67 protein-coding genes are annotated in these 57,671 nt (G+C 28.3%); 53 read left to right on the top strand and 14 right to left on the bottom strand.

Going from position 1 to position 57,671, the window contains the following annotated elements; all coding sequences use genetic code 11:
• Window positions 1–95 precede the first annotated feature (95 nt).
• The 9 genes from EII29_RS07325 to EII29_RS07285 all read left to right on the top strand — a co-directional run bounded on the left by EII29_RS07325 (window position 96) and on the right by EII29_RS07285 (window position 7,296).
• Window positions 96–677, top strand: coding sequence for a hypothetical protein (locus EII29_RS07325; RefSeq protein WP_125236882.1), 582 nt, complete (start codon window positions 96–98; stop codon window positions 675–677).
• Window positions 678–1,056: 379 nt separating this feature from the next.
• Window positions 1,057–1,353: a PG0541 family transporter-associated protein gene (locus tag EII29_RS07320; protein WP_125236881.1), complete on the top strand. Its 297-nt coding sequence runs from the start codon at window positions 1,057–1,059 to the stop codon at window positions 1,351–1,353.
• 346 nt (window positions 1,354–1,699) lie between these two features.
• Entirely contained in the window at window positions 1,700–2,032 is a 333-nt protein-coding gene (locus EII29_RS07315) for a hypothetical protein (protein WP_125236880.1), read from the top strand.
• A gap of 411 nt (window positions 2,033–2,443) precedes the next feature.
• Complete coding sequence (locus tag EII29_RS07310; RefSeq protein WP_125236879.1) at window positions 2,444–3,127, top strand: response regulator transcription factor; 684 nt, start codon at window positions 2,444–2,446, stop codon at window positions 3,125–3,127.
• Window positions 3,120–4,517, top strand: a complete 1,398-nt coding sequence (locus tag EII29_RS07305) for a cell wall metabolism sensor histidine kinase WalK (RefSeq protein WP_199726053.1) — start codon at window positions 3,120–3,122, stop codon at window positions 4,515–4,517. The genes EII29_RS07310 and EII29_RS07305 overlap by 8 nt, the downstream gene beginning before the upstream one ends.
• Window positions 4,518–4,548: 31 nt before the next feature.
• Complete coding sequence (locus EII29_RS07300) at window positions 4,549–4,920, top strand: PepSY domain-containing protein (protein ID WP_158612482.1); 372 nt, start codon at window positions 4,549–4,551, stop codon at window positions 4,918–4,920.
• Between the two features lie 29 nt (window positions 4,921–4,949).
• A complete protein-coding gene (locus EII29_RS07295) occupies window positions 4,950–6,017 on the top strand; it encodes a tetratricopeptide repeat protein (protein ID WP_125236877.1) in 1,068 nt (355 codons plus the stop codon).
• 121 nt (window positions 6,018–6,138) lie between these two features.
• Window positions 6,139–6,753, top strand: a complete 615-nt coding sequence (locus EII29_RS07290; protein WP_125236876.1) for a hypothetical protein — start codon at window positions 6,139–6,141, stop codon at window positions 6,751–6,753.
• A 33-nt stretch (window positions 6,754–6,786) separates the two neighbouring features.
• Window positions 6,787–7,296, top strand: coding sequence for a hypothetical protein (locus EII29_RS07285; protein ID WP_125236875.1), 510 nt, complete (start codon window positions 6,787–6,789; stop codon window positions 7,294–7,296).
• A gap of 331 nt (window positions 7,297–7,627) precedes the next feature.
• Here EII29_RS07285 and EII29_RS07280 read toward each other — a convergent pair whose 3' ends face one another.
• Window positions 7,628–8,833: a replication initiation protein gene (locus EII29_RS07280; RefSeq protein WP_125236874.1), complete on the bottom strand. Its 1,206-nt coding sequence runs from the start codon at window positions 8,831–8,833 to the stop codon at window positions 7,628–7,630.
• 235 nt (window positions 8,834–9,068) lie between these two features.
• Between EII29_RS07280 and EII29_RS07275 the strand changes: the two genes are divergently transcribed.
• The 16 genes from EII29_RS07275 (at window position 9,069) to EII29_RS12695 (ending at window position 20,703) form a co-directional block, all read left to right on the top strand.
• Window positions 9,069–9,395 (top strand): PTS lactose/cellobiose transporter subunit IIA, encoded by a 327-nt coding sequence (locus tag EII29_RS07275; protein WP_125236873.1) that lies wholly within the window; start codon window positions 9,069–9,071, stop codon window positions 9,393–9,395.
• Between the two features lie 14 nt (window positions 9,396–9,409).
• Window positions 9,410–10,813, top strand: a complete 1,404-nt coding sequence (locus EII29_RS07270) for a 6-phospho-beta-glucosidase (protein WP_125236872.1) — start codon at window positions 9,410–9,412, stop codon at window positions 10,811–10,813.
• Window positions 10,814–10,860: 47 nt separating this feature from the next.
• Window positions 10,861–12,297 (top strand): 6-phospho-beta-glucosidase, encoded by a 1,437-nt coding sequence (locus EII29_RS07265; protein WP_125236871.1) that lies wholly within the window; start codon window positions 10,861–10,863, stop codon window positions 12,295–12,297.
• Between the two features lie 101 nt (window positions 12,298–12,398).
• Window positions 12,399–12,854 (top strand): pyridoxamine 5'-phosphate oxidase family protein, encoded by a 456-nt coding sequence (locus tag EII29_RS07260; RefSeq protein ID WP_125236870.1) that lies wholly within the window; start codon window positions 12,399–12,401, stop codon window positions 12,852–12,854.
• A 79-nt stretch (window positions 12,855–12,933) separates the two neighbouring features.
• On the top strand, window positions 12,934–13,617 hold the full coding sequence (locus tag EII29_RS07255) for a YitT family protein (RefSeq protein WP_125236869.1): 684 nt from the start codon (window positions 12,934–12,936) through the stop codon (window positions 13,615–13,617).
• Between the two features lie 49 nt (window positions 13,618–13,666).
• On the top strand, window positions 13,667–13,810 hold the full coding sequence (locus EII29_RS12840; RefSeq protein ID WP_233573282.1) for a hypothetical protein: 144 nt from the start codon (window positions 13,667–13,669) through the stop codon (window positions 13,808–13,810).
• Window positions 13,798–14,013, top strand: a complete 216-nt coding sequence (locus tag EII29_RS12835; protein ID WP_233573281.1) for a hypothetical protein — start codon at window positions 13,798–13,800, stop codon at window positions 14,011–14,013. The genes EII29_RS12840 and EII29_RS12835 overlap by 13 nt, the downstream gene beginning before the upstream one ends.
• An 81-nt stretch (window positions 14,014–14,094) precedes the next feature.
• Entirely contained in the window at window positions 14,095–14,478 is a 384-nt protein-coding gene (locus EII29_RS12830) for a hypothetical protein (RefSeq protein WP_233573280.1), read from the top strand.
• A 157-nt stretch (window positions 14,479–14,635) separates the two neighbouring features.
• On the top strand, window positions 14,636–16,054 hold the full coding sequence (locus tag EII29_RS07245) for a 6-phospho-beta-glucosidase (RefSeq protein WP_125236868.1): 1,419 nt from the start codon (window positions 14,636–14,638) through the stop codon (window positions 16,052–16,054).
• A complete protein-coding gene (locus EII29_RS07240; protein ID WP_233573279.1) occupies window positions 16,055–16,783 on the top strand; it encodes a YitT family protein in 729 nt (242 codons plus the stop codon).
• Between the two features lie 147 nt (window positions 16,784–16,930).
• A complete protein-coding gene (locus tag EII29_RS07235) occupies window positions 16,931–17,761 on the top strand; it encodes a histidinol-phosphatase HisJ family protein (RefSeq protein ID WP_125236867.1) in 831 nt (276 codons plus the stop codon).
• A gap of 21 nt (window positions 17,762–17,782) precedes the next feature.
• Window positions 17,783–18,169 (top strand): VOC family protein, encoded by a 387-nt coding sequence (locus tag EII29_RS07230; RefSeq protein WP_125236866.1) that lies wholly within the window; start codon window positions 17,783–17,785, stop codon window positions 18,167–18,169.
• 384 nt (window positions 18,170–18,553) lie between these two features.
• The gene (locus tag EII29_RS07225; RefSeq protein WP_125236865.1) at window positions 18,554–19,108 is read left to right on the top strand and encodes an alpha/beta hydrolase; all 555 of its coding nucleotides are present in this window, start codon (window positions 18,554–18,556) and stop codon (window positions 19,106–19,108) included.
• A gap of 594 nt (window positions 19,109–19,702) precedes the next feature.
• The gene (locus EII29_RS07220; RefSeq protein WP_125236864.1) at window positions 19,703–20,110 is read left to right on the top strand and encodes a glyoxalase; all 408 of its coding nucleotides are present in this window, start codon (window positions 19,703–19,705) and stop codon (window positions 20,108–20,110) included.
• Window position 20,111: 1 nt separating this feature from the next.
• Complete coding sequence (locus EII29_RS12700) at window positions 20,112–20,351, top strand: TetR/AcrR family transcriptional regulator (RefSeq protein ID WP_199726052.1); 240 nt, start codon at window positions 20,112–20,114, stop codon at window positions 20,349–20,351.
• Window positions 20,332–20,703, top strand: a complete 372-nt coding sequence (locus tag EII29_RS12695) for a hypothetical protein (RefSeq protein WP_199726051.1) — start codon at window positions 20,332–20,334, stop codon at window positions 20,701–20,703. Before EII29_RS12700 ends, EII29_RS12695 begins: the two co-directional genes overlap by 20 nt.
• An 84-nt stretch (window positions 20,704–20,787) precedes the next feature.
• Here the strand turns inward: EII29_RS12695 and nadR are convergent, their stop codons facing one another.
• Window positions 20,788–21,876: a multifunctional transcriptional regulator/nicotinamide-nucleotide adenylyltransferase/ribosylnicotinamide kinase NadR gene (gene nadR / locus EII29_RS07210; protein WP_125236863.1), complete on the bottom strand. Its 1,089-nt coding sequence runs from the start codon at window positions 21,874–21,876 to the stop codon at window positions 20,788–20,790.
• A gap of 159 nt (window positions 21,877–22,035) precedes the next feature.
• Here nadR and uppS point away from each other — a divergent pair, with 159 nt between their 5' ends.
• From uppS to fni, 9 genes are all read left to right on the top strand, one after another.
• The gene (uppS, locus tag EII29_RS07205; protein ID WP_125236862.1) at window positions 22,036–22,731 is read left to right on the top strand and encodes a polyprenyl diphosphate synthase; all 696 of its coding nucleotides are present in this window, start codon (window positions 22,036–22,038) and stop codon (window positions 22,729–22,731) included.
• The gene (locus EII29_RS07200; RefSeq protein ID WP_125236861.1) at window positions 22,721–23,647 is read left to right on the top strand and encodes a phosphatidate cytidylyltransferase; all 927 of its coding nucleotides are present in this window, start codon (window positions 22,721–22,723) and stop codon (window positions 23,645–23,647) included. Before uppS ends, EII29_RS07200 begins: the two co-directional genes overlap by 11 nt.
• A 70-nt stretch (window positions 23,648–23,717) precedes the next feature.
• The gene (tyrS, locus tag EII29_RS07195; protein WP_125236860.1) at window positions 23,718–24,950 is read left to right on the top strand and encodes a tyrosine--tRNA ligase; all 1,233 of its coding nucleotides are present in this window, start codon (window positions 23,718–23,720) and stop codon (window positions 24,948–24,950) included.
• A gap of 77 nt (window positions 24,951–25,027) precedes the next feature.
• Window positions 25,028–25,279 (top strand): hypothetical protein, encoded by a 252-nt coding sequence (locus EII29_RS07190; RefSeq protein ID WP_125236859.1) that lies wholly within the window; start codon window positions 25,028–25,030, stop codon window positions 25,277–25,279.
• Window positions 25,269–26,597, top strand: coding sequence for a tripartite tricarboxylate transporter permease (locus EII29_RS07185; RefSeq protein ID WP_125236858.1), 1,329 nt, complete (start codon window positions 25,269–25,271; stop codon window positions 26,595–26,597). The genes EII29_RS07190 and EII29_RS07185 overlap by 11 nt, the downstream gene beginning before the upstream one ends.
• 1 nt (window position 26,598) lies before the next feature.
• Window positions 26,599–27,507, top strand: a complete 909-nt coding sequence (mvk, locus tag EII29_RS07180) for a mevalonate kinase (RefSeq protein WP_199726050.1) — start codon at window positions 26,599–26,601, stop codon at window positions 27,505–27,507.
• A complete protein-coding gene (mvaD, locus tag EII29_RS07175; protein WP_125236857.1) occupies window positions 27,489–28,448 on the top strand; it encodes a diphosphomevalonate decarboxylase in 960 nt (319 codons plus the stop codon). The genes mvk and mvaD overlap by 19 nt, the downstream gene beginning before the upstream one ends.
• Window positions 28,432–29,454, top strand: coding sequence for a phosphomevalonate kinase (locus tag EII29_RS07170; protein WP_125236856.1), 1,023 nt, complete (start codon window positions 28,432–28,434; stop codon window positions 29,452–29,454). The genes mvaD and EII29_RS07170 overlap by 17 nt, the downstream gene beginning before the upstream one ends.
• A 13-nt stretch (window positions 29,455–29,467) precedes the next feature.
• Complete coding sequence (fni, locus tag EII29_RS07165) at window positions 29,468–30,502, top strand: type 2 isopentenyl-diphosphate Delta-isomerase (RefSeq protein WP_233573278.1); 1,035 nt, start codon at window positions 29,468–29,470, stop codon at window positions 30,500–30,502.
• A gap of 344 nt (window positions 30,503–30,846) precedes the next feature.
• Here the strand turns inward: fni and EII29_RS07160 are convergent, their stop codons facing one another.
• The 10 genes from EII29_RS07160 to EII29_RS07115 form a co-directional block, all read right to left on the bottom strand.
• Window positions 30,847–31,284: a Dps family protein gene (locus EII29_RS07160; RefSeq protein WP_125236855.1), complete on the bottom strand. Its 438-nt coding sequence runs from the start codon at window positions 31,282–31,284 to the stop codon at window positions 30,847–30,849.
• Window positions 31,285–31,363: 79 nt separating this feature from the next.
• Window positions 31,364–32,167, bottom strand: a complete 804-nt coding sequence (locus EII29_RS07155; RefSeq protein ID WP_233573277.1) for a metal ABC transporter permease — start codon at window positions 32,165–32,167, stop codon at window positions 31,364–31,366.
• Window positions 32,168–32,241: 74 nt separating this feature from the next.
• On the bottom strand, window positions 32,242–32,937 hold the full coding sequence (locus tag EII29_RS07150) for a metal ABC transporter ATP-binding protein (RefSeq protein ID WP_125236853.1): 696 nt from the start codon (window positions 32,935–32,937) through the stop codon (window positions 32,242–32,244).
• A 26-nt stretch (window positions 32,938–32,963) separates the two neighbouring features.
• On the bottom strand, window positions 32,964–33,926 hold the full coding sequence (locus tag EII29_RS07145; protein ID WP_125236852.1) for a metal ABC transporter solute-binding protein, Zn/Mn family: 963 nt from the start codon (window positions 33,924–33,926) through the stop codon (window positions 32,964–32,966).
• Between the two features lie 64 nt (window positions 33,927–33,990).
• On the bottom strand, window positions 33,991–34,347 hold the full coding sequence (locus EII29_RS07140; protein ID WP_125236851.1) for a Fur family transcriptional regulator: 357 nt from the start codon (window positions 34,345–34,347) through the stop codon (window positions 33,991–33,993).
• 392 nt (window positions 34,348–34,739) lie between these two features.
• Window positions 34,740–35,300 (bottom strand): sugar O-acetyltransferase, encoded by a 561-nt coding sequence (locus EII29_RS07135; protein WP_199726049.1) that lies wholly within the window; start codon window positions 35,298–35,300, stop codon window positions 34,740–34,742.
• 12 nt (window positions 35,301–35,312) lie between these two features.
• Entirely contained in the window at window positions 35,313–35,756 is a 444-nt protein-coding gene (locus EII29_RS07130; protein WP_125236850.1) for a gamma-glutamylcyclotransferase, read from the bottom strand.
• Window positions 35,757–35,790: 34 nt separating this feature from the next.
• Window positions 35,791–36,432, bottom strand: a complete 642-nt coding sequence (gene pcp, locus EII29_RS07125) for a pyroglutamyl-peptidase I (protein ID WP_125236849.1) — start codon at window positions 36,430–36,432, stop codon at window positions 35,791–35,793.
• Window positions 36,433–36,460: 28 nt separating this feature from the next.
• Entirely contained in the window at window positions 36,461–37,396 is a 936-nt protein-coding gene (locus EII29_RS07120; protein ID WP_125236848.1) for a DUF979 domain-containing protein, read from the bottom strand.
• Entirely contained in the window at window positions 37,396–38,088 is a 693-nt protein-coding gene (locus EII29_RS07115; protein WP_125236847.1) for a 5-oxoproline transporter, DUF969 family subunit, read from the bottom strand. The genes EII29_RS07120 and EII29_RS07115 overlap by 1 nt, the downstream gene beginning before the upstream one ends.
• Before the next feature lie 183 nt (window positions 38,089–38,271).
• Here EII29_RS07115 and EII29_RS07110 point away from each other — a divergent pair, with 183 nt between their 5' ends.
• The 18 genes from EII29_RS07110 to EII29_RS07025 all read left to right on the top strand — a co-directional run bounded on the left by EII29_RS07110 (window position 38,272) and on the right by EII29_RS07025 (window position 55,320).
• Window positions 38,272–39,267 carry a radical SAM protein gene (locus tag EII29_RS07110; protein ID WP_125236846.1) on the top strand — a complete coding sequence of 332 codons (996 nt, stop codon included), beginning with the start codon at window positions 38,272–38,274 and terminating at the stop codon, window positions 39,265–39,267.
• A gap of 101 nt (window positions 39,268–39,368) precedes the next feature.
• Window positions 39,369–39,926, top strand: a complete 558-nt coding sequence (locus EII29_RS07105; RefSeq protein WP_125236845.1) for a CYTH domain-containing protein — start codon at window positions 39,369–39,371, stop codon at window positions 39,924–39,926.
• On the top strand, window positions 39,926–41,149 hold the full coding sequence (locus EII29_RS12690; protein ID WP_199726048.1) for a hypothetical protein: 1,224 nt from the start codon (window positions 39,926–39,928) through the stop codon (window positions 41,147–41,149). The genes EII29_RS07105 and EII29_RS12690 overlap by 1 nt, the downstream gene beginning before the upstream one ends.
• A 764-nt stretch (window positions 41,150–41,913) precedes the next feature.
• Window positions 41,914–42,318 (top strand): type IV pilin protein, encoded by a 405-nt coding sequence (locus tag EII29_RS07095; RefSeq protein ID WP_125236844.1) that lies wholly within the window; start codon window positions 41,914–41,916, stop codon window positions 42,316–42,318.
• 2 nt (window positions 42,319–42,320) lie between these two features.
• Entirely contained in the window at window positions 42,321–42,791 is a 471-nt protein-coding gene (locus EII29_RS07090; protein WP_125236843.1) for a prepilin peptidase, read from the top strand.
• 98 nt (window positions 42,792–42,889) lie between these two features.
• Window positions 42,890–43,318 carry a hypothetical protein gene (locus EII29_RS07085; RefSeq protein ID WP_125236842.1) on the top strand — a complete coding sequence of 143 codons (429 nt, stop codon included), beginning with the start codon at window positions 42,890–42,892 and terminating at the stop codon, window positions 43,316–43,318.
• A 4-nt stretch (window positions 43,319–43,322) separates the two neighbouring features.
• The gene (locus tag EII29_RS07080) at window positions 43,323–43,793 is read left to right on the top strand and encodes a prepilin-type N-terminal cleavage/methylation domain-containing protein (RefSeq protein WP_125236841.1); all 471 of its coding nucleotides are present in this window, start codon (window positions 43,323–43,325) and stop codon (window positions 43,791–43,793) included.
• 23 nt (window positions 43,794–43,816) lie between these two features.
• Window positions 43,817–44,383 (top strand): hypothetical protein, encoded by a 567-nt coding sequence (locus tag EII29_RS07075; RefSeq protein WP_125236840.1) that lies wholly within the window; start codon window positions 43,817–43,819, stop codon window positions 44,381–44,383.
• A 25-nt stretch (window positions 44,384–44,408) separates the two neighbouring features.
• Window positions 44,409–45,611 carry a hypothetical protein gene (locus EII29_RS07070; RefSeq protein WP_125236839.1) on the top strand — a complete coding sequence of 401 codons (1,203 nt, stop codon included), beginning with the start codon at window positions 44,409–44,411 and terminating at the stop codon, window positions 45,609–45,611.
• Window positions 45,612–45,657: 46 nt separating this feature from the next.
• On the top strand, window positions 45,658–46,206 hold the full coding sequence (locus EII29_RS07065) for a hypothetical protein (RefSeq protein ID WP_125236838.1): 549 nt from the start codon (window positions 45,658–45,660) through the stop codon (window positions 46,204–46,206).
• A 31-nt stretch (window positions 46,207–46,237) separates the two neighbouring features.
• On the top strand, window positions 46,238–47,404 hold the full coding sequence (locus tag EII29_RS07060) for a general secretion pathway protein GspD (protein ID WP_233573276.1): 1,167 nt from the start codon (window positions 46,238–46,240) through the stop codon (window positions 47,402–47,404).
• Window positions 47,405–47,521: 117 nt separating this feature from the next.
• Complete coding sequence (gene rfaE1 / locus EII29_RS07055) at window positions 47,522–48,511, top strand: D-glycero-beta-D-manno-heptose-7-phosphate kinase (RefSeq protein WP_125236837.1); 990 nt, start codon at window positions 47,522–47,524, stop codon at window positions 48,509–48,511.
• Between the two features lie 41 nt (window positions 48,512–48,552).
• Complete coding sequence (locus tag EII29_RS07050) at window positions 48,553–49,440, top strand: ROK family protein (protein WP_125236836.1); 888 nt, start codon at window positions 48,553–48,555, stop codon at window positions 49,438–49,440.
• A 37-nt stretch (window positions 49,441–49,477) separates the two neighbouring features.
• The gene (locus tag EII29_RS07045) at window positions 49,478–50,998 is read left to right on the top strand and encodes an MFS transporter (RefSeq protein ID WP_125236835.1); all 1,521 of its coding nucleotides are present in this window, start codon (window positions 49,478–49,480) and stop codon (window positions 50,996–50,998) included.
• 51 nt (window positions 50,999–51,049) lie between these two features.
• Window positions 51,050–52,096: a type II secretion system F family protein gene (locus EII29_RS07040; RefSeq protein ID WP_125236834.1), complete on the top strand. Its 1,047-nt coding sequence runs from the start codon at window positions 51,050–51,052 to the stop codon at window positions 52,094–52,096.
• A gap of 483 nt (window positions 52,097–52,579) precedes the next feature.
• Window positions 52,580–53,242, top strand: a complete 663-nt coding sequence (locus tag EII29_RS07035; protein WP_125236833.1) for an O-methyltransferase — start codon at window positions 52,580–52,582, stop codon at window positions 53,240–53,242.
• 4 nt (window positions 53,243–53,246) lie between these two features.
• Window positions 53,247–54,005 carry an endonuclease/exonuclease/phosphatase family protein gene (locus EII29_RS07030; RefSeq protein ID WP_125236832.1) on the top strand — a complete coding sequence of 253 codons (759 nt, stop codon included), beginning with the start codon at window positions 53,247–53,249 and terminating at the stop codon, window positions 54,003–54,005.
• A 40-nt stretch (window positions 54,006–54,045) separates the two neighbouring features.
• Window positions 54,046–55,320 carry a glycoside hydrolase family 10 protein gene (locus EII29_RS07025; RefSeq protein WP_125236831.1) on the top strand — a complete coding sequence of 425 codons (1,275 nt, stop codon included), beginning with the start codon at window positions 54,046–54,048 and terminating at the stop codon, window positions 55,318–55,320.
• Window positions 55,321–55,414: 94 nt separating this feature from the next.
• Here the strand turns inward: EII29_RS07025 and EII29_RS07020 are convergent, their stop codons facing one another.
• Together EII29_RS07020 and EII29_RS07015 are read right to left on the bottom strand one after the other, a co-directional pair.
• Window positions 55,415–55,972 carry an NADPH-dependent FMN reductase gene (locus EII29_RS07020; protein WP_125236830.1) on the bottom strand — a complete coding sequence of 186 codons (558 nt, stop codon included), beginning with the start codon at window positions 55,970–55,972 and terminating at the stop codon, window positions 55,415–55,417.
• A gap of 13 nt (window positions 55,973–55,985) precedes the next feature.
• The gene (locus EII29_RS07015; RefSeq protein ID WP_125236829.1) at window positions 55,986–56,447 is read right to left on the bottom strand and encodes a MarR family winged helix-turn-helix transcriptional regulator; all 462 of its coding nucleotides are present in this window, start codon (window positions 56,445–56,447) and stop codon (window positions 55,986–55,988) included.
• A gap of 961 nt (window positions 56,448–57,408) precedes the next feature.
• On the opposite strand from EII29_RS07015, the gene EII29_RS07010 reads away from it, so the two are divergent.
• Window positions 57,409–57,671 (top strand): hypothetical protein (locus tag EII29_RS07010; protein WP_199726047.1); only part of this gene is annotated, 263 nt, incomplete at its 3' end.

The following is a 57,671-nucleotide window of genomic DNA, read 5'->3' as shown; positions in this document are numbered from 1 at the left end:
AAAAGTTTTGTATATCATAAAAAATTAAAAGTTTTCAGTTTATTTTAATGTTAAAATGGTAAAATGAATGTAAATAATAAATACAGGAGGAAAAAATGAAAAAAATAAAAATAGGAAAAATTATATGCTTGATATTCGGATTAATGCTGGTAGTAAATCCGGGAATTTCAGCAAAAAGTTCAATGGAGAAAAAAATAGCGAAAAAAACATCTATATCAGAGAAAAAAAGTGAAGCTGAGAGAATAGCTGAAAAATTTATGAATGATTATATAAAAGAAAATATTAGTTTAGAAGATTGGCTAGCAGCTTCCCCCGTTACAGAAAATTTTCGTAAAATGTATAAAGAAAGAAGTAGAGCATTGGAATTAGCAGAAAAACAGCTCGAAAACAAAAAACTTTCCGAATCCGAAAGAAAACTTTTGAATAAATATAAAGGTATCGAATATAATACTTTATTAGGGAGTGAAATATTTGCGACATCTTCTGAACATAGTAACTTCAAGGTGAAAAGTTGGAATGAAAAAACCGGGACAATGATTTTAAAAGATAATATAAAACCTGAGTTTGCAGTTCATTCAGAAGGTAAACCGATTAATGTTGAAGTTAAATTGAAACTAGTAAAATCAAATGGAAAATGGCTTATAGATGGAGCAGGGGCAGTAAATATTAAAAAATAATTTTACAATAATACTCATTTTTGTGAATATGGATCGATTATCAAAAAATAATGAATTTAAAAAAAGACATTGAGTTTATCAGTGTTCTTTTTATTTGCAATAGTTATGAATAAAATATAAGATTACTGAAAATATAAAAATTTTAATTGTAATTAAAAATACAAATATTCTTTTATTGATTTAAAAAATATTTTGATTTTTAGAACAGCAATTTAATATAATAAAATAGAAATGCATATAAAATATAGATTGGATGAAAAAACACAAAAAGCATAAAATGGGGTATAATATAGTGATAAATGTATTTTATTTCAAAGTTAAGCTACCTACGGTTGCATTTTTAACTTAAAAATTATTAAGATAAGGAGTGGTAGAAGTTATGAAAAGACTGGAAGTATATTTTGATTCTTTTTTTCTTGAAAAAATAAAAGAAGAGCTTACAGAATATGGATTGGAAAAGTATATACTTATTCCTGAAGTTTTCAGTGACTGGGGAAAACATCTCAAACATTTTAACAGTCATTTATGGCCGGGAACTGACAGTATAATGATAGCCTATGTGGAAGATGAGCAGGGAGAAGAAATTATGAGAATTATAAAAAAGATGAAAATAGATGTAGGACATATGATTTCTATGGGTGCTGTTCTTATTCCGATAGATGATATGGTATTGTAAAATTACTAAAAAACGGTTACATTTATATTCCTTTATTGTTAATTTTTGTTTTTGTATGTTAATAATGGAAGAGCAATGTAAAAACTTCAAGAGAAAAACGATTGCATAATATATGTATTATAAAAATCAAATGACGGTAACGAATGAGAAAAAATAATGTGAAAAGTAAAAATAGTCTTAAAAAGTTACAAAGTAACAGCAGAAGTCATGATAATAGGCTTCTGCTCTTTTCATTTGAAAATACTTTATTGTAACACAGGAGGAAACAACTTTAAAATAAATTTATTCTAATACTGAGGTGCTAAAATCTTATTACAATGAAAATAAAAAATTAGGAGGGCAAATTATGAAAAAACTTGCAATTTTAATTTCAACAACAATTTCATTACAGGCTTTTACAGCAAACTATGAAACGGACAAAGAAAAAACTGTCAAACTTTCAAAACAGGAAATTAAGGAAAATAATGCTCAGATAGAAAATGAAATAAAAAAGAGAATAGAAGAGATAATTTACCCCATCTCAAGATATGAGCTTCAGAAAATTAATTATATGTCGGATACTGAAGCTGAGGTTATTATCGGGAAAAGAATTACGGAAGAGAAGTACGAAGGAAACGGAGTGATTCTAAAAGTCTTTAAGGAAAAAGGAAGTTGGGCTATAAACGAACAGGAAAGCTGAAAATACTGTAAATATAATTTAAAATAAATTGTAGGGAAATATTGTAATTGTATTTATATATGAAATTTTCCGAAAACACAACTTGAAATAAATTTATAAATTGCAGAAAACTCTTGTTTAATTTCTCATTCTTTAGATGTGAAATCAATTAATCATATTAAAGTTTGAATTTAAAACAGTAATGATTTATCAGTTAAATACCGGGATTAGAAAGAAAAAACATTAATTCTGATTGATTTTATGCAGACATTTTCAATTATTCAATATAATGAAAATGTCTTTTTTCTTAAAAAATTTTAAAAAGATAAAAAAATTCAGTTTATTTTAAGGTTTAAATGATAGAATATGCTATAATTAGAAAAAGTATTTTTATATTTGGATAGAAAAATTTAGTGAAAGGAGATATGAGTCTTGAGAATATTAGTAGTGGAAGATGAAAAAAAGATAAACAGCATTATAGTGAAAACGCTGAAACAGGAAAATTACGGTGTAGATAGCTGTTTTGACGGGGAAGAAGCGCTTGATTATATTTTTTCAGTTGATTATGATGCGGTTATTCTTGATGTAATGCTTCCGAAAATGAATGGTTTTGATGTGTTGAAAGAAATACGTAAAAAAGGTGTTAAAACTCCCGTACTTTTTTTGACAGCACGGGGAAATGTGGAAGACAGGGTAAAAGGACTTGATTTTGGAGCAGATGATTACTTAGTAAAACCTTTTGATTTTGAAGAACTCCTTGCACGTATACGAGCAATATTCAGAAAAAATTCTGATTTTAATGAAAAAGGAAATATATTTAAAGTTGCCAATCTTACTGTAGATTGTAAAAGTCATAATGTATTCCGTGGAGAAACGTCCATAAAACTTTCTGCAAAGGAATTTGCAATATTGGAATATCTTATCAGAAATAAAGGAAAAGTAGTGTCAAAGGAAAAAATAGAAGAGCATGTATGGGATTTTGACTATGAAGGAGGAAGTAACATAGTCGAAGTATACATTAAATTTTTAAGGAAAAAAATAGATGAAGAATTTTCTCCGAAATTAATTCATACTATTAGAAGAGTCGGATATATATTAAAGGTAGAAAATGAATAAGTTAAGAAAATTGTTTACAGAAAAATTGTCAATAAAAATGAGAATAACTTTCTGGTATACAAGTTTGATAATAGGGATTACCGCATTATTTTTAGGAACGATGGTCTATATCGGAGGTTTTGTAATTCGTAATTCAGTTTATAGAAGATTGAAAAATACAGTGGAAAATACATTTAAAAGGATTGAATTTCATAACAACGAGCTCATTCTTGATAATAATTTGGACACTTCAGTTACTGATATTTTTGTTTCAATATATGATAAAAATAAAGAATTTATTTATGGAGATTCTCATCTGGATTTTGAATTTTCCGATTCATTTTCAGAAAATAATAAAATAAAGACTGTAACACAGGGTTATTCCAGATGGTATGTATATGAAATTCAGAAAAAACTGGGAAATTATGGAAATATATGGATTAGGGGAATTACCCCCGCATCGGTAGCTGAAAGGAATATGGAAGTTATTATCCTTATTTTTCTTGTGATATTTCCGTTTTTAGTTTTAATTTCAGCTATTGGAGGATATTTTATAACCGAAAAGGCTTTCAGACCTATAGAAAATATTACAAAGACCGCAGAAAAAATAAGTGAAGGAAATGATTTATCCCGAAGAATAGATATAGGAGACAGAAAAGATGAAATTTCAATATTGGCAAATACTTTTGATAAAATGTTTGACAGACTTCAAAATTCTTTTGACAGAGAAGTACAGTTTACATCGGATGTTTCCCATGAGTTACGTACTCCTATATCTATTATAAGCTCTCAAAGTGAGTATGGAATAAAATATTTGAAAATTAATAAGGAAACGGAAGAAATTTTTGAAAGTATACTGGACGAGTCTAAAAAAATGTCGAATCTTATCTCAAAGTTGTTAATGTTGGCAAGAATGGAAAAAGGAAATAGGAAGCTTAATATTGAAAATACGAATTTGAGCGAAATGGCTGAAATTGCCATTGAAACGCAACGGACAAATGCCGAAAAGAAAAATATATCTTTGAATAGGGTCATTAATGAGGAAATTTATGTAGATATAGATGAGTCAATGATTATGAGAGTTCTCATAAATTTAATATCCAATGCAATTTTTTATGGAAAGAAAAATGGAAATGTTTTGATTGAGATTTTTACAAATAATGGTAAAGTCATTTGTAAAGTTAGTGATGATGGAATAGGAATATCTGAAGAGCATATAGATAAAATATGGGACAGGTTTTATCAAGTTGATCCGTCCAGAGCCGGAGATAATTCAGGGTTGGGACTTTCTATGGTAAAATGGATTGTCGAAGCCCATAACGGTAAAATCGATGTGGAAAGTGAAATAAACAAAGGAAGTATATTCAGCTTTGAACTTCCATTAAATAAAAAAATAGAAGATTCCGTCTGATTGGATGAAGAGGAAATGGAGGAAAATAAAAATGAAAATCGGTTTTCTAAAAATTATATTGGCAGGGATAATATTTTTTTCAGGAACAGTTTTTTCAGATAATAAAGGAGCAGGAGTAAAAATTTCAAATACAAATGTAAAAATAACAACTGAAAAAGCAAAGCAGATTATATTTTCTCATTCGGGAGTTTTACGTAAGGAAGCAAAAATTACAAAAATTATGCTTAACAGAGAAAATAGAAAATATTTTTATATAATAGAATTTTTTACAAAAAATAAAAAATACAGTTATGAAATTGATGCTGATACCGGATATATTCTTAAATATGCGAATAAAAACAGGAAATCAGCGGAGAATAGAAGAGTATTTAAAGGATTGTTCAAGGAAATTTTAGGATTATAAAATATTTTGAAACAGTATAGGAGTATAAAATGAAAAAAAAATTATTTAAAAATATATTATTATGTTTTTTTCTTACATTAAATTCAGTTGTATTATCGGCAAGCTCTTTTATTACGGATAAAGATATAAAAGAAGTCAAGTTAAAACTGAAAAAGTTCGGAATAAATGAAGCTTCGTCAAAAGCACTTTTAATAGGAATACAGGAGAATAGAGCTTCTGAAATAGAAAGGCAGCTTATGAAATCCATTAAACTGGATGGGAGAAATTATCTTGCCTATTATGCACTTGGAGCTTATTATGAAGATGAAAAATACGGAAAGGATAAAAAGAAAGCTGTAAAATACTATGAAAAAGCTTTAAACATAAATCCTGATGTTCCTTTTATTTATGAAAAACTTGGAAATAATTATAAGGAGATGGGCAATTATGTAAAGGCGCTGGAAGTTTACGAAAAAATGATAAAAAAATTTCCCGAACTTTCGGGAGGATATTTAGGAGCAGGAACTATAAATATTTACAGGGGAGATGAAAAAAAAGGAACTGACTATCTAAATAAATCTGTGGAACTATATAATAAAGAAAGAAAATTAGAATTAATGTCGAATATTTCCAAAGCTCGAACTGTAGTTTCTCCTGAGGAAACTGAAAAAAGTATTAAAAAACAGGAAGAAAGAGAAATTTCAGTACAAAATCTTTCCAAAGATAAAAACTATTCGATGCCGTTATCACCTGAATATACAAGAATAGAAGAAATGCCCCCTTTACCTGCCGCTCCGAGTATATCGCTAGAAAACTTTGGAAGTAATAAAAAGGATAAAATGGATCATTCAGGAAATTCAAGAGATAAAAGAAAAATAGAAAAGGAGAAAATAAAGGCGGAAGTAGCTTCGATTTTTCTTCATTTTGAAAAAAAAGATTATAATAAAGGTTTTTCAATGTTTTTTGAAAAGTATTCAGATATAGTTGATATACTTGATGATAAAAGTGTAGAAGAAACAGTTGAAATTATAAAAAAATATAATGAGAAAATAAAAAATACAGACAGTAATTTGTATGAAAAAAATATCAAAAAATTTAAAGAACTGGATATTCTATAGTGATTTTATATAAAACCGTGAAACTGATATAAAAGAACAAGAAAGTTACAATTTATCATTTTATTTTTAAGGTTAAAATGATATAATGATTGGAAATTTGGAAAAAGGGGGGTGATTTTAAATGAGAAAAATAACTATAATATTATTTTTAATGATATCAATAATCGGAATTTCGGAACCATATAAAGTGACAGTAGAAACAGGAGTAAAGATTTCAGAAAAAACTTTGCGAAATAATAATATAAAAATTGAAAAAGAATTGAAAAAAATTATAAGAGAAAACTCAAAAAAAGAAGTTTTAGATGAAATATTGAATATGAAATCGGAAAACTACTCAACTGATAGCTTATTTCCTATGTTTTTTGTCGGACTTACGAATATAGTTCTGAGAAATACCGAAATTGAAATAAAGGAAATAGAATATATTTCTGAAACAGAAGCGGATATAAAGTTAAAAATCAGGTCAATGAAAGAACCTGATATTGCTAAAATATATGAAAAAGTAGAAAGAAATTTCAAAAAGAAAACAGGACTTTCACTGGAATCAATTGAAACCGATGAAGATAAAAAACGGTATTTACCTATGGTATTAAAAGATTTTTTAATAATTTCTGAAGAATATATATCAAAAATGCCTAAAACTTTAGAAACAGTTATAGAAATTAATTCGGAAAAAGAAGGAGGAGAATGGCTTATAGATACAGAGGAATTTTTGAGTGAAATTATTGATAAATAATTAAAAATATTAATAAAATTAAAGGAGAAAAATATGAAAAAAATAAAAACGGGAAAAATTTTATATCTGATATTTGGATTAATAATGGTATTAAGTCTGGGAATTACAGCGGAAAGTACAGTTAAGAAAAAAACTGAAGCTGAAAAAATAGCTGAAAATTTTGTGAATGATTATATAAATGTAAATATTGAAAATCATGACAAATGGATGAGTACTCAACCTATTACGGAAAAATTTAAAATAATACATACAAATCAGAAACATGCAGGAGAAATTTCAGAGAGAATTCTTTCAGGAGAAAAAGTAAGTGAAAAAGACAGAAAATTTTCTAACGAGTATGCGGTAGACTACGGTCCTATATTTGGAGCTGTATGGTTGGATTTAGAGGAAGACAGTATTTTCAAAGTGAAATCTTACAATAAAAAAACAGGAAGAATTATCTTGAAAGATGAAAAAACGGGAATAGAGTTACCTGTAAATGTTATTAATAAAAATGGAAAATGGTTTATAGACGGAGCAGGAACGGTAAATATTAAGGAGTAGGTTTTCTGTTTTTTATGCTTTTGGAAAAAAGTTTTGTAAAAGATGTTTTTTCTATCCGGATTTATTACCGTCTTTGTATTCCTACTACGGACTGAAAAAATTTATTTGCTCAAAACATCTATTATTCTTGGAAAACAGCAAACTGATGATGCTTAGACAGCTGTTTTCCTGACAGAATAATTTCACATTTTTTCAGAAAATTTTGAATGTTAGGAAAAAGTGGAGATATATAGAAGGTAATTTAAAATGAAAATACAGTAAAACTTTTGATAAATTAAAGAATAGATTTAAAATAGCAATCTAAAAACTTAATATTCAAATTATTTTTCGATTATTTTCCTTTTTTAATTACACTTATTATAATAACACTTTCCTTATTTTTAAAATAATGAACATAAACTTTAAAAGTCTCAAAATGTTTTTCTAAAATCTGATCATCCTTTAAAATATTGATTTTGTTGAAAAAGCCTGTATCGAGCAATATTTGAAGCTCATGAACAAGCTCGTATTTTCTTAATAAGGTCGAAATATCAAGTTGAATTAAAAAAGGTGTCGAATACATTTTCTTAATATTGACAATTTCATTGAACTTTTTAGGAGAAGATGCTTGGGCAAAGTCCAAAAGAAGAGCTTTTTTTAAACTTTGTTCGATATTGTCTTTAAAGTTTTCTTTTACAAAAACCGTATTTTTATATACATAATCAAAATTTCTCTTAATTATATAATTTTTAATCAACTCAAATGTTGTGTGGAAATCTTTAATATCTCCTTTCACCATATCAAGGATTTTATTAATATTATCAGTTAATTTAATATTTTTGAGTAGTTTGTCATTTTCAGTTTTACTTTTTAAAGTAAACTTTATTTTATCCACTCTGTTATTTTTAAATTCTCCGATTTTTATTTTTTCATATTGCAATTCAATATCTGAAAAAAGATTAATATCATCAACGGACTTTTTTAAAACCTTTTTTTCAAAATCAAAAAAACGGTCATATTTATTCCCTGTATTTAATATTTCTTTCAATTCTCTCAAGGAAACTTCTATAAAATTATTTTCTGTTTGAGAAGAAATAAGATAAATGTACAGATTATAAGAAAATTCATCTCCCATAAAAATTAAAAAGTCTATTCTGAGCATAGCGAATAATGTATTTATTTTTCTTGCTAAAAGCAGTTCCTTAGAAAAAAGAAAATCTATTTCATTATAAACTATGCTGTAAGAAGAAAGAATCGGAAAGGTTCCTGTAATAATAAGTTTTTTATTGGATGAAACCGAATAAACAAGTTTTTTTGATAATAAATTATTTAAAAATTTCTGTAACTGCTGTATTGAAGTGTATTTTAAATACTGAAGAAGATCATTTAAAGGGATATCAGATATAATGGAAGTTTTTTCAAAGTGTTTCAGCAGTTTGAAACGTACAAAAAGGTATTTTAGAAAATCTTTTTCCTTTTTATTTAAAGGTTTTAAAAATGTGACATTGATTTTTTTATTCTCAAAAAAATTTTTGTTTATGGAATTGGAAATATTCATGTTAATTCTCCTTACAAAAAAATTAAAAATTTTAGAACTTTTATTACTTATTATACACGAAAAATATAATGATTGTAAATCGTTTATTTAAAAAAAGAATTATATTATTGGAAATATTATAATAAAGTAGACGAAAAAATATCAAAAATATATAAAAATTGACATATAAAAATAATATGATATAACTTATGTATAAAGAAAAATATATCAAATAAAATATTTTTAGGAGGAAAAAATGGCTGAGAGTTTTGATTTGGAAACAATAGCGATGACGCTTATAGGACATGCAGGAGAAAGTAAAAGTTTGGCTTATCAGGCCTTATATGCTGCAAAAAAAGGAAATTTCGATGAAGCGGAAAGATTTATGGAGCAAGCGGGAGAAGAAATGCTGAAAGCCCATAATATACAGACAGACCTTATTGTAAAAGAAGCAGGTGGAGAAAAAATAGACATTGGGCTTATAATGGTACATGCTCAGGATCATCTTATGGGAGCCATACTGTTCAAGGATTTAGTAAAGGAATTCATTGATTTGTATAAGACTGTATATGATAAAAAATAAAGGAGATCAAAAAAATGAAAAAGAAAGGTGTTAAAATAGTAACGATAGGAGGAGGTTCAAGTTATACTCCCGAATTGATAGACGGGTTTATAAAGAGAATAAAGGAGCTTCCTGTAAGAGAAATATGGCTAGTAGATATAGAAGACGGAAAAGAAAAATTGGAAATAGTCGGAAAGCTTGCCCGGAGAATGATAAAAGCGGCAGGAATAGACTGTAAAATTCATTTGACTTTGGATAGAAGAAAAGCTATAAAAGGAGCTGATTTTGTAACAACACAGTTTCGTGTGGGGCTTCTTGATGCAAGGATAAAAGATGAGAAAATTCCTTTTGAAAACGGACTTCTGGGACAGGAAACAAACGGAGCGGGAGGAATGTTCAAAGCATTTAGAACCATTCCGGTAATTCTTGATATTGTAAAAGATATAAAAGAACTGGCACCTGACGCATGGCTTATAAATTTTACAAATCCTGCGGGAATGGTAACGGAAGCTGTGCTGAAATACGGAAAATTTGATAAAGTGGTGGGGTTGTGCAATGTTCCTGTTAATCTAATGATGGATTGTGCAAAAATATATGAAAAAAAAGTTGAAGATTTTTTCTTTCAATTTGCAGGATTAAATCATTTTGTATGGTATAATGTGTATGATAAAAAAGGTAACGACATAACTTATGATTTAATGGAAAAGCTTCAGGATGAAGAAAACATAGGTGTAAAAAATATTGTGAACTTCAATTTTGATTATACCCAAATAAAGAATCTCGGTATGCTTCCGTGTCCTTATCATAGATATTACTATTTACAGGATGAAATGTTGAAACAGTCCTTAAAAGATTACAAAGAGAAAGGAACAAGAGGAGAAATAGTAAAAAAAGTGGAAGAGGAACTTTTTGAGCTTTATAAAAATGCCGATTTGCATGAAAAACCTAAACAGCTTGAACAAAGAGGAGGAGCTTATTATTCCGATGCAGCGTGTGAAATTATAAACGGAATTTATAATAATAAAGGGACTGTGATGGCTGTAAATACTAAAAATAAAGGTGCAATAGAAGATTTACCTTATGATTCCGCAGTGGAAATATCTTCGTATATAACATCGTCAGGACCGAAACCTTTAAATTTTGGAAAATTTCCAAATGCAGGGCAGAGGGGGTACATACAGATAATGAAAGCAATGGAAGAGTTGACAGTGGAAGCGGCCGTTACAGGAGATTATGGAACTGCATTACAAGCATTTACGACAAATCCTCTTGTACCGGGAACTGAAATAGCAAGAAAAGTTTTAAATGAGCTGCTGGATGCCCATGAAAAATATTTGCCTCAATTTAAAGAGTATTATGAAAATAGGGAAAAATATAGAGTAGATTTACCGAAAGATAAAAAGGATAAAATAAAAACTGATAAAAAACTGAAAAAATAAAGTAGAAGTATGTAAGATAAGAATTTCTAAAAATAAGGAGGAGAATAATGCAGAACAGACAATTTCCCGAAGATTTCCTATGGGGAGGAGCGGTTGCAGCTCATCAACTTGAAGGAGGATGGAATGCAGGCGGAAAAGGACCGAGTACTGCAGATGTTATGACAGCAGGAGCACACGGGATTCCAAGAAAAATAACTGAAGGAGTAATTCCGGGAGAAAATTATCCGAATCATGAAGCAATAGACTTTTATCACAGATATAAGGAAGACATCGCGCTTTTTGCAGAAATGGGATTTAAGTGTTTCAGAACCTCTATAGGCTGGACGAGAATATTTCCTAACGGAGATGATGAAATTCCCAATGAAGAAGGATTGAAATTTTACGATGATTTATTTGATGAGCTTTTGAAATATGGTATAGAGCCTGTTATTACACTTTCTCATTTTGAAATACCTTTTAATCTTGTAAAAAAATATGGAGGATTCAGAAGCAGAGAAGTAATTGACTGTTTTGTAAAATTTGCAGAAACTGTTTTTAAAAGATATAAAAATAAAGTAAAATATTGGATGACTTTCAACGAAATAAACAATCAGGCATCAAATCTCGATGTAGATATATTTTCATTTACATGTTCCGGAGTAATTTACAAGGACGGTGAAAATAAGGAAGAAACAATGTATCAGGTAGTCCATAATGAGCTTGTGGCAAGTGCAAGAGCAGTAAAAATAGGGAAAAGTATCAATCCTGATTTTCAGATAGGGTGTATGGTTGCATTTGTACCTATTTACCCTTATTCATGTAATCCTGAAGATATGATGCAGTCTGTGGAGTCAATGCACAGTCGTTGGCATTTTTTGGATGTCCATGTAAGGGGAGCTTATCCTAACTATACAAAAAAACTCTGGGAAAGAAAGGGTTTTAACATACAGATAGAGCCTCAGGATTTAATTGATTTGAAAGAGGGAACGGTAGACTATATCGGATTCAGCTATTATATGTCCACTGTGGATAAAGCTGATAAGTCCGGCACTGAAAGAGGAGATGAACTTGTAGGAAAAGTGAAAAATCCCTATATAAAAGAATCGGATTGGGGATGGCCTATTGATCCTGTCGGACTCAGATATGCTCTTAATATAATGTATGAAAGATATAATAAACCTTTATTTATTGTGGAAAACGGATTCGGAGCGATAGATGTAAAAAATAAAAATGGTAAAGTATACGATAATTACAGAATAGAATATTTGAGAGAGCATATTAAGGAAATGCACAAAGCTATAGAAATAGATGGAGTCGAATTAATGGGATATACTCCATGGGGATGTATAGATCTTGTTTCATTTACAACGGGAGAAATGAAAAAACGTTATGGATTTATATATGTAGACAAGGATAACGACGGAAACGGGACACTTGAAAGAAGCCGTAAGGAAAGTTTTTATTGGTATAAAAAAGTAATAGAAAGTAACGGTGAGGAATTGTAAGTCGAAAATTTAAAAATTTAATACAGCAATACTTTTAAAAATAATTAAAGAAGGATATTGGAGCAGTACAAGTAATATGAAAGTTTTGGAGGTGTTTTTAATTGAATATATTTGATAATGAATGTGAAAAACTGTTTAATCAGATGGGAAACGGCAGGAAGATGGTTCTGTCCACTTCCTTGAATGATAAAGTTACCTCAAGAACAATGTCTGTAGTAATTATAAATAAACATTTTTATTTTCAAACAGATAAAAATTTTAGAAAATATGAATATCTCTTGAAAAATCCGAATATAGCTCTTTGCTTTGAAAATGTGCAGATTGAGGGGATATCCGAAGAAATCGGATATCCCTCGGAACAAGTTCAATTTTTGAGTATGTATAAAAAAAATTTCAAAAATTCCTATGAAAATTATTCTTTTCTGGAATCTGAAAGATTATTTGTAGTGAAGCCTGTATATATCCAGAAGTGGATTTATGAAAATGGAAAGCCTTTTATTGAAAAATATTGTTTTGAAGAAAATATATATAAAAGAAAAGTATGTTTATTAAAATGAAATGATGTAGTAACAGTATATTATTTATTTTGTTAAATAGAAAAGACTAAAGAAATATAGAACTAGGAGAACGGAAAAAATGACAAAAAGCATAAAAGCATATGGGTTATTGGGAATATTAATAATACTGGCAGGAGCGGGAATTGCAGTGACAGTAAAAGCGGATGTAGGAGTAGGACCATGGGATGCCATGTCTCTTACTTTTTCTTATCTTACAGGATTAAAAATAGGAACGCTTGGAATAATATTCAATTTCATATGCTTAATAGGACAGAAAATTTTACTTGGAAAGGATTTTAAAAATTCAAGTATTTGGCAAATAGTTGTTTCAATACTATTGGGAATTGCAATAAACTTTTTTGCTTATACCGCATTTAAAAATTTAGTATTTCCCAATTATATTATAAGGCTTACTGCTTCCATAACTTCGACTGTGTTTTTAGCGGCAGTAATAGGAGCGATAGTAGTATTGGGAATAACGAGCTTTGCATTGGAAGGATTTTGCAGTGCGGTTCACAGAAAGACGGGGATTCCTTTTGGAAAATTCAGACAGTGGGTAGATTTTTTCTGTGTAACTGTTTCAATAATTCTTACTTTTATATTTTCCCTTAAATGGTCTTTGAGGGAGGGGACTATAATTTCCATGCTGCTGTTCGGCCCTTTAATGGGAATATTTATGCCTAAAATTGAAAAAATGTTTGAAAAATGGGGAATAGTAGATGGAAAAAGTGAGCTTGAAAAAGAAATAGAAGAAATGGAATAATAAAAATTTTTTGAAGAGGAAAAAAATGATCATTCATAAACTGGAAAAAATGGAAAATTTTACAAACAGTGAAAAGAATATTGCCGAATACATATTGAAAGATCTGAAAGATATTCATACATTTTCAGCAGAAAAATTGGGAAGAAAATCTTTTACAAGTAAAGTTTCAGCTGTAAGATTATGCAGAAAATAAATATTGGAAGATATAGAGAATTTCAGAGAGAAATTGACAGGAAAGTAAATGAAATGAAGAAGATAGAATTTTTTTTAAGTAAAGAATCTTTAAATATTTCAATTAAATATGAAGATATTGTATCTTTCACGCCTTTACTTTATGAAAAAATTATTTCAGATACGAAACTTATTTTGTCACCTTCAATAATGAAAAAATTATAGAAAAATTGAAAAAGGCAAAAAAATTGAAATATATGGGATAGGAATCAGCTATACTGTAGCAAAACTGGCAGCTTTTAAATTATGACATTGGGTATTGAAAGTGAAGCTTATGACGGTATAAATGAACATTATATAGTAGCAAGTCGGAAAGGTAAAAATGATTTGGCAATTATTATTTCTCTTTTTTTGAATAATCTATATATGATAAAAATAGCAAATAAACTGAAAAAAAGAAAGATTTATGTCGTAGAGATAGGAGATACTCCAACTTCGGAATTTATAGAAGCTTGTTCGGAATATATGGGGATATGCATGAAAGAATATGTTTTAACTTTAGAAATGCTTGCTATTTTAGCCGGAATAAATTACGTTTTTGACATATTTTTTGCTTCGTTACTTGTAAATAATTATCACAAAAATGTAAATACGTATATTGAAGTTATGAAAACAGAGAAAAATAAATGAAAATTTATTTATCTGAAACAAAAGTGTCAGAAAAAATTTGTATATCGGAAAAAATGAAACAATAGAACAAAATCATAGGAAATAATTGATTTTTTCAAAAAACGATGTTATATTATTTTATAAAAATTGAGTAATTGAAAATTAAGGAGGTAACAATATGGGATTCAGGAAAGATTTTTTATGGGGCGGAGCAACAGCTGCAAATCAGCTCGAAGGAGCCTATAATGTAGATGGAAGAGGGCTTGCCAATGTCGATTTATCTCCTGTAGGTAAAGACAGGGAAGCTGTAATCACAGGGGAAAGAAAAATGCTGGAATTTGAAGACGGATATTTTTACCCTGCCAAGGGAGCAATAGATTTCTACCACAGATATAAGGAAGATATAGCGCTATTTGCTGAAATGGGCTTTAAGACATACAGAATGTCCATAGCATGGACAAGAATATTTCCTAGAGGAGATGAGAATACCCCCAATGAAAAAGGATTGGAATTTTATGAAAATATATTCAGAGAATGTAAAAAATACGGGATAGAACCTTTAGTTACAATAACTCATTTTGATTTTCCCGTTCACCTTATAAAAGAATATGGAGGATGGAGAAACAGAAAAATAACAGATTTTTATAAAAAACTATGTGAAGTAATATTTAAGAGATATAAAGGACTTGTAAAATACTGGCTTACATTTAATGAGATAAATATACTTTTACATGCACCGTTTATGGGAGCGGGAATTGTATTTGAAGAAGGAGAGGACAGGAAGAAAGTTTTATATACCGCAGCACATAATGAATTGGTTGCCAGTGCATGGGCGACAAAAATAGCTCATGAAATTGATCCTGAAAATAAAGTAGGTTGCATGCTTGCAGCGGGTAAATTTTATCCGTTGACTGCAAAACCTGAAGATGTATGGGAAGCTCTTGAAAAAGACAGAGAGAATTATTTTTTCATAGATGTTCAGGTGAGAGGATATTATCCGAATTATGCATTAAAATTTTTTGAAAGGAATAATCTTGAAATAAATATAACGGAAGAAGATAAAAAGTTACTAAAAGAAAATACCGTCGACTTTGTGAGTTTTTCATATTACACAACACGTTGTATATCAAAGGAAGCTTCCGTTTTAGGTGAAGGAAATCTTCTACATTCAATGAGAAATCCTTATATTGAAGTGACGGATTGGGGATGGGGTCTTGATCCTTTAGGCTTCAGAACTACAATAAATGAAATTTATGACAGGTATCAAAAACCTTTATTTGTTGTGGAAAATGGATTGGGAGCAGTAGATGTACCTGATGAAAACGGATATGTGGAAGATGATTACAGAATAGCTTATATGAGAGATCATATAAAAGCTATGAAAGATGCTGTAGAGCTTGACGGAGTTGATTTGATGGGATATACGATGTGGGGACCTATCGATCTTGTAAGTGCAGGAACCGGAGAAATGAAAAAACGTTACGGATTTATATATGTGGACAGGGACAATGAAGGAAACGGAACACTGAAAAGAAGTAAGAAAAAGAGTTTTGATTGGTACAAAAAAGTAATTGCCACTAATGGAGAAGAATTGTAATTGCATAATAAAGAAAGAGGAAAAGTTGTGGGAAATAAACAAAATATTATAAAAGAAATAAAAATATACATAATTATAGTGATATTTCTTATTTTAACAGGGATCGGAGTATCTCTTATAGTTAAAATCGGTATAGGATTGGGGCCTTGGGATGCTGTCGCTCTTACTTTTTCATATCTGACAGGATTGAAAATAGGAACTGTAGGAATGATATTCAATCTTTTATGTATACTGGGACAGTTTATAATAGAAGGGAAAAAATTCAAAAAGATCAGTTTTTTACAGATACTGGTTTTGCTTCTAATTGGAAATGTTGTAAATTATTTTATATATACTGTATTTAAAAATTTATATTTTAATAATTATTTTATAAAATTTATGTTTATACTTATAGGAATTATATTTGTAAGTTTTTCCGTAAGTGCAATTTTGGTGCTTGGAAAACCGACTTTTCCTCTGGAAAGTTTCTGTAGTGCGGTTCATAAAAAAACGAAAATATCCTATTCTAAATTCAGACAATGGGTGGATATGGGAATAATAGCTATTATAACAGTTACAACTCTTTTATTTTCATTGCCGTGGTCTTTAAGAGAAGGAACAGTTCTTTTTGCAATTTTATTCGGACCTTTTCTCGGGATATTTATGCCTAAAATTGAACAGATATTTGAGAAATGGGGACTTATAGATGGAAAAAGTGAAATTGAAAAGGAAATTGAAGGAATTGCATAAAAATAAGAATATAGAATTAAAAAATAATAAATGTAAGATAAATTTAAAATAAATTTGGGAATATGAAAGTTGCTTTAATGAAAAGATACTTTGATTTTAAATAAACTTTATTTTAAAAATAGAAATATTTTACTTAGGGAGGCTGTTATGTTGGCAGATTATCATATGCACTGTAAATACAGTGATGATTCTGATGAAGAACTTGAAAAATCCATAATAAGTGCTATCAATAAAGGATTTTCCGAAATATGTTTTACTGATCATGTAGATTACGGAGTAAAAATAGATCATGATGTCTACAGACAAATGACAGATTCTGAAAAGGAAAAAGTTGTACTGAATGTGGATTATCCGAATTATTTTAAAGAAATAGGAGAATTAAAAGAAAAGTATAAAAATAGAATTACAATCAGACAGGGACTGGAATTTGGGATGCAGATACATACAATAAAAGACTTTCAAAAACTGTTTGATGCTTATGAACTTGATTTTGTAATACTTTCCTGTCATCAGATAAATAACAGGGAATTCTGGAATAATGATTTCCAGAAAGGGAAAACTCAAGATGAATACAATCGTGAATATTATGAAGAAATTTATAAGGTTATGAATAAATATAAAAATTACAGTATTTTAGGGCACTTGGATATGATACAGAGATATAATGAAACTATACATCCTTTTGAAAAATCGGAAGAAATTATTACTAAAATACTGAAAAAAGTAATAGAAGACGGAAAAGGAATAGAAGTGAATACATCAAGTTTCAGATATGGACTGAAAGATTTAACTCCGTCAAGGGATATTTTAAAACTTTATTATGAACTGGGAGGGAAAATAATCACTATAGGTTCGGATGCTCACAAAGCTGAGGATGTAGGGGCTCATATTCCTTACATTCAGGAAGAGTTGAAAAAGATAGGATTTACACATATATGCACTTTTAATAAAATGCAACCGTTATATCATAAGCTTTAAAAAATCCATAAGGAGGAAAAAATGAAAATAAATCATGTGGCTTTGTATACAAAAGAAATTGAAAAATCAAGAAAATTTTATGAAAAATATTTCGGTGCAAAAGCAAATACAAAATATCATAATACTGAAACGACTTTACAAACATATTTTTTAAGTTTTGACGGAAGTGATGTCAGGCTTGAAATAATGACAAGGGAAAATCTTATCGGAAGAGAAGAAAAAGTTTTAAATGAGGGATTCATTCATCTGGCATTCAGTACGGGAAGTACTGCCGAAGTAGACAGGCTGACAAAAATTTTGGTAAATGACGGATATAAGTGTCTCAGCGGACCAAGAACTACAGGAGACGGCTATTATGAAAGTGTAATTGTCGACCCTGACGGAAATTTAATAGAAATTACCGAGTAATAAATAAAATATAAAAATTTTTCTTTTTATGAGAGCTCATTGATGTTCTTATACTCCTGTTATCGGCTGCAAAACTTTTTAATTCTCAAAAATATTCATTATGCTAAAAAAACAGTAAGCTCGTTATGTTCAGACAGCTATTTTTCAAATCAGAATAATATCATATTTTTGGAGAAATTTATATAAAAGTATTAACTTTTTTTAATAAATTAGAATTATAATTTTTATATTTTTGATTCTTTTCAATAATGAAGAAGAAAAAGTTCGATAATCTTAAAAGTTTATAAGTTATGTTAGTTTTTTAGTTATCGAATTTTTTAATTCTGTAAGATATTTTTTAGAATATGATATTATAATTTAAAATAAAATCAAGGAGGAAAAAACATGAAAAAACAATTATATATAATTCACGGATATAGTGCAACACCCGAAGAACATTGGTTTCCATGGTTGAAAAAACAGTTTGAAAATAAAGGATGGAATGCTTCGGTTCTTAGAATGCCTGATTCTGAAAATCCTAAAGTAAATGAATGGATTGAAACATTAAATAAAAATGTGAAAGAACTGAATGAAAATACTTATTTTGTAGCTCATAGTCTGGGAACGATTACATTACTTAAATATCTTACTCAATATGAGGAATTACCTGAATTTGGAGGATTTGTTCTCGTTTCGGGATTTGACAGAAAAATACCCAAATACGAGGTACTGCATCCATTTGTAGAAGGAAAAACGGACTATAAAAAGATAAATTCCAAAGCAAAGAAGAGATTTGTAGTAGCATCGGAAAATGACACTATAGTTCCTATAGAATTAAGTAGAGAAATGGCTGAAAAACTTAATGCCGAACTTTATATTTTAAAAAAAGCAGGCCATTTTTTAGCGAGAGAGGGAATTACAGAATTACCTTTAGTAGAAGAACTTTTGGAAAAAGAATGATTTTAAATAAGAATAAATTTATATTTTTGTATTTAAAAAAATTTCATTGCCGGAGGGAAAGTGAAGTATTAAATAAAAAGTCATAGTATTCAGATTATTTCAATAAAAGATACAGGAATGAATGCAAAGAAAAGTGATTGTTTCAGCGGGGCGGATTTGTGAGTTTTTAGTGAGTTGAGTGTTTTTTGAATATGAAATGATTGAGTTGGATAAGTTTTTGTCGTAAGAATTATTTGTGCCTTTACATAGTTATTGATGATTGTAAAATTTTTTAAAACTTCAAAAATATTTACTTCATTTAAAAAACAGCAAGCTTATTTCTTTCAGACATAAAATTTCTTATGAGAATAATTTCATATTTTCCGGGAAAATTTGAAATATCGGGAGAAGAAAATAAAATTTTAATATATAAAATAAAATGACAGTAAAACTTTAAAAATAAATATAAGAGGGAGATTCATCATTTGTTTTACTTATAAAACAAGAGATGAATTAATTTTTAAATTTATTTTTTTATTGAATAATTAACATACATTCCGTATGTATGTTAAAATATAAATATAATAAAATTATATTTATATAAGAGTGATTTAGATGATAAACAGTTTTTACCCTGTAATTATGAGTAAAAATATAAAGAAGGAAGCTGAATTTTTTAAGAAAGTATTTAAATTTAAAGAAACTTTTGTAAGTGATTGGTATATTAGTTTAAAAAATGAAAAAAAATTTGAAATAGCCTTTATTGACAGTCAGCATGAAACAATACCGGAGAAATATAGAAAAAAATGTGAAGGAGTTATTCTTGATATTGAAGTAGAAAATGTGAATGAAGTATTCTCATATATTGAATCTCAAAAAGAAATTTTTATCTTATTGAAATTAAAAGATGAAGATTTTAGACAAAGACATTTTATTATTGAAAATGCAGATGGAATTTTAATTGATATTATACAGATTATACATCCTACTGAAGAGTTTTTAAAACTATACAGAGAGGTATAAAATGAAAAAAAATAAAAAAGAATTAGCTTCGATGGAAACAATAGAAAAATTAATTGCTATATCACGTAGACACTTTACACAAAATGGATACTCAAAAACTTCTTTAGAGGCAATTGCAGAAGAAGTCCAAATGACAAGAGGAGCATTATATCATCATTTTAAAAATAAAAAAACGCTTTTTTTATCAGTTTTAAAAAAGGTTCAACAGGAAGTTGCTGAAAATGTGGAAAAAAGTCCTTAATTTTAGTGATGTTTGGGGACAATTAATAGGAGATTGTACAGGTTTTATAGATGCAGCAATTTTAGAAAAAAATAAAAGAATATTGTTAATAGATGCACCAAATATTATCGGATGGGATAAATGGAGAAAAATTGATAATGAAAACTCAGTTTCACATTTGGAGGAACATTTTACAGTTTTGCAAAATCAAAAAAAATTAGTTGATTTGGAAATTTCTGTAATATGTCGTATGATATCAGGAGCATTAAATGAATTAACATTGTATTTTTCTCAAAAAGAAGAAATTGATAAAAAAGAAATACATAATTCTATAGTTTGTTTATTAGAAGGTTTTAAAAGTAAAAAAGATTGAATTAGTTAAAATATGAAGTTTATAAAATATTTTTCAAAAAATGTAGAAAAAATGCGAGGGCATTAATAGCCCTCTTAATTTTTACTATATGAATGAATCTGCAATTTCTTGTAAATTATCCTTTCCATCCAGATAAGCTTTTATAATTTCCTGACAGGCAAGATATCTTTTTTCGTAATTGTCCGACTTTACAGTAATGTAAGGAATATTATATTCTTTATATAATTCTTTCAGCAAATTCTGAAATTTTTTCCGCCTGCTGTCTTCTCCAATGGAACGTAAACCGTCATTTACCCATTTCACATTATTTTCGAGAAGTATCGTCAAGTCAAATTTATAATTACGAACAAATTCTCTTATAATAGGATTGTCTTTCTTTTCATAAGTTAGGCAGAACGCTAATGTAGTTATGTAATCTGTATCTATTAAGGCAAATTTATTGGCATTTCTTGCTGCATACAGGACATTTGACTGATGACCGAATACAATTTTTTCATAATCTGAATACTGGAGAGCATCTTCATCGCCTCCTAGTTTTTCATAAACATATTCACGCCCGTATTCCCAAGCTGAAGAAGTATTAAAAACATTTGCGAGTTTATCTATCATTACGCTTTTTCCACTGCTTTCTCCTCCACAGATTGTAATAATCGGAATTAGATGTTCTCTTACTTCACGGGGAAGAAATTCCCAGTATTTACTTGGATTTTCCCTAATTTCCCACGAATTTACAGGGTATTCCGAATATTCAGGGTCAATAGATTTGGTTTTTGCATTAAAGAATTTTAAATTATATTTTTCATCGTCTTTTCTATTACTTATAAATAAAACGTCATTTTCCCAGCTTAGACCGGGTTCCCTTTCTTCTATTTCTTTTTTCAGGATTTCCGACCATTTTTCCCATCCTTCAGGGAATGGAGGGCAACCGCTTTCATCAAATAAAAAGGACGAAACATTTTTCTGATTTTTAAAAGTCTGTTTTACAAACCTGAGTCTGTCTTTTGGTGTAATTTCTTTTATAAAACGTGAATTTGAAACCATTTCCGTATCTCCTGTATCAGAAAAGGAAACTACGACATAAACTTTATCAACTAAACCGCTTGCTCTTTGAATTAAATTCACATGCCCTATATGAAGGGGTAGAAATTTTCCTACTACAATCCCTATTTTCATTTATATTCATTCTCCCACAATAAAATTAGCTATTTGAATTAATTATATCATATAAATTCAAAACATCAAATTTAATTTAAAAAAGATTTTTAAAATTTTTGAAAAATATGGTAAAATATAAGTAATTTATAAAAAAACAGTTCTTTTGAAAGGATATATATGGAATTGACAATACCGAAACATGTGGCGATAATAATGGACGGTAACGGAAGATGGGCAAAAGAAAAGGGGAAAATAAGACTTGAAGGGCATAGACAAGGGGCTGCTAATCTGGAAAAAATAATAGAGCACTCAATGAAAATAGGAATTAAATACCTGACTGTATATGCTTTTTCCACTGAAAACTGGAAAAGACCCGAAAAAGAAATAAACGGTCTGATGGAACTGTTCTCGAAATATCTTGACGGTAAAAAGAAAAATTTGAAAAAACAGGGGATAAAGCTTCTTATAACAGGATCTGAAGAAAATATTTCTGAAAAATTAATAAAAAAAATAAAAGAAACTCAGAAATATTTGGAAAACTGTGAAAATATGGTTTTCAACATAGCATTCAACTATGGAGGAAGAAAAGAAATAACAGATGCTGTAAATAAAATACTGGAAACAGGTAAAAAAAATATAACTGAAACTGAGTTCAGAGAATATTTGTATAGACCTGATATTCCGGATCCCGAACTTATAATAAGGACAAGTGGTGAATTCAGAATAAGTAATTTTCTTCTTTGGGAAATTGCATATTCGGAATTTTATGTAACTGATGTTTACTGGCCTGATTTTACACCTGAAGAATACGATAAGGCTATTATGTCTTTTAGTAGGAGAGACAGGAGGTATGGAGGTTTGAATGCTAAGTAGAATATTTGTAATTATATTATTTGTACCATTTCTTCTTTGGATTTTTTTGAAAGGTGATATTATGTTCTTAATATTCACTATGGTAATAATAGGTGTTTCCCTTCAGGAATTTTATAAAATGTTGAAAGATAAGGGATTTGAAGTTGCAAGTAGAATAGGAATGGGATTGGGGTTATTTCTTCCTCTGGCAATATATTTTCAGGAAAATTCAAAAAATATATTTTCATTTTTTAAAATGAGGTTTTTGGAGCAAATAAATTTTGATATGGGAGGATATATAGTTTTTGCATTAATGCTTATAGCTTTCAGACAAATTTTGAAAGTTAAGATTAAAGGTGCAATGGCGGAAATATCGTATACATTATTCGGAATAATATATATTGCTTACTTTTTTTCATATATATTACTTATAAAATATGAGTTTCCTAATGGAAATGTAATAGTTGCAATGACATTTATATTAATTTGGGCATGTGATATTTCTGCATATCTTGTAGGGATTTTAATAGGAAGAAAAATATTTAAACAGAGACTTGCTCCGAAAATAAGTCCGAATAAATCTATTGAAGGAGCAATTGCAGGGATTTTGGGAGTGTTTATTGTGATTTCATTTTTTGATAAAATATATTTATTTATAGCAAAAATTCTTTGCAGTATTTCAATGATTTCAAAAACTTGCAGTTTAAGTTATGATTATATTGCAATATCAGGTTGGAAAGCTTTTCTTCTTGCCCTTGCTATAGGTGTATTTGCAGAGTTGGGGGACCTCGTGGAATCAAAAATAAAAAGAGAACTTGAAATAAAAGATTCAGGAAGTCTGTTATTAGGACATGGAGGATTTCTTGACAGATTTGACAGTGCATTATTTGTATTGCCTATAGTTTATGTATTTATGAAGTATGTAGTGCCTATGTAAAAAATATATAATTATATAAAAATTAAATTTTAATAAGAAAAATATCGCAAGATAAAAGTAGGAGGAAAAAATGAGTATTAATAATGAAGAAGAAATAAAAAAAGAAGTTGAAAGACAGTTTGATATATTAAAAAGAGGCTGTGAAGAAATAATAAACGAACATGAGCTTAAAAAAAAGCTTGAAAAGTCGATTTCTACAAATACTCCTTTAAGAATAAAACTGGGAATAGATCCATCGGGAACGGATTTGCATTTAGGCCATGCAGTACCTTTGAGAAAGTTGAAGCAGTTTCAGGACTTGGGACATCAGGTTTTATTTCTCATCGGAACATTTACAGGAAGAATAGGAGATCCTACGGGAAAATCCGAAACAAGAAAAATGCTCACTGCCGAACAGGTGAATGAAAATATAAAAACATATCTGGAACAAGTGTCATTAATACTTGACCTGGATAAAATAAAAGTAGTGTACAATGCCGATTGGCTTGAAAAACTTACGCTAGAAGATGTTTTAAAGTTACTTTCACAGTTTACAGTATCTCAGATGATTTCAAGGGAAGATTTTTCAAAAAGACTTTCAGAAAATAAGCCGGTATCACTTATAGAATTTATGTATCCAATACTTCAGGGCTATGATTCTGTGGAACTTAAAGCGGATGTCGAGCTTGGAGCTACAGAGCAGAAATTTAATTTACTAAGGGGAAGAGATTTACAGAAAAATTTCGGTCAGGAACAGCAAGTGTGTATGATAATGCCTATTCTTGAAGGACTTGACGGAGTTGAAAAAATGAGTAAATCTCTAAATAATTATATTGGAGTTAAAGACAGTCCAAATGATATGTTTGGAAAAATAATGTCGGTATCTGATGAATTAATGTACAGATATTATGAAGTAATTACCGAAATTCCTCAGGAAATAATAAAAAAGATGAAAGAGGATATCGAAAAAGGGTCTCTTCATCCTATGGAAGTTAAAAAAAGATTAGGAGAAGAAGTTGTAAAAATATACCATAACGAAGAGGAAGCTAAAAAAGCGAGGGAATGGTTTGAAAATGTATTCAGCAGGAAGAACCTCGATGTAGATTTACCTGAAATAGAACTTCCTTATGAAGAAATAGGAATAATAGATTTATTAGTGAAAAAAACAGGTCTTCTATCTTCAACAAGTGAAGCGAGAAGACTCATAGAACAAGGTGGTTTTAAGGTGAACGATGAAGCGGTGAAAGATGTAAAAGTGTCTATTACTCCTGAAAAAGGGATGGTAATAAGAGCAGGAAAAAAGAAAATTATAAAAATAAAATAAAAACGGAAATCAATAAAAACCTGCACATATAAAGATGAAGTATAGAAGGAGAAGTTTTTAATTTAAGGAGATAAAATATGAAAAATGAGAGACTTATAAAAATATGGGGAGATATAGTTTCAATAAGTGAACTGGTAATATCTATAATTATTGTAGCTATAACTACATTTGCAGGATATTTCCTTTCTTTCGGTATTCAGATAAATGTAGATCCGAAAGCTATACAGCTTTTATTCGGACTGGCAGGAACAACAGCGGGATTTATAATAACAAGCCTTTTATTCAGACCAAAAAGAAAATTAAAAACGGAGGGCATAAATGATATTTGAAATAGTCATAGCTGCATTGGCAGCAGTGTTTATATATACTGTAATCGGTTTCGTTCCGGGAACTGATGAAACAAGTGTCCTACTTCCTATAACACTTATGCTTGTATTGGCAGGGGCATCTGAAGTGATAATATTGAGTTTCTTTATTTCAGCAATAATCACGCTAAATCTTATAAATCTTATGCCTGCAATTTTGGTAGGACTACCTGGGGGTGTAATGTCTACACCTATGATAGAAAGTGGATTTATACTCAAGAAAAAAGGATTAAGTGCCACGGTAATAAAAAAAATGGCACTATCTGCGGTAATAGCGACATTTATTTCAATAATAATATCACTTCTTCTGGCGAATGCATTAGTTCCTTTTGGAGAATCTATAAAAGCATATTCAAAATATTTTTTTGTGGCAGGAGCGGTATTTTTATCACTTATAAGTAAAAATAAGGCATTATGTCTTATTTCCATTATTCCGGGAGCTATTCTCGTAATGGCGTTAAGACATCTTTATTATGCTATTGAAGTAGTTCCTCCAACAAAAAATATTACGACATCTTTTTTTATCGGAATAACAATAGGACCTTTGTTTGTATCCATGATTTCGCTTTTAAATAAAGAATCTTTAAAAGAAATGGAAGTAAAGGAATATGATAATGTTATTCTTCCTGAATCTGAAGACAGTAAAAAGGTGAAATTAACCAAGGAAGAAATGAAGATTTCCGTTTTATCTTCAGTAATTGTAAATTTTCTTTTTGTATTAAGTCCTGTAGGATTGCTTATTTTATCCAAAGAACTTATAGGGAAAGGAAAAGATGAAACAATCTCCCACACTGAAAAGCTTGTAGGAATGGGTGCAATAGCTCAGGCTACTTATTTATCAGGAATAATAATATCTCTTTTCGGATTGGGGATACCTTTATCTCCTGCAGCTATAGGTCCGGGAGCTGCATTGTTTGAAGCGGGAGATAGGTTTAAAATAGGAAATAATATTCATAATTTACTTCCAAAAGAAACTTTTATAATTACTGTATTAATTTCTGCGTTGATAGCGGCAGGATTGAGCTATTTTCTTATTACAAGATATGCTTTTAAAATAACTTATTTCGTTATGACAAGAATACCTCATGAAGCCGTACTTGCAGTATTTGTTTCTTTTATATTGTTGCTTTCCTATATGGAAGCAGGTATTATAAATATATTTGGGGTATTTTTAATAGGTCTTTACAGCGGATTTATGAATAAACTTGGAGTAAATTACGGAGTTCAGTTTATGACGTTGTATGCTTCTTCATTCATTGTACAGATAATAGGAGGAATTTAGTATGTTAATCGGCATAGGAAAAAATGAGAATATTGCTGAAAAAATAGGTGTCGGGAAAGCACATTCAAAAATAATACTGATAGGAGAACATTCAGTAGTTTATGGCTATCCTGCCATTGCCATTCCTTTAAAAAACGTAACTGTAAAGTGTAAAGTAACACTTTCAGATAGACTGTTTTCATATAATCCTGAAGATACTTTGTCAACAGCTGTTTATGAAGCATTAAAATATCTGGGAAAAGAGAATGAAAAAATAAAATATGAAGTAGAATCTGAAATTCCTGAAAAAAGAGGCATGGGTTCTTCAGCAGCTGTAAGTATAGCAGGAATCAAAGCCGTATTTAACTACTTCGGAAAAAAGCCCGAAAAAAATATTCTTGAAGAACTTGTAAATAAAGCTGAAATTGTGGCTCACACTACTCCGAGCGGTCTTGACGCAAAAACATGTCTAAGTGATAAAGCTGTAAAATTTATCAGACAAGCGGGATTTTTCAATATTAATTTGAATTTGGGAGCATATCTTATAATAGCGGATTCAGGAATTCAGGGGAAAACCAGAGAAACTGTAACTATGATAAGAGAAATGGGAGAAAAAGCGGAGCCTATGCTTTCAGAACTTGGAAAACTTACAGAAGAAACAGAAAAATATATAGAAGAAAAAGATTTAATCAATATAGGAAGAAATATGCTTAAAGCAAATAAAGAGCTTTCAAAACTTGGTTTAAGTACAATGAAGACAGATTTACTCATAGATGAGGCGATGAAAGCGGGAGCATTGGGAGCAAAAATATCAGGTGGAGGGCAGGGAGGCTGTATCATAGCTCTGACTGATGATGAAAAGAAGGCAGATATAATAAAACAGGCTTTAAAAGAAAAAGGAGCAGTAAATATATGGACAGAAAAACTGTAAGATCCTATGCCAATATAGCAATTATAAAATATTGGGGGAAAAAAAATGAAAAAAATATGATACCTGCTACAAGCAGCATATCTCTTACATTGGAAAATATGTATACCGATACGGAAATAAGTTTCATTGATAATAATGGAGATAAATTCATTGACAAGGATTTATTTTATCTGAATGGAGAGCTTCAGGATGAAAAGCAGACTGAAAAAATAAGTAACATAATAAATATGTTCAGAGAAGATAAAAATCGGAGAGTATTAATAAAAACTGAAAACAGCATGCCGACAGCAGCAGGATTGTCTTCAAGCTCAAGTGGGCTTTCGGCGGTAATAAAAGCATGTAATAAGCTGTTTGACAAAAATCTTTCAAGAAATGAAATGGCAGGAATTTCAAAATTCGGATCAGGTTCTTCTGCAAGGAGTTTTTTCGGTCCTATAGGTGCATGGGATAAAGATACAGGAGAAATATATGAAATAAAAACAGATTTAAAGCTCGCAATGATTATGCTTGTACTGAATGAAGAAAAGAAAATAATATCAAGTAGGGAAGGGATGAAACTTTGTAGTGAAACTTCCACAGTATTTGAAAAATGGGTAAAAGATTCTGAAAAAGATTATGAAGATATGAAAAAAGCGTTAACTGAAAATGATTTTAAAAAAGTAGGAGAGCTGACTGAAAAAAATGCTTTGGCAATGCATGAAACAACATTATATACAACTCCTCCTTTTTCGTATCTGACAGATAAAAGCAGGGAAGCAATGGATTATGTCAGAGAGCTGAGGGAAAAAGGAGAAAAATGCTATTTTACAATGGATGCAGGACCTAATGTGAAAGTTCTGTGTCTTGAAGAAAGTTTTGAAAAACTGAAAAATATATTGAAAAAGAAATATAATATAATAGCATCAAAAACGAAGGTGATTTCTGATGACGATAGGGAATAGGGAAGATAATGGAAAATTAGTCAAAGTAAAAACTTGTGGAAAACTTTACATAGCAGGAGAATATGCAGTATTAATTTCAGGTCATAGTGCAGTTGTAAAAAATGTAAATATTTACATGGAAGCAAAAATAAAATTTTCAAATAATTATAAGATATATTCTGATATGTACGGTTATTCAGTGTCTTTAGAAAAAAATGAAGATTACTCCCTTATACAGGAAACTGTAAATATTGTAAATGAATACCTTTACATAAAAGCAATAAAAACTTTCCCCTTTGAGTTGAATATAATGGGGAAAATGGAAAATAACGGCAAAAAATACGGTATAGGATCAAGTGGAAGTGTGGTAATATTAGTAATAAAGGCAATGATAAAATTATATAAATTGAAAATTTCAAAAGAGGAAGTTTTTAAATTATCTTCTTATATACTTTTAAAAAGAGGGGATAATGGTTCAATGGGAGATTTGGCATGTATAACTTACGAAAGTCTCATTGTCTATACTTCGTTTGACAGAGGAAAAGTAAGTACGGAAATAGAGAAAAAATCCCTTGGAAAAATAATGGATATGGATTGGGGATATAGTATTGAAAAATTAAAATGTAAGGAGAAATATGAATTTTTAGTAGGTTGGACAAAAAAGCCTTCAATTTCTAAAGATATGATAAATCATGTGAAAAAATCTATTAATGAAAAATTTCTGGAAAATTCCGATAGAAATGTACGTGAGCTTGTAAAAGGAATAAAAACAGGAAATTGTAAAATGATTGGGAACGCTTTAGATAAAGGGGGAAAGTTACTGAAAAATTTGGATAAGTCGATATATAGCAATGAACTTGAAAAACTTGTAAAAGCTTCTGACGGTCTTGATATATTTTCAAAAAGCAGTGGAGCCGGGGGAGGAGACTGCGGGATAGCTGTATCCTTTAATAAAAATGATACGGAAATTTTGATTGAAAGATGGAAAAAGGAAAATATAGATTTACTTTATTCATCAGAACTGTAAAATAGGAGGAAATATGCCTGATAATGACATATATGGAAAAATGAACAGAAAAGATGATCATATAAATCATGCCTTAAAATATGAGAGTGCATATAACAGCTTTGACGATATAGAACTGATACATCATTCAATACCTGAATATAATATGGAAGATATCGACACTTCCGTATGTTTTGCGGGACATAAATTTGAATGCCCTTTTTTTATAAATGCCATGACAGGGGGAAGTCAAAGAGGAAAAGAAATAAACAGAAAATTAGCAAAAGTTGCACAAGAGTGCGGATTACTTTTTATAACGGGCTCTTACAGTGCAGCACTAAAAAATCCTGATGATAATTCTTTCAGGATAGTGAGGGAAGAAAATAAAGATTTACTTTTAGGAACAAATATCGGAGCGGATAAAGATTATAAAGACGGAATTAAAGCAATAGAAGATTTGAACCCATTATTTCTTCAAATACATGTAAACTTTATGCAGGAGCTTATAATGGCTGAAGGAAGCAGAAATTTCAGCAAATGGCAGGAAAATATAAAAGGATTTACAGAAAATATAAAAATTCCTCTTATTCTTAAAGAAGTGGGATTTGGAATGAGTAAGGAAACTGTAAGGAAAGGAATAGAACTGGGGATAAAAACTTTTGATATAAGCGGAAGAGGCGGAACAAGCTTTGCCTATATTGAAAATGCAAGGAGGAATAACAAATTTTCTTATTTAGATGACTGGGGACAAACGACAGTTGTTTCACTTTTAAGTGTAAAAGAATACATGGATAAAGTAGAAATAATAGCAAGCGGAGGTATCAGAAATCCGTTGGATATAATAAAATCATTAGTATTGGGAGCTAAAGGAGTCGGAATTTCAAAGGCAATACTGAAACTTATTGAAGAAAATTCCATTGAAGAAGTCATTAAAACTTTAGATAGTTGGAAACATGAATGTAAGATTATAATGTGTGCATTAAACTCTAAAAATATAAGTGATTTGAAAAATGTAAAATATATATTATATGGAAAAACAAAAGAGTTTACAGAACAGAGGAAATTATAAGATTTTTCTTCATGAGAATTCATTACTGACTTCACACATTCACTACCAACAGCAAAATTTTTTAATCCTCAAAATTATTTATTATACTTGAAAAATAGAAAATTTATTGTCCTCAGATAATTGTTTTTTCACCGGTATAATATTATATTTTTTCGGAAAAATTTTGAATGTCGGGAAGTTTAAAATAAATAAAGTATAAGGCCGTTAAATTAAAAATAAAATTGCGACATTTAAATCATTTCAACAAAAAAATATGAAAATGAACATTTAGAGAAATAAAAAAACTATTCTTAAAATTTTAAGAATAGTTTTTTTGTTAGGTCAGGTAAAAAATTGAAAAACTATTATTTTAAGTAAGCATTTAACATCCATAGATTTTTTTCATATTCTGAAATATATTCATCAAGCATTGCTGAAGTTCCATAATCATTTTCACTATCAGCAACTTCTTTAGTTTCTTTTAAAAGGTTAAGCATAGCTTCAAAATCCGATTTTACTGAATTAACAACATTTTCAACTGAAATTTCTTTATTTTCAGCTTCTTTAAGAGTAGTAAGTTCTAAATAATCTTTTAAAGTACCGTATGGTCTTCCTCCCACAGAAAGTATTCTTTCAGCTACTTCATCTATCTGCTCGCTGATTCCGTCATAGAAATCTTCCAATTTTGCATGTATAGTGAAGAATCCTTTACCTATGACATTCCAGTGATAATTCTGTACTTTTCTATAAAGTACATTTAAATTTACTAAGTATAGATTTAATTTTTCTACAGTTTTACTCATTGTTATCCTCTCCTTATTTTAAAATTATTTTATAATTATAATCATTACAAATTAATTATATAAAATATTAAAAAAATTGTCAATCATTTTTTCGAAAAAAAGAAAAAAATTTTATTATGACAATCAAAATAATTAATGATACTATTATGGAAGGACCTGACGGAATATTAAGCACATATGAAAAATATAATCCCGAAAGAATTCCTAAAAAGGAAAAAAGTACTGACAGTAATATAATAACTGAATATTTTTTTGCTACAATGGATGCAGCGGCTTGGGGAATCGTCAATATGGAAATAATAAGAATAATTCCTATTGTCTTTATATTTATTATTATTGCTGAAGATATAAGAGTAATCATAAAATAATTTATGAAAGAAACAGGTACTCCGTATATTCCATATAGTTTCTCGTCAAAACTAGTATATACAATTCCTTTATAGTACACAATAAAAAATATTACTGTAATAATGTCCAGTATTAAAAGAGAAATTATATTTGTATTGTTTGAAAGCAGTATATTTCCGAATAAATAGGTAGACATATCTGCCTGATAACCGGGAGTAATAAAGGAAAATATAATTCCTACCGCCATTCCCAGTGACATTACCATTCCTATTCCTAAATCACTGTTTACATTGAAAAAATCCTTTAAAAGAAGTATAAGTATCCCCGACAATATAGAAAAAAATAATCCAAAAATTAACGGATCTTTTACAGGAAGTTTAAAAAAATGAATAAGGAAAATTCCTATCCCTATTCCTCCATATGAAGCATGGCTTATACTTGAAGAAATAAAAACCATTTTTTTATTTACAATATATGTTCCTATTATTCCGCAACATACACTTGAAAGAAATCCTACAATGAGAGCATTTCTCATAAAAGAGTATTCAAAAAAATCTATGAAGTTCATTTTTCCCCAATCTTTAATTAATATATAATTTTATATAAAAATCAATGTTTATGTAAGTTTGTATTTTCACTTTTATAATAATCGGTTTTATCTTTATATATTTTTATATTTTCTTCCACAATAAATATAGAATCCACATAGTTATATATTTTTTCCAGTTCATGAGAAATTATGACAAGTGTGGAATCTGAAAGCTGTTTTATTTTTTCAAATAACCTAAATTCAAATTCTTTATCAAGGAAAGATTCAGGCTCGTCTAAAAATATGATTTCAGGAGATGAGACAAGAGCCCTTGCAATAAGAGCTCTTTGAAGCTGACCTCCTGAAACTTCACTTATTAATTTATGTTTCAGATGAAAAATTCCAAATTCTTTCAGAAGTTTTTCCGTTTTTTCTTTTTCTTCTTTATTAAAGGGTCTGAAAAGATTTTTTCTATTTGTAAGCCCCGATATAACCAAATCAAAAATATTAATTGGAAATGTCACATCAAATTCTCTAATTTGAGGAAGATAGCCGATTCTACTTTTATCGATAAAAAACTTGATTTTTCCTGTTTTCTTTTTAAGAAAATTCAAGATAACTTTTACTAAAGTAGATTTTCCTCCGCCATTTCTTCCTAATATTGCTACATTTTGTCCTTTAAATATATCAAAATTTATGTCATTCAGAATAAGATCATTATGATATTTAAAACTTAAATTTCTTACACTGATTAGCTTTTTTTCGGAACTTTTCATACTGATCCTTTCTTTAATATGCTTAATTAGTCAAGATAATCAACAAAACGGTTAAGATTTTCAAATACATTTTCCAAATCCACATTGAATTCCATTACTTTTGAACCAGGAATTTCTTTGGATATAGCTTCCGCACTCTGTTTAGGAAACTGAGGTTGAACCAAGATGGTAGTTACACCGTGTTCCTTAGCTTCATTTATAATTTCTTTAATCTGCTGTGCAGAAGGTTCCTTTCCTTCACTTTCAATTTCAATTTCTTCAATATCATAGTTTTTCAGGAAATAGTCAAGTGCAGGATGGTAAATCATAAATGATTTTTTAGTTTTTGAAGCCATCTTTTTTGAAATCTCATCTTTAAACTTATTCAATTCAACAGAAAAATCATTGAAATTTTTTTCAAAAACATCTTTTTTATCAGGATATATTTCCGTTAATTTATCTTTTATATTTTTAGCAACTTGGGGCATCATTTCCAGTGAAAACCATACATGAGGATCAAGAGAATCTTCATCGTGGTTGTGGTCATCTTTTTTATTTTTTTCATCTTTATGTCCATGTTTTTCATTTTTATGATCATGGTCATGGTCGTCATCATCGTGATGATGTCCTTTTAAAAATAATGCAGTATCTACTCCGTTAAGAACATTAGTAACTTTATCGGGATTATTCAGACTTTTTCCAACTGTTTCCTCAAAAGCCAACATATTGTAAGTGAAGAATATTTTTGAATCTTCAAGAACTTTCAAATCATCAGGTTTGGGGTCAAAAAGTTCGTGATTCATATTCGGTTGAACAATGGAAATAACTTCAAAATCATTTCCCGCAATTTTCTGAACAATCCATTTAAGCGGAGGTATACTTGCCGCTATTTTTTCTTTTTTTATAGTAGTTTCAGTTTTTATAGTGTCTTCTTTTTTTCCCGAGCTTTCCTTTTTTCCACACGAAAAAATAAAAATTCCTACTAAAATTAATGTTAAAATTTTTTTCATTTGTTTCCTCCCGTTATATAATTTTAAATTTTTTTAATGAATATTGGAAATATAACAGCTCCATTTAATTACAGTCATTACATTTTCCTTTGAAAATAGACAAATGGGAAAGAGGAGAAAACCCTTTCTTTTTCAATATGTCTTTTTCATTTTCTGTTTCCGAATTTGAAAATTCAGTTATATTTTCAATATGCTTACACGAATTACATACAAAAAAGTTTGCATTTTCCTCTTTAAAATAATATCTTTCATTTTCCAAATCAAAAGAAAAAACAAATTTATTTTTTTCCAGAAAATCAAGAGAGCGATATATTGTAGAAAGATCAAAAGTTACTTTTGACTTTAAAAATTTTACATTTATGGGAGTTTCTGACGATTTTATAATATCAAGGATTTCTTGACGTTTTTTAGTTAATTTCATCATATTACCTCTTTAAAAAGACAAAATTTTTAGAATAATTAAAACTATAAAAATGCAAATGATTTGCAAAATATTTTTGATTATATAACAATCGGTTGGATTTGTCAAATAGATATTAAATTTTTTTATAAAATTATTCAAAAATTATTTCATGAGGACTCATCTCCGTTCTTATACTTCCACTACCGACTACAAAATTTTTAAGACCTCAAAAATACTCATCATATTTTGAAAACAGTAAACTTGCAATGCCCGGACAGTAGTTTTCCTAATCAACATAATATCATATTTTTTTGAAAAAATTTTGAATGTCGGGAATTTTAAAACAATAAAATATTGTAACATGAAAGTAGAAAGTATTATGTAAAAGTATAAGAAATTTTTTTAATAGATTAGGATTTTATTTTTCTTATGACTTTACATGGATTTCCTACAGCAATTACATTTTCAGGAATATTTTTGGTAACTACACTCCCGGCTCCGATAACTGAATTATCTCCAATGGAAACTCCCGGCAGAATAATAACATTTGCTCCTATCCAGACGTTATTTCCAATAGTAACGGGATAAGCAAATTCGAGTAAATCTTCATGTCTTGTTTTTGAATCAAGAGGATGTCCTGCTGTGTATATTCCCACATTAGGTGCAATCATTACATTATTTCCCAAAGTAACTTGTGCACAGTCAAGAATTACACAGTTGTAATTTATATAAAGATTATCCCCTGCTTTTATATTATAGCCGTAATCACATATGAAAGAAGCTTCTATCCAGAAATTTTTTCCTATTTTTCCGAACAGATTTTTTATTATCCGGTTTTTTTCCTCAGTATTTGACGGTCTTATATTATTAAAGTCAAAACAGAGTTCTTTAGCATGCAGTCGTTCTTTTGCCAGCTCTTCTCCAAAACTTTTGTACAGTTTTCCACTTATCATTTTTTCCTTTTCAGTCACTCTATTTTCTCCTTATTTTTTATATACATTAAGATAATCATTATTTTCAATTTTATTTTCCAGGCTGTCTTTCAATAAAGGATTTTCAAGATTATAAACATATACGTAGGCACTGTCTGCTTTTTTATAATTACTGTCATATATGTCAAGGCAAAGGCGGTTATACTCATTATTTATATTGTTTTCGCCATAATATTCCTCCATTTTATCCATATTTTCAAAAATTTTTTCAGGATTATCCGCATTTTCACAAAATTCATATAATTCTCCTACTGTAAATATATCAGAAGAGTTTTTTTTACAATTATTTAAAATAAGAGCAGGATATTTCTTGTTTTTAATTGTAAAGAGTGTTCCTTTTACATAAAATATTCTTTTAAATTCAGCTTTTTCTTTAATATAAGAATGATTAAAGCAGCCTTTTCTTAAAGAGCCATATACAAATAATTTTATCATTTTCCGTCACCTTTTACATTAAGAAACTGTGTGATTAACACACAGTTCCTCCTGATTTTTTAATATCTTTATCATTTAAAACAATAGCTTCAATGGCTGCTGTAAGTCCTGTAACAATACAGTCCAAAGACATTGAAGGAGTCTTTTTTTTATTTACAACTTGCTCAGGTAAAAAAGGGATATGTATAAATCCTGATTTTTTTTCTTTATATTTTTTATCAATTAAATAACATACTCCATAAAAAACATGATTACATATAAATGTACCTGGACTATATGAAATTGAAGCAGGAATATTTACTTTTTGTATATTTTTAACAATAGATTTAACTGGTAAATTAGAAAAATATGCATTATTACCATTAAGATAAATAGGGCGTTCTATAATATGGTTTCCTTCATTATCTGGTCCTTTAAAGTCATCAATATTTATACTTACACATTCCACTGTAATATCAAATCGACCTCCTGCCTGTCCGATGGAAAGAATGACGTCAGGATTATGTTCAATAATAGCTTCTTCTATTTTGTCTATGGATTTTTTCCATACTGTAGGAATTTCAAGTTTTATAATTTCCGCTCCTGCAATATTGTCAGGAAGTTTTTTTACGGATTCTATAGCTGGGTTTATAGAATCTTCACCAAAAGCATCAAAGCCTGTAACTAATATTTTCATATATTTTCACATCCTTATAAAATATTATTTAGAATCCTAGTACAAGCATTAATATTACATGCATAACAAGTAATGATAATGCTACAGGAATTTGAATTTTAATAATAGCATATTTATTCTTTATTTCTAATATTGAAGCAGGAATTATATTGAAATTTGCTGCCATAGGAGTCATAAGAGTTCCGCAGTATCCGGCAGTCATTCCTAAAGCTCCTATTACTGCGGGATTTCCTCCGTGAGCAATAACAAAAGGAATACCGATACCTACTGTTATTACTGAAAAAGCTGCAAAAGCATTTCCCATAATCATAGTGAATAATGCCATTCCTATTGCATAAATAATAACGCCTATAACAACATTTCCTGAAGGTACTACTGAGGAAATACTCTGTGATATTATATTTCCAATTCCAGCCTCTTTAAAAATGATTCCTAAAGCTGCAAGAAGCTGGGGAAGAAGTACGGTAGCCCCTGTCTGCATCAACATTTTTGCAGTATCTTCATTTGTTTCCCTGAAATTCGGTTTTATAATTATTAGGGCTGCAATTAAGGCAATAATTGCACCGCCACCTATACCTACCGCAGAAGGAATCGACACTTTCCCGATTTTAAACTGGAGTATGAGAAAAGCCGCAATTCCTATTAACGCTGCAGGAATAAATATTTTATTTTTAAATTTTTCACTTTGAGCTATTTTAAATTCAGAGGGGATAACAGGAAAAGTTCCCGGCTGAAGCTGTTTTGTAACTGTAATTATTCCGAGAATTATGAGTAATCCTCCCGTAAATTTATAAGGTATGACTTTTCCGAAAATAAATGTAATACCTAAAATAAACCAGAACAGAAAAGTTCCTATTTTTCCTTTTTCATTTTTTAGTCCTCTTAGAGCAGTGCTTATGCTTATCAATCCGCAGAGGAAATAAATAATTTCCGATAATATGTTTAAAAATGCTTTTATATCCATTATTTACTACCTCCTTTTAAATTATTTTTTTCTTTTTTAAGTTTTTTATCATAAAGAATTACTTGAATAAAAGTAAATAGGATAGTAATAATTCCTATAGGAATTGAATAAAGAACTAATTTATGAGGAGAAATATTAAAACCATTCTCTTTTAATGTACTAAGAATTAAAAGTATCCCTGGATCACCAATAAATATATTTCTAGCAAAGAAACTTCCATAATTTTCAACTGCAGCACTTAATCCTTTTAATTCTTCGGTTTCTTTTTCTGTTAATTCTTTTGTTTTATAAGATCTAGCAGCAGCTTCAACCATTGGAAAAATGAGAGGTCTTATACATCTAATATGCCCTCCTATTTTTATAGAAAGAGAAACTGCAAATGAACGAATAACTACATAGGAAGCTAAGATTTTTCCGGGAGTAGTATTTTTAAGATGATTTATTAAAATTATACTTCTTTCTTTTAAACCATACCTTTCTAATAAAACAATAATAGGAAAGTTAATTAAAAAAATAGACATAAATCTGTTATCAATGAAAGCTTTTCCTATAATTTCAAGGATTGCATCAAATTTTATCCCTGCTGTCAATCCTGTCATAATTCCTGCAGTAAGGACAACAGCTAATACATCAAATTTTAAAGTAAATCCTACAACAATAATAATGATACCTATAAGTATCCACAAATTCATAAAAACTCCTCCTTATCTAATATATTACAATTTTACCCATAAAATTTTATAAATGCAATAGCCAAAATAAAAAAAATTAAATTATCATAACATGTAAAAAAAAATTTAATAATTAACTTGAAAATATTATATAAATATAGTATATTTAAATTGTATAATAAATATACTGAAAGGTGGTGTAAAATGAATACTATTAATTATATTTTACCCAAAAAAGATTCTTTATTTGAACCCTTGAATAGTATTCGTGTTAAAATTACAGATAGTTGTAAGTGGAATTGTTACTGGTGTCATAATGAAGGAACGGGAAGTAGAACTAAAAAGTTAATTCAAGAGATTGATTTTTTTAATGAAAAATTTTGGGAAGAATTTGTAAAATTTACAAAATTGTTAAATATTACGGAAGTTCATCTTACTGGTGGAGAACCTAGCTTACATCCCAAAATAAGTGAAATAATAAAAAAGTTAAATAGCAATAATTATATTGTAAAAATGACTTCTATTGGAAGTGAAAAGTATATATTTGATAAAATTATTATGTCAGGCATTCATTCTATTAATTTTAGTCTACATGCCATAAATAAAGAACACATGTATGAAACACAAATTAATCGTTCAAAAAAGTCTATTGATTATAATCACAAAAAGCTTTTAGAAATAATTGAATATTCTAAAAATAAAGGAATAGATATAAAAATTAATACTGTGTTAGCAAATAAAAAAGACTTTGAAAGGGCAAACGATGTTCTTCAATGGGCTAGTAAAAGAAAAATTCCAGTGAGATTACTACCTGAAATAAATAAAAATAAAGAATCAATAAGAGCAATTATTGAATTTTTAAAAAGCTTAAGAGCAAAAGAGTCAAGAAGAAAGTATATTTTAGGAAGTTCATCTGGAACAATATTTTATAATATTCCTAAAATTGGAGAAATTGGATTTAAAGTTTTAATTCCAAATTACTTAAATTCAATGTGCAAACAATGTAAAATTAAAGAATTAGGAATGTGTAATGAATATTTTTATGGTATTCGTTTAGAAAAAAGACTAGATGATTTTTATTTAAGGTTATGTATACATAAAACTTCTGAAGAAACTTTTTTTAGAATGAAAGATTCTATAAATTCTATGGTGTTTAATGAAATAAAAATGAAAAGATTATGTAAAAGAAGGGAGGATTAATAAAGCTTTTTAGATTTTAAATAGTAATTTTGTTTAAACTTAATAATCAAATTTTTAATTTTTCAATCAATGAAATTTAAAAAAATGAAAGGAGAAGATTAATGAAAGAATTGGAAGTAAGGTTTGCTTTAAACAAAAATGAAGAGGAATATATCAAAATTTTGGAATATTTAGAAAAGAATTATTCATTTAAAGAAAATGTGTATCAAAATGATAGATATTTTAAAGAATATGGAAAAGAAATGGAAAAAGAAATTCAGGGGAGCTATATTTATAGAATAAGGAAAGAAAATGATAAGTATATATTTACACGAAAAGATACAATAGCACCAGGATTATGGGATGAACACGAGATTATTCTTGAAGGAGATGAAGCAGAGTTTTTAAAAAATGTATTGAAAAGTGGGTTTAATAATGTACTTACAATTAATAAGTTACGTAAGACATATAAAAAAAATCAAAAAACTATAAATTTAGATAAAATTGATGGATTAGGAATTTATCTAGAGATAGAATTGTTAGGTGAATTTTCTCAAAAAGATATAGAGTTATATAAGAAAAATATTGCAGAAGAGTTTTTTTTTATCAAACCTAAAATAGAAAATAAAGGATATGTACAATTAATGAGAGAACTTAATGAAAGTGATGGTAATGCTTAATGAAGGCAATTGATATCCAAATTAAATTTTATGAAGAAGGAAAAAAATTAGGATACATTTTTCTTGAAGAAGGAAAAGTAGTAAGAGAAGAAGGAAAAGAGACATTATTTAATATGTCAGCAATTTCTGAACATATTTATTTATTTGACAATCTACAGTTATATGATAGTGAACAAGGTTATTATACAAAACAACTTTCATATTTTTCTAATAAGCTTGATGGAGTAGGAATTAATAGATTAACTAATCCTATGGAAGTTGGATTATCACTTTTTATGCTTAATACAAAAAATCCTATTTTTTTTCTAAAAAATGCTTTAGGATATTTAACTACTACACTAGGACTAGAATCAAAAAAAATATTTGTAAGATGTGATTCATCATTAAATAGATTTGCAAATTGGTATCGTGAAATTGGAATTAAGTATGAAAATATATTTGAGTGGAATAACCTTGAAAAATTTCATATTGGAAAACATAGACCAGAAGGATTTTATTCATATTTATATTATAAATATTTAAATGGAATTGTTCCTCTTGGAGCTATTGCAGTTTTAGAGGTAAATAAAAAGTATCAATTTGATGTTGTATATTATTTAGAAAGGTTATCTTTAATTTTAGAAAAAAAGCAGGCAATTTGGGAAATTTCAGAAATAATACAAATAGTTAAACTTTTGGATAGCTTTAAAATAAACATTATTAATATTAAAAGATTTGCACTATTTTTTAGAATATTTGTTTTTTTAGTATATGGAGATCTTTATTATGTTTCTAATAAAAAACATGGTTCTTGTTTAAAAAAAATACTGAGAGAGTTAGGTTTTCTTTTATCAGGTAATCAATTCAATAAATTACAAAAAGATTCTTTATTGAAGTCTGCAATATACCTTCTCATTAGTATGGGGTACAATGAAATATCTGAATTTAAAAAATCTATGATTTTAAAAAATTTAGAGGTTATTAATAGGTATTCATTAGATATATCTAAAAGGTTATCTAAAGTTGAAATGGATATAAAGTCTAAAAATGTAATTTCATATGAAAGATTAAAGAGTGAGTTTGGAATTTATCCGGAATGGATAAAAATAAAGTTTTCAAATGAATTAGAAAATTTAAGAGAAAAAGTTCCTATTAAAGAAAGAAAATCTATACGTAGCCAAGCTTTAGGTTCTGATGAAACTATTGTGGATATAAAAAAATTACTACAAGAATCACATGAATAGAATTTAAATAATAAAAATAGTAATGAAATAATTGATTTTTATTATAAAAATGTAAAAAAAATATTCTAAACACTTTATAATGTTTTAAAAATACTTATTTAAAGAAGTAAATGATAATAATTACAATTTTCTCAAAATTAACTTTTTTGGAAGATTATTCTTTTTATTAATTTTTTTTCATCAGATATCATATAAATTTAACAGATCAGAGTTTAATTTTTTATTTGCTTAATATATTAAAAAATTATTTTGTTATAATGATTCAGTGTTAAAAGAGGAGATAAAAAAATCGGAAACTTTAAGAAATCCTAAGCTATATTAATTTTTTATCTCTTTTTTTTGCGTTGAATCTTAATTTGTCTAACCCTTTCTTTTATAACTCACTAAATGTCATTAGGATTTTTTGTTATTAATTTCCAATATTTTTTATACTCTCTATATTTAATATCAGAATTAAATAGCCTTATTTTAATACTTTGTTGACTTATAATATAATTTTATCAGCTGCAATAGAAATATTTGAAAGGTAAGCATTTACTATATTAAATTCTTTCTGGGAACTTTAATGTTGTTGAAAAATTTTAATATATTTATATTTTCCTCAATTTCTATTTGTTTTTCTAATTTCATTTTTTATTTCCCTAATATGAGGATATAATGACTTCTCATGAACAAAAAGTTTAATTTAGTATTAAAACATTTGACAAAATTTAAAAAATGAGGTATAAATAATTAGTAAAAAATTAAAAAAAAGGAGGAGAGGGATGAAAAATAGAGGAATTTATCAAAAAAAATCTTTGAAAAAGGGATTTACATTAATTGAAGTTATTTTAGTAGTTGCAATTATTGCCGTCATATCTACAATTGCTGTACCGCAAGTAGGGAAATATCTTAATAAAGCCAATAGAAGCAGGATAATCGGAGCTATAAGTGAATTAAACAATTCTTCGACTTCGTGGAGTATAGATCATGGAGGTGACAGTCCGAAAAACTTACAGGAGATATTAACGGAACACGGAAATTTGGAAAAGCTGGGAATAGGGATGACTGCCACAGGAAATTTTAAAGTAGGAAATATAAAAGGGGTTATTATATACGACAAAGGAGAAATATATGGAAAAGTGGACAGTGACAGCAAAGCGTTTCCCGGAGAAGAAATAAGGAAATAATTATGTTAAAAATTTTACTTGATATTATAAAGTATGGGATATTTATGCACATATGTATAGTTGACATAAAAAAGAAAATTATTTCTGAAGCAGGATTTATTATACTTATGTTTATAGGATTTCAGAAAGCCTTATCGGATAGCAGTTTAACAGATTATTATTTGGGGATATGTACGTTTTCTTTGCCGTTGCTTATTCTTTATATTGTCGAAGATTATATAAAAAAGGAGATTATAGGTTTTGGAGATATAAAATTGATGATGGCAGTGGGAGGAATTTTTAAATATAGAAACATAAGAGAAATTATGGAATTTTATTTGTTACTGTATATTCTATCAGGAATTGCGGTATGTTTTTTACTTCTATATTTTAAATACAAGAAAAAGAAATCGGAATATGTTCCTTTTGCTCCTTTTATAATTGTTTCTCATATTGTATTCGGGTATTTAGGAAGAAATATTATTTTATTTTAAAAAACAAAAATTAGTTTTATTTAATTTAATTAATAAAATATATTGTGCGAGATTTTTATCAATTGTAATTTAACTTAGTGTGAGTTATTGGAGGAAAAATGAAAAAGAAAAATAAAGGTGAAAGTCTTATTGAAAGTTTAATATCCATGTTTTTGGTAATAACAATAATAGTTCCAATTTCTGACTTATTTTTAAAGACATTCAGTGTAAATGTAAAAACTGATACAAAAAACGACATTAATAATCAGAATGAAAATATTTTAGAAATACTGAAAACAAAAAAATATGACGAAATATTCAGTTTTAAAGGGAAGTATAAAATTACAGATATAAATAATTTTTATAATACTTTTTTCATAGAAGATAAGTATAAAATTTTAGATCAAAAAAATTTTGGAAGTGAACATAAAGAAATTGAAATAAAACAGACTGACAGCTTTTATGTGAATGAAAAAGGCAATAAAGAATACATAATGGAAATAACAATAGGAAATATAAAAAATTATTATTTTCCGGAATTGGATTGAAAAAATGGATAAAAATAGAAAAAATAAGGGCTACCTTTTACTTGAAATTTTAATATGTCTGTTTTTATTTTCTGTCTTGGTTTTTGTAGTATCTGTGTTTCTAAAAAGAATAGTTATAATTGAAAAAAGAAAAAAGGAGGATCAAATAATATATGAAAATTTACACTTTACAGGATATAGAGTAATAGAAGATATAAAAAATAGGAGTATGGAAAAATTCCTTTATGAAAGTATTTCAGATAATATACACGTTAGACAAAATGAAATTCTTTTGAAGAAAGAAGGGAAATTTTATAAGTTGGAACATGAAAAGGGGAAATTATATGTTTCAGACGGAAATAACATTATGGATTTAGGAAAAAAGACGGTTGTAGGAAAATACGATAAAGTTGAGTTTAAAAGAATAGATAAATTGTTAGTTATAATTTTAGAATATAAAAATAACAAGGAAATTAAAATTTTAAATTTATTTTGACAGTTTGAAACGAGGTTTTATAAATGGGGGATAAAAACAGGGAAAATAAAAAAAGGGGAGTAAGTTTAGTTTATGTTTTAATAGTATTATCCATGATTTCGGTTTTTTCAGTAAGTTTTATATTTTCTGTGAAGGAAAAGTCGGATATTATTTCATTAAAAAATAGAAGTAATGAAAAAAGTCTTACATCAATAGATTATTTAATAAATAAAGAAAAGAAAAATGCCGAGAGAATAATGATAAAAGGACTTTTAACCGACAAAGTGTATATTTTTCCTCAAAATACAGAGCAGTATTTTAATTCAAAAATACAGATAAAAGCATCGGAAGATAATCAAATCAAAAAATTAATATTCTTTCCTGAAAGTACTAAAAGTATGGGAGATTTCAGGATTGAAAAAATAGTGGACAGGAGCGGAAACTTTTACAGTTTACCATTAAATGAGAATACCGTATATGATGATATGGAAATAACATATATAAAAACTGTACTGAAAGAAAAAATCACATTTATTGAAAAAATATCATTTAAAAGGCTTGATTCCACTTCTGTGAAGATTATTTCAGGAGAAAATAAGTTTATAAAGTAATTATAATGGGGGATTTAAGATTGTTATGGTTTGGAATATAGGAATATATATGAGAAGCAATTTTAAAATATATATTTATATTAATGAGGAAGTTTTTTATTATGAAAATCAGGAGCTTGACTTTGTTCTGGAAACTTTGAGGGAAGAATATGAACAGGAAGAAAACAAAATAAATTTGTATTATGTATTACATTTTTCATATTTTGTATTTAATACTGATGAATTGGTAGGAAAGTCTAAGGTTTCCGAGAATTTAGACAAAAATGATGGAAAAACGGGACAAAATCAGAAAAACATGAAAACAAATTTATATGATAAAGATTTTATAAGTAATTTTTTAACAAAAAATGTAAATTCCATAAATAAAAAATTGTACTTGAATTATTTCGAAAATACGTATATAAATATGTATTTATTAAAAAAGAAAATATCTGAATTGAAAAAAATATCAGGAAAATATGGATTTAAAGTTTCGGAAATTAAGGCAGATTTTATTTCAATATACAATTTTTATAAAGAGGAAAACTTGGAGATACTTCATATTGGAGAAGAAGAAAGTTTAAGATTTGTAATAGAAAATTCAAAAATAACGGAAATTGAAAAGCTGGATTTGAAAAATGAAGATGTTTCAGATATTAATAATTTTGATTTTGGAAATATGAAAGTCATAATAACGGACAAGGAAGATATAAAAGCTGTATTTGAGGGAGCTGAGTTATATGAAGAACCTGACTTTAAAAGTGAAAAACGGATTCTCAGTATGGAAAATATAAGAAGTATTAAAAGTAAGGATATTTTTATTATTTTATTTTTAATATTGGGTTATTTTTCTTTGAACAGAATAATTCCTTTGGAGAGAGAGATTGAAAAAAATGAAAAAATAAAATCGGAAACAAAAAAACTGGAAAAAGAATATTTATATGAAAAAAATGATAAAATGCCTGATTATACTGAAGAATTGGTTAGATTAAATGAAATAGATAATTCGATCAGAAGAAAGGAATATTTTTCAATGATAAAATTTTTAATTGATAACAGTGAGTACGGTGTAAGTTATACAAAAATAAATTACGAAAAAGGAAAATGGCTAATACAAGGAGAAGTCGATGATTTCAACAGTTTTGAGAAATTTGAAAAAAATATATTGAAAAAATACATGAAGTCGGAACTGGGGTACATAAAAGATAGTGAGAATGCAATAGTTTTCGAGTACACTATCTTAGAGTAAAAGATTACAGTAATTAATTTTAAATGTATAAAAAAGTGGAGTAGAAATGATTAAATTAAATTTAAAAAATGTAATTATAAGTTTAACAGTATTTTTAATAATTATAAGTTTAAATAATAGATACAGTAAGTACAAAAATATTTTAAATATTAGAAAAGGACTTAATGAAAATAAGGAACAGCTTGAAAATAAAATAAATGACTTAGTTTTAGAAAAAGAAAAATTGAAAAATAAAATTCAGTTTGATTATGCACAGATACAAGTACTTACAGAAAAATTGTCAATATTGTCATTGGAAAATGAAGCAGATTTTAAAAAGATGATATACGTATTTACCAAAGAAAGCGGACTTAAAATGAAAGAGATATCAAAATCTGAAAAGCTATGGGAAAGAAACGGATACAGACTGAAATACATACATTTTATATTAGATGGAGGACTTACTGACTTTGGGAAATTTTTATATTATATAAACAAAAGTAGGATTTTCATAGATACTTCAAAAATGTATATTGATCTTTCGGAAAAAGCTTTTAAGATTTCTTTAGGATTTATAGAAAGAGAAAATGATATAAAAATTAAGAACAGTTTTTAAGTATATTTAAAATTAAGGTATAGGGGGATTTATGAAATATATGAAAAATAAAAGAAAGCTGATTTTGGTTATATTATCAGCTTTCCATTTTGTAATGGGGATTAATCTTTTTCCATCAAAAATAAATGATTATGTGAATAGACAGGATATTAAAAAAGTAAATAAAATATTTATTTATAAGAAAAATAGTGAAGACAGCAAAAGTGTAAATTTATCTGAAAATGAACCAAAAAATACTGACATAAATATGAAAGATGCCAATAAAAATAATATAGGTAGTGGAAAACATATAGAAAATAGAGAAGAAAACAGAAAAAATGAAAAAACTGAAGAAATAGAAATGGAATATAGAAATGCAAAAGAAATTTCGGAAAAACTGGACGGATTTAAAAATCTTAAACTTGTAGGTATTGATAATAAAATAATAATAAGTGGGGAAGAAAAGGAAATAATACAGGTAAAAAAAATAATAAAATCTCTTGATAGACCTAAAGAGCAGATAATTATAAAAGGATCGATAATAGACACTAGTTCAAATTTATTTGAAAAACTGGGAGTAGATTGGTCAATTAATTTAGAAAATTCTCCTCCCGCAAAATCAAATCTTATTGCAAAGTTTTTAAATGGTGAAATATCAATAGGTTCCATATTTTCAAACGGAGGGAAATTTTTGGGAATTGATTTTAATCTGTTGAAAGAAAATGGAGATATAAAGATAGAAGCTATGCCGACACTTTTAATAATGGAAGATGAGCAGGGGGAGCTGAAAGTTACGGAAGAGGTTCTCGTAGGAGAAAGAAAAACGACAAAAAATAATGTAGAATATATAGAACCTGTATTTTCCGAAGCAGGTATAGTTTTTAAAATTTTACCTGAAATAAGGAAGATAAACGGGATAAAAAAAATATTATTAAAGGTGGATACGGAAATAAGTAATTTTAAACTTACATCAAGTTATAATACATCTGAAGGTGCAAAACAGAAAAATCAAACTAAAACCGTAATAACTCTTAATAATGGAGGATCAACTTTTATAGGAGGACTGAAACAGAATGTCGGAAAGGAAACAGTGAGAAAAATTCCTTTTTTATCGAGTATACCTATAATCGGTCCGTTATTTAAGTATAAAAGGACAAATAGAGAGATAAGGGACATATATATAGAAATAGAAGCTGTAATACAGGAAACGGAATATTAAATAAAAACTTCAGAATTTTTAAAAAATAATTTTAACCAAATGTTAATGAAATAGTTGAATTTATGTAGTATAATAGTAGAAAAATAAATATATATTAATTTGAAAAGAGGGAAAGTTATGATTTCTGCTAAAAGACTGAAAGAGATACTGGAGAATTTCAATAAAGTGAAAATTGCAGTTGTCGGAGATATGATGTTGGATGAATATCTCATAGGGAAAGTGAACAGAATTTCTCCTGAAGCTCCTGTTCCTGTAGTAAATATAGAAGAAGAAAGGTTTGTTTTGGGAGGAGCATCAAATGTTGCCAATAATTTAAAAAGTCTTGATGCTGAGGTTGTAGTTTACGGTGTTGTTGGACGGGATGAAAACGGAGAAAAGTTTATAAATGAGCTGAATCTGAAAAAAATAGATGCTTCAGCCATTGTAAAAGATCCGATGAGGCCAACAATAATAAAAAGCAGAGTACTTTCACAAGGGCAGCAATTGCTAAGGCTCGATAGAGAAAAAGATACTGAAATTTCCAAAGAAATACAAAATGTAATTATAAAAAATCTGAAAGAAAATATAGACAGTATTGATGCAATTCTATTGTCCGATTACAATAAAGGAGTTCTTACAAAATATGTTTCGGAAGAAATAATAAATATTGCAAATAAAAATAATAAAAAAACTATTGTTGATCCGAAACCTCAGAATTTTAAAAATTACAAAGGAGCAACATCCGTTACACCTAATAGAAAAGAACTTCTTGATTATTTCGGAATGAAAAAATTTAAAAGCGAAGATGAAATTGCACAGAAAATGAAAGAGATTAAAAACGAGCTGGAACTTGATAATGTAGTACTGACAAGGAGTGAAGAAGGTATCTCTCTTTTTGAAAATGAACATAAGAGAATTCCCACTGTTGCAAGGGAAGTTTACGATGTGACAGGGGCAGGAGATACTTTTATTTCAACTTTTTTACTCTCAATAAGTGCCGGAGCGAATTTATATGAAGCAGGTGTAATTGCAAATATGGCTTCAGGTATTGTGGTGGGAAAAGTAGGAACGGCAACTGCTACAAGAAAAGAAATACTTGAATTTTATCATGATGAAATGAAAAAATAAGGAAATAAAATGAAAAAGTTTTAATAAGGATGTGATAAAAGATGGCTGTAATCGGGGCAATTGAAGCGGGAGGAACGAAATTTATATGTGGTTTGGGAAATGAAAAGGGAAAAATTACAGAAAGAATAAGTATCCCTACGACTACTCCTGAAGAAACAATGGAAAAAGTAATTGAATACTTCAAAAACAAGAAATTTGATGTTATGGGCATCGGAAGTTTCGGACCTATAGATCCTGTGAAAAACTCAAAAACATATGGATATATAACAAAAACTCCGAAACCTTACTGGAGTGATTATAATATAATAGGGGAATTAAAAAAACATTTTCATGTTCCGATGGAATTTGATACTGATGTAAATGGTGCGGCTCTTGCCGAAACATGGTGGGGTGCAGGAAAAGGACTGAAGAATGTAATGTATATTACCGTGGGAACCGGAATAGGAGCCGGAGCGATAGTAAATGGTGTAATGCTTCAGGGATTGACTCATCCTGAAATGGGGCATATATTTTTAAAAAAACATCCTGAAGATAATTTTGAAGGAAGATGTCCATTTCACAAAGATTGTCTTGAAGGAATGGCTGCCGGTCCTGCAATTGAAGAAAGATGGGGTAAAAAAGGACAGGAACTTGTAGATGATATGTGTGTATGGGAAATGGAAGCTTATTATTTAGCTCAGGCAATAGTAAATTATATATTGATCTTATCTCCTCAAAGAATAATTATGGGTGGTGGAGTAATGAAACAAAAACAGCTGTTTCCGCTTATAAGGAAAAATGTACAGAAATTTTTAAACGGTTATGTCCATAAAAAAGAAATTTTAGAAGAAATAGACAAATATATTGTGTGTCCGGATCTTGGAGATGAAGCGGGATTTGTGGGATCACTAGCTTTGGGGAAAATAGCTTTGGACAAACTGACATTGTAAATAAATTATATATTTTAAAATTTGGGAGGAGAAACAGTTGGATGCGGGTATACAGCAACAGATAAACAAGACGAAAAAATATTCGATATTTGAAGCAATATTTTATAACGGATTTTATGTAGGAATGCAAGGTTTTGTCATGCTGAGCCTTGCAATATATTTTAACTTCAATCCGTTTTTTATATCAATAGTATCGGTACTGCCTACTGCCGGATACTTTCTACAGATTTTTACAAAATCTGTAAACAGATTTCTCGGAAATAGAAAGAAAACTTTAATGTTGTCAGTCACAATATCAAGAATGGTAGTGTGCGTATTACCTTTTGCAATATTATTTGATATAAGGAAGCCTGAAATATATTTTTTAATTATGTTTATTTATGCACTGTTTTCTCCCTTTGTAAATAATGTGTGGACAGCCACTATGGTTGAAATTATTGAAAAAAAGGACAGAGGTAAATATTTCGGACTGAGAAATTTTTTCTCTTCTTTGTCTACGGTAATATATATACTTCTTTACGGATATCTCCTGTCAATGAATGATAAAAAAGTTGCTATGCTTCTTCTTACTTTATGTATGTCATTATCGGCAATAGTGTCTGCAATTTTTATGTACCTTCATTATGTACCTGTCTTAGGGAAAAAAATAGAAAAAGTAAGTATAAAATTGGCATTAAAAAATAAAAATTTTGTAATTTATCTCAAATTTGCTTCAGTCTGGCTCTTTACATGGGAATTTTTAAAACCTTTATTTGAATATTACAGAATAAAAATATTGGGTGTGGATATTATATTTATTTCTCAAATGGGAGTTCTGACAGCGATACTGTCAAGCGGACTTTATGTTCTTTATGGAAAGTTGTCGGATAAATATGGAAATAAAACAATGCTTAGAATGGGGATATTTTTTACTACATATTTTGTACTGATATATTATTCAATGACAGAAGATAATAAAATATCAATGTTATTTACAGCTGCAATAGTAGATGCTGTAGGATTTACGGCAATTACTCTCAGTTTATTGAATTTACTTATGGAAATTTCAGAAGAGCCTGCGGATGCTTATGTGGGAGCATATGCAGCTGTTTGTGGAATGACTGCAATTACTGCAGGAATATTTGGAGGTGTACTTGGTACATATATAAATAATGGAGTTATTTATATTTTCGGAGAAACATTCCATACTATAAGAATAGCCTTTGTAATAGGCTTCCTGTTAAGGCTTTACTGTCTACTCCAATTAACGAGAGTAGATTCATTTGAAAAAACGTTTGTATATAAAGGGGGGCTGCCTATAAAAAATATACTTTCTAAAAGGCTGTACTCAATAGGAGCTGCTTATATAAATGCAACAAAAGCAAAAATAAACGGACATCATAAAGAAGAAATTGAACAGGAAAAACATGAAAATGAAGAAACGGATATAAAAACAGACAGTGAAAATTCAGAAAATATAACGGAAAATAACGAAAAAAACAATAACAATATAGGAGGAAATACGGCAGAAAGCAATATGGAAATAAACAATAAAAAAGGAGAAAATATTAAAAGATAATAGGAAATATAAGGAATAAAAATAAGGAGAATTAAATCGAGGGGGATTAATGTGGTAAGTTTTTTCAATAGAAAAAGTCCGACTAAAATAAAAGATAGACACTTATTATCATTTTTGAAAAGTATGTATTATTTGATAAAAGGTAAAATGGAACTTTTAGATTCGCTAAATCTTGTTTCAATAAATTATAGCAGTGAGTTTAGAGAAAAGATAATACAGACAAGAAAACTTATAGAAAAAGGAAAACCTTTGAATAAAGCTTTTGAAAAGATAGCATCAGATAAGGAATTTCTGGGATTGATAAGAATAGGGGAACAGACCGGAAATCTTGAAGCGGTTTTCAAAAATTTATATGAAAAATATAAATTTAAGGAAAAAATAAGAAAAGAAATAGCAGGGTTAAGTATATATCCTGTTACGGTTATCACTACGGCTATGATTATTGTAACAGTACTTTTGAAATTTGTAGTTCCAAAATTTGTACTTGTATATTCGGATACGGGACAGAAATTGCCGTTTATAACCGAAATAATTATAAAATTTAGTGAAACTTTTAATAAATACAGCTTTATTGTTACAATTTTATTGATAATTTTCATTTGGATAATTATTTACATAAAAAATAGAAATAAAGAAAGATTTGAAAAAATACTGTTAAATATTCCGATCTGGAGTAAAATATATAAAGATATAAAAGTTTTGAATTTTACAGGGAATATGTATTTCCTTACAAATGCTGAAATCCCTTTTTTACAGGCACTTAAAATATGCCTTGTCTCTGAAAGCGGTATTCTGAATAATGAAATAAAAAAAATTATAATAAAGGTGGAAAAAGGTGAAAATATAAGAAAATCTTTTTATAATTTGAATTTTTTCAATCAGGAATATGTTAATTTTTTAAGTATAGGAGAAAAAACAGGAGAAATATCCAATGCCTTTTTTAATTTATATGAAATTTATTATGAGAGAGTAACAGAAAAAGTAAGGATATTTCTTAAAATGTTTGAACCGTTATCTATAATATTTATAGCAATAATAGTAGGTGTGATAATGTTATCGATAATGCTTCCCGTTTTTAAAATGGGGGAGATATTGTAGGATTTACAGTTAAGAAAACATACTTAGCTTTTTTTGAAAAAAGTTGTATCCAAAGACAATTCAACTCAAATTTTGTTATAGTTGAAAAATATTCATTAAACATATTTATTGTATTTTTCATTTTATAATCAATATTGAGACCGGAATTAAAAGGTAAATGAAACAGTTTTAAGTAAAAAAATAGCAATTAGATTGTGATAATGGAAATATAAACTTGGAATGTAAGTAAAAATTTGATATTAAAATTATTTCAATGAAAAAATACAGGAATAAATGTTAAGAAAAAAATTGTCTGAACAGAGATGGTTTATGATTTTTAGAAAATGGAATATTTTCGAGTATTAAAAAATTTTGTAGTTAATAGTAGGAGTATGAGGAAAGGATGAGCTCTCATGAAAAGAAAGTAAACTATGAAATAAAGAAAATAGAAAGATAATAAAAAGATAAAAAAAAGATAAAAATAAAAGGAATGTGTTAAAAGTTATGATAGAAAATTTTTTTGAATCATCGGATTATAGCCGTAATCTCTTCAAAATAAATGATAAAAATATAGAAGAGATAGAAAAGGAAAGTCTGGAAGATAATGTTCCGATAGTAACAAAAGAAGTACTTAATTTTATGATATTTACAGCACGAGGGAAAAAACCTCTTAATATACTTGAAATAGGCACTGCTACAGGATATTCAGGGATATTTCTCGGGAAAATTGCTACTGAAAATGGAGGAAGTTTTACAACTATTGAAATAAATCCTGAAAGGCATGCTAAAGCCGTGGAAAACTTCAAAAAAGCAGGTATTTTTGAAAAAAGTAGATTAATATTAGGAGATGCTTTGGAAGAAATACCGAAACTTGGAAAAAATATTGAAAAAGATCAAAAAAATATGATGGATTTTATATTTATAGATGCTTCAAAAGGTCAATATATAAAGTTCTTTGAAAATTGTTATAAGTTATTAAATGAAGAGGGAATTATATTTATTGATAACATAATGTTCAGAGGATTAGTAACTGAAAAAGATGAAAATATTCCGAAAAAATATAAAACAATAGTGAAAAGGTTAAGAGAATTTATAGAAAAATTGAATAATGAATATGATTTTGTTTTATTACCTTTTGGAGATGGAGTAGGATTGGTTAGGAAGTAATATTATGAAATTTCTTTTATATAATATAAGATACGGAACAGGAAAGTATTTAAATCAACCTTTAAAACATATAAGAGGTTATCTCGGACAGTCTTTAGATCATATTTACCGTATAGGAGAATTTATAAAGAGTTATGATCCCGACATAGTAGGACTTATAGAAGTTGATTTAGGATCTTTTAGAACAAGAGAAATAAATCAGGCTGAACTGCTTGGGAAATTAACTGAAAATTATTACGTGTATCAAAGTAAATACGAAGAGAATTCCGGATATATGAAAGTTCCTATGGTAAAAAAACATGGAAATGCCTTTTTATCGAAAATGGAGACAAAATCTCGGAAATTCCATTATCTGGATAAAGGAATGAAAAAACTTGTAATAGAAATTGAAACGGGAGCTGTTATTGTATTTTTAGTCCATCTTGCATTGGGAGGGAAAACTAGACTTAAACAGATTGTACAACTATATAAACTTATAGAAGCTTGTAAAAAACCTTTTATTGTTGCCGGAGATTTTAATATTTTTTGGGGGAATGAAGAAATTGAGTTGTTTTTAAAAGCAGGAGGATTATATAACGTAAATATACACAGAAAACCCACATTTCCAAGTTGGGCCCCTAAAAAAGAACTTGATTTTATTCTTTGTTCAAAAAAAATAAAAATAAAAAAATATGAAGTAATTAGAACTATATTGTCGGATCATTTACCTATTCTCATAGATTTTGAGATAATAAACCGATCGGATGATATAAATCAAAAATAATTTTAGCTTAAATTTTTAAAAGAACAGGAGACTAAGTAAAGTGAGAAGAATATTAAAAGCATTTATACTATTTGCCGTTTTGATTTTGGGAGCGGTAAATCTGTATGCCGAACATAATACGGATAATTTTCAGGATGAAGAGGAGATATTAAAAATAATAGACAGTTATAACAATGATTCTTCAAATTTAAAAATTCAAAAGCAGATTTTGAAAAACGGAAAAAAAGAATTGAGAGGAGTTTGGGTAGCGAGTGTAATAAATATTGACTGGCCGTCTAAAAAAGGACTTACTGCAGATCAACAGAAAAGAGAGTTTATTTCTGTCCTTGAAAATGTAAAAAAATGGAATATGAATGCCGTATTTGTACAGATAAAGCCGGTGGGAGATGCGTTTTATCCTTCCAGATATGCTCCATGGTCTGAATATTTGACAGGAACTCAAGGGATAAATCCGGGATATGATCCGCTAAAATTTATGATTGAAGAAGCACATAAGAGAAATATAGAATTTCATGCATGGTTCAATCCTTACAGACTTACAATGGGAGGGGGAAGAGAAAAACTTTCCCGTGACAATATAGGAAATAAAAGACCCGATTGGACTGTAATGTATGGAGGAAAACTATATTTGAATCCGGGAATACCTGAAGTAAATGATTATGTTGTGGACAGTATAGTAGAAGTTGTTAAAAAATATAATATAGACGGTGTTCATATGGATGACTATTTCTATCCTTATAAAGTCAAAGGACAGGAATATCCTGATAATGAACAGTACAGAAAATATGGGAAAAAATTTTCAAGTATAGCTGATTGGAGAAGGAATAATATAAATAAATTAATAGAAAAACTTTACAAATCAATAAAAAAAGAGAATAGAAGTGTTATGTTTGGAATAAGTCCTTTCGGAGTATGGAGAAATATATCGACAGATCCTGTAAGGGGTTCAAGAACACAAGCGGGAGTTCAAAATTATGATGATCTTTATGCGGATATACTCCATTGGATGGATAAAGGATGGATAGATTATGTGGCACCTCAGATTTATTGGGTGCGAGGGTTTAGAGCGGCGGATTACAGTATACTTGTAGAATGGTGGAGTAAATATGCAAAAAAAACCAATACCGACTTATACATAGGTCAAGCGGCATATAAGGTAAAAGATTGGTCAAATCCTAATGAACTTGTAGAGCAGGTAAGGTTGAACAGAAGATACTCTGAAATTAAAGGAAGTATATTTTTTAGCTATAAATCATTACTTCCTAATCCAAAAAATGTAACATTGAAATTACTTAACGGTCCTTATAGTGAATAAAAGTGGTGAAAATATAAAGAAGCTGTTATAAAATAGAAATGTTTCTACTTTATAACAGCTTTTTGTTAAGGTAAGGTATTGTACAATAAAGGTATTAATTTAATTTTTCTAAAAACTCTTTAGACTGCTTTTGCAGTTCACTTTTATTTTCATCTGATAAAACAAGTTTGTTTGTTTGAAATGCTTCTCCTGATAATTCAATTCCTGTTCCTTCTCCATATACAACTTCCGCTCTTATAAATTTTAATAATTCAGACAACTGTTTTCTAACTCCTTCGGCTTTTGAGCTTCCCGCTGCTCCGCTGATTGTTATTTTTTTATTGGATATTGCTGTAGGATCTTGGAACGCAAAAGGTTTCAATGGACGAGATAGCCAATCAAGTAAGTTTTTTAAAGCGCCGGGTATCTGAAAATTATATTCAGGAGAAAATATCCAAATACCGTCAGCGGAAGATACTTTTTCACGTACTTTTAAAACTTCTTCAGGAGTAGGAAATTCAGAATCCTGATTTAAATAAGGCAATTTTGAATAATCAAGATATTCAACATCAGCATCTTTTTCAAGAACTTCCTCCACATATTTTGCAACTGTTGAATTAAAAGATTCTTTTCTTAGTGAACCTACAATAAATAATACATTTTTTTTACTCATAATTTAATTCCTCCTAATATTTGTTTTTTTCTTCAAGTTTTTTGAATTTTTTCAAAATACAAATTAAAGTTTTTTTTTCTTCATCAGTAAGAACATTAAAAGCTGTTTCCACAGATTTTACATGTTCAGGAAACACAACTTTGAGAATGTTTTTTCCCTGTTCGGTCAATCCCACAACAAAAGATCTTTTGTCCTTTTTATCTATATTTCTGTAAATCCATCCATTTCTTTCCATATTTTTAATAACAACAGTCATATTTCCAGAAGTGGATAACATTTTTTCAATAAGTTCACATATTTTAAGTTCTCCTTTTGAATGAAGAACTTCAAGAACACCGAACTGTGTGAGGGTAAGTCCCATTTTTTTAATGTTTCTCACCGTTATGTTTGAAATAGTTCTTTCCGCTCTTTTAAAAACTATCATTGCATATAATGATAAATTTTCTTTTGTAAGGGGTTTACTTTCTTTATTCATAAGATTTTTCCTTTAATTTAGATTTTGAAATTTATTACTAATTAGTATAAAAATATATTACCACTAATTAGTGATAATGTCAATATATTTTTTATTTTATAAATAAATTTTATATTAAATATTGGAGAAGTTACCTTTTATAATAAAAACAGGATATTTTTTTAAATTCATAAAAAATAGAATTAAAAATTAATTTATAATAATAATTTTAATTTCATTTATTATGTTAGAATATGATATTTTGTTTATTAATTTTATTTAAAACATTAATATATAATTTATAGTATTAAATAAAATTTTTATATTGTCTTTTGAATTTATTTTTGTTATACTTCTTAGTAGATGGAATGCTAAGAAAATTATATGATAAAATCTAAGTGAAAAATAAGTAGAAAGAAATTTATAATTAAGGCAGTATACGGGCTAACATAAAATGACCGAATAGTTCTGACATTTAAAGTATAAAAAATGATTAAGAAAAATGAAGAAGAAAATAAATGTATTCGATAAATATATTGTTAGTAATAAAATGAAATAATTTGACCGATTTTATATTTAAATAAAGAAATAAATAAAAAAATTGTGATAGAAAACTTGTTTGATATTAAGTTTTGACCTATAAAGACATATAAAAATAGAGAAAGATATCACGACTCTTCAGGAAAAAATTAGGAGTTAGAAAATTTCTCAAATGAGTTGACTTAATAAAAAATAAGGTAAGCTAAAGATAAATAAAATTTAATTAAATATATTAATTTCCTTTTGTCATTTTATATGAAAATAATTATATTCAAATAAAGCATCTATATAGGTTATAAAGAAACATTTTGTATAAATAACTGCATTAATTTTAAAATTTTAGAAAAATCAATACAAAATTTAATTAAATATATTTACTTAATTAAATATTTGATTTATAAATATTGTTATATATTTTTTATATTAAATTTAAGGAGGAAAAATGAAATTTAAAAAGATGACATTTATACTGTCAGGATTAATATTACTTGTAATAGGTCAATTAAGTTACAGTGATCCTGCAGTGGACAGACTGTTAAGAGAAGCAAGAAAAAGACAGGCAGAAGAACAAAAACAGCAACAGAAGATGGAAAAAATCGAAGAGCCGTCGGTTATGGAAGAAATACCTGTAACAAATACAAACAGTATACAGAAGAGAGCGGCAGAGATAAAAAGAGAATCACAAAGTAAAAAAGCGGAAGAAAT

The sequence above is a fragment of the Leptotrichia sp. OH3620_COT-345 genome (assembly GCF_003932895.1).
Taxonomy (GTDB): domain Bacteria; phylum Fusobacteriota; class Fusobacteriia; order Fusobacteriales; family Leptotrichiaceae; genus Pseudoleptotrichia.
This window is presented reverse-complemented; position numbering and strand designations above follow the sequence as displayed.

Coding starts and splice junctions, on each gene's coding strand:
- nadR (WP_125236863.1), bottom strand. CDS start 21,876: ATGAAAATAGGGATTGTAGTAGGAAAATTTCTACCCCTTCATATAGGG.
- pcp (WP_125236849.1), bottom strand. CDS start 36,432: ATGAAAATATTAGTTACAGGCTTTGATGCTTTTGGTGAAGATTCTATA.
- EII29_RS07220 (WP_125236864.1), top strand. CDS start 19,703: ATGATAAACAGTTTTTACCCTGTAATTATGAGTAAAAATATAAAGAAG.
- EII29_RS07300 (WP_158612482.1), top strand. CDS start 4,549: ATGAAAATCGGTTTTCTAAAAATTATATTGGCAGGGATAATATTTTTT.
- EII29_RS07285 (WP_125236875.1), top strand. CDS start 6,787: ATGAAAAAAATAAAAACGGGAAAAATTTTATATCTGATATTTGGATTA.
- EII29_RS07020 (WP_125236830.1), bottom strand. CDS start 55,972: ATGAGTAAAAAAAATGTATTATTTATTGTAGGTTCACTAAGAAAAGAA.
- EII29_RS07290 (WP_125236876.1), top strand. CDS start 6,139: ATGAGAAAAATAACTATAATATTATTTTTAATGATATCAATAATCGGA.
- EII29_RS07315 (WP_125236880.1), top strand. CDS start 1,700: ATGAAAAAACTTGCAATTTTAATTTCAACAACAATTTCATTACAGGCT.
- EII29_RS12695 (WP_199726051.1), top strand. CDS start 20,332: ATGTGGAAAAAAGTCCTTAATTTTAGTGATGTTTGGGGACAATTAATA.
- mvaD (WP_125236857.1), top strand. CDS start 27,489: ATGGACAGAAAAACTGTAAGATCCTATGCCAATATAGCAATTATAAAA.
- EII29_RS07245 (WP_125236868.1), top strand. CDS start 14,636: ATGGGATTCAGGAAAGATTTTTTATGGGGCGGAGCAACAGCTGCAAAT.
- EII29_RS07110 (WP_125236846.1), top strand. CDS start 38,272: ATGAATACTATTAATTATATTTTACCCAAAAAAGATTCTTTATTTGAA.
- EII29_RS07090 (WP_125236843.1), top strand. CDS start 42,321: ATGTTAAAAATTTTACTTGATATTATAAAGTATGGGATATTTATGCAC.
- EII29_RS07225 (WP_125236865.1), top strand. CDS start 18,554: ATGAAAAAACAATTATATATAATTCACGGATATAGTGCAACACCCGAA.
- EII29_RS07015 (WP_125236829.1), bottom strand. CDS start 56,447: ATGAATAAAGAAAGTAAACCCCTTACAAAAGAAAATTTATCATTATAT.
- fni (WP_233573278.1), top strand. CDS start 29,468: ATGCCTGATAATGACATATATGGAAAAATGAACAGAAAAGATGATCAT.
- EII29_RS07120 (WP_125236848.1), bottom strand. CDS start 37,396: ATGGATATAAAAGCATTTTTAAACATATTATCGGAAATTATTTATTTC.
- EII29_RS07050 (WP_125236836.1), top strand. CDS start 48,553: ATGGCTGTAATCGGGGCAATTGAAGCGGGAGGAACGAAATTTATATGT.
- EII29_RS07325 (WP_125236882.1), top strand. CDS start 96: ATGAAAAAAATAAAAATAGGAAAAATTATATGCTTGATATTCGGATTA.
- EII29_RS07070 (WP_125236839.1), top strand. CDS start 44,409: ATGGTTTGGAATATAGGAATATATATGAGAAGCAATTTTAAAATATAT.
- EII29_RS07230 (WP_125236866.1), top strand. CDS start 17,783: ATGAAAATAAATCATGTGGCTTTGTATACAAAAGAAATTGAAAAATCA.
- EII29_RS07235 (WP_125236867.1), top strand. CDS start 16,931: ATGTTGGCAGATTATCATATGCACTGTAAATACAGTGATGATTCTGAT.
- uppS (WP_125236862.1), top strand. CDS start 22,036: ATGGAATTGACAATACCGAAACATGTGGCGATAATAATGGACGGTAAC.
- EII29_RS07170 (WP_125236856.1), top strand. CDS start 28,432: ATGACGATAGGGAATAGGGAAGATAATGGAAAATTAGTCAAAGTAAAA.
- EII29_RS07130 (WP_125236850.1), bottom strand. CDS start 35,756: ATGATAAAATTATTTGTATATGGCTCTTTAAGAAAAGGCTGCTTTAAT.
- EII29_RS07190 (WP_125236859.1), top strand. CDS start 25,028: ATGAAAAATGAGAGACTTATAAAAATATGGGGAGATATAGTTTCAATA.
- EII29_RS07275 (WP_125236873.1), top strand. CDS start 9,069: ATGGCTGAGAGTTTTGATTTGGAAACAATAGCGATGACGCTTATAGGA.
- EII29_RS07140 (WP_125236851.1), bottom strand. CDS start 34,347: ATGAAATTAACTAAAAAACGTCAAGAAATCCTTGATATTATAAAATCG.
- EII29_RS12835 (WP_233573281.1), top strand. CDS start 13,798: ATGCAGAAAATAAATATTGGAAGATATAGAGAATTTCAGAGAGAAATT.
- mvk (WP_199726050.1), top strand. CDS start 26,599: ATGTTAATCGGCATAGGAAAAAATGAGAATATTGCTGAAAAAATAGGT.
- tyrS (WP_125236860.1), top strand. CDS start 23,718: ATGAGTATTAATAATGAAGAAGAAATAAAAAAAGAAGTTGAAAGACAG.
- EII29_RS07105 (WP_125236845.1), top strand. CDS start 39,369: ATGAAAGAATTGGAAGTAAGGTTTGCTTTAAACAAAAATGAAGAGGAA.
- EII29_RS07155 (WP_233573277.1), bottom strand. CDS start 32,167: ATGAGAAATGCTCTCATTGTAGGATTTCTTTCAAGTGTATGTTGCGGA.
- EII29_RS07255 (WP_125236869.1), top strand. CDS start 12,934: ATGACAAAAAGCATAAAAGCATATGGGTTATTGGGAATATTAATAATA.
- EII29_RS07200 (WP_125236861.1), top strand. CDS start 22,721: ATGCTAAGTAGAATATTTGTAATTATATTATTTGTACCATTTCTTCTT.
- EII29_RS12690 (WP_199726048.1), top strand. CDS start 39,926: ATGAAGGCAATTGATATCCAAATTAAATTTTATGAAGAAGGAAAAAAA.
- EII29_RS07270 (WP_125236872.1), top strand. CDS start 9,410: ATGAAAAAGAAAGGTGTTAAAATAGTAACGATAGGAGGAGGTTCAAGT.
- EII29_RS07185 (WP_125236858.1), top strand. CDS start 25,269: ATGATATTTGAAATAGTCATAGCTGCATTGGCAGCAGTGTTTATATAT.
- EII29_RS07085 (WP_125236842.1), top strand. CDS start 42,890: ATGAAAAAGAAAAATAAAGGTGAAAGTCTTATTGAAAGTTTAATATCC.
- EII29_RS07320 (WP_125236881.1), top strand. CDS start 1,057: ATGAAAAGACTGGAAGTATATTTTGATTCTTTTTTTCTTGAAAAAATA.
- EII29_RS12700 (WP_199726052.1), top strand. CDS start 20,112: ATGAAAAAAAATAAAAAAGAATTAGCTTCGATGGAAACAATAGAAAAA.
- EII29_RS12830 (WP_233573280.1), top strand. CDS start 14,095: ATGACATTGGGTATTGAAAGTGAAGCTTATGACGGTATAAATGAACAT.
- EII29_RS07305 (WP_199726053.1), top strand. CDS start 3,120: ATGAATAAGTTAAGAAAATTGTTTACAGAAAAATTGTCAATAAAAATG.
- EII29_RS07295 (WP_125236877.1), top strand. CDS start 4,950: ATGAAAAAAAAATTATTTAAAAATATATTATTATGTTTTTTTCTTACA.
- EII29_RS07280 (WP_125236874.1), bottom strand. CDS start 8,833: ATGAATATTTCCAATTCCATAAACAAAAATTTTTTTGAGAATAAAAAA.
- EII29_RS07060 (WP_233573276.1), top strand. CDS start 46,238: ATGAAATATATGAAAAATAAAAGAAAGCTGATTTTGGTTATATTATCA.
- EII29_RS07160 (WP_125236855.1), bottom strand. CDS start 31,284: ATGAGTAAAACTGTAGAAAAATTAAATCTATACTTAGTAAATTTAAAT.
- EII29_RS07265 (WP_125236871.1), top strand. CDS start 10,861: ATGCAGAACAGACAATTTCCCGAAGATTTCCTATGGGGAGGAGCGGTT.
- EII29_RS07065 (WP_125236838.1), top strand. CDS start 45,658: ATGATTAAATTAAATTTAAAAAATGTAATTATAAGTTTAACAGTATTT.
- rfaE1 (WP_125236837.1), top strand. CDS start 47,522: ATGATTTCTGCTAAAAGACTGAAAGAGATACTGGAGAATTTCAATAAA.
- EII29_RS07080 (WP_125236841.1), top strand. CDS start 43,323: ATGGATAAAAATAGAAAAAATAAGGGCTACCTTTTACTTGAAATTTTA.
- EII29_RS07115 (WP_125236847.1), bottom strand. CDS start 38,088: ATGAATTTGTGGATACTTATAGGTATCATTATTATTGTTGTAGGATTT.
- EII29_RS12840 (WP_233573282.1), top strand. CDS start 13,667: ATGGAAAATTTTACAAACAGTGAAAAGAATATTGCCGAATACATATTG.
- EII29_RS07095 (WP_125236844.1), top strand. CDS start 41,914: ATGAAAAATAGAGGAATTTATCAAAAAAAATCTTTGAAAAAGGGATTT.
- EII29_RS07145 (WP_125236852.1), bottom strand. CDS start 33,926: ATGAAAAAAATTTTAACATTAATTTTAGTAGGAATTTTTATTTTTTCG.
- EII29_RS07075 (WP_125236840.1), top strand. CDS start 43,817: ATGGGGGATAAAAACAGGGAAAATAAAAAAAGGGGAGTAAGTTTAGTT.
- EII29_RS07030 (WP_125236832.1), top strand. CDS start 53,247: ATGAAATTTCTTTTATATAATATAAGATACGGAACAGGAAAGTATTTA.
- EII29_RS07035 (WP_125236833.1), top strand. CDS start 52,580: ATGATAGAAAATTTTTTTGAATCATCGGATTATAGCCGTAATCTCTTC.
- EII29_RS07150 (WP_125236853.1), bottom strand. CDS start 32,937: ATGAAAAGTTCCGAAAAAAAGCTAATCAGTGTAAGAAATTTAAGTTTT.